The 55193-nt window shown below is 58.2% G+C and carries 64 protein-coding genes and 1 pseudogene (1 of these 65 running past the window's edge); 21 read left to right on the forward strand and 44 right to left on the reverse strand.

Annotation, left to right across the window (positions count from 1 at the left end; translation table 11 throughout):
• The first annotated feature begins 893 nt into the window (after positions 1–893).
• Both JNB91_RS26920 and JNB91_RS26925 read left to right on the forward strand, forming a co-directional pair.
• Entirely contained in the window at positions 894–1211 is a 318-nt protein-coding gene (locus JNB91_RS26920) for a hypothetical protein (protein ID WP_220328559.1), read from the forward strand.
• Between the two features lie 424 nt (positions 1212–1635).
• A complete protein-coding gene (locus JNB91_RS26925) occupies positions 1636–2025 on the forward strand; it encodes a MarR family winged helix-turn-helix transcriptional regulator (protein ID WP_220328560.1) in 390 nt (129 codons plus the stop codon).
• Here JNB91_RS26925 and JNB91_RS26930 read toward each other — a convergent pair.
• Positions 2001–2543 (reverse strand): hypothetical protein, encoded by a 543-nt coding sequence (locus tag JNB91_RS26930; RefSeq protein WP_220328561.1) that lies wholly within the window; start codon positions 2541–2543, stop codon positions 2001–2003. The two genes, JNB91_RS26925 and JNB91_RS26930, sit on opposite strands and share 25 nt — an antisense overlap.
• A gap of 189 nt (positions 2544–2732) precedes the next feature.
• Between JNB91_RS26930 and JNB91_RS26935 the strand changes: the two genes are divergently transcribed.
• Both JNB91_RS26935 and JNB91_RS26940 read left to right on the forward strand, forming a co-directional pair.
• A complete protein-coding gene (locus JNB91_RS26935) occupies positions 2733–3293 on the forward strand; it encodes a recombinase family protein (RefSeq protein WP_220328562.1) in 561 nt (186 codons plus the stop codon).
• 462 nt (positions 3294–3755) lie between these two features.
• Complete coding sequence (locus tag JNB91_RS26940) at positions 3756–4436, forward strand: hypothetical protein (protein ID WP_220328563.1); 681 nt, start codon at positions 3756–3758, stop codon at positions 4434–4436.
• A gap of 331 nt (positions 4437–4767) precedes the next feature.
• On the opposite strand, the gene wrbA is transcribed toward JNB91_RS26940, so the two are convergent.
• Complete coding sequence (wrbA, locus tag JNB91_RS26945) at positions 4768–5367, reverse strand: NAD(P)H:quinone oxidoreductase type IV (protein ID WP_220328564.1); 600 nt, start codon at positions 5365–5367, stop codon at positions 4768–4770.
• A 294-nt stretch (positions 5368–5661) separates the two neighbouring features.
• On the opposite strand from wrbA, the gene JNB91_RS26950 reads away from it, so the two are divergent.
• Entirely contained in the window at positions 5662–6447 is a 786-nt protein-coding gene (locus tag JNB91_RS26950) for a competence/damage-inducible protein A (RefSeq protein WP_220328565.1), read from the forward strand.
• 90 nt (positions 6448–6537) lie between these two features.
• Positions 6538–7377 (forward strand): universal stress protein, encoded by an 840-nt coding sequence (locus tag JNB91_RS26955; protein WP_220328566.1) that lies wholly within the window; start codon positions 6538–6540, stop codon positions 7375–7377.
• Positions 7378–7426: 49 nt separating this feature from the next.
• On the opposite strand, the gene JNB91_RS26960 is transcribed toward JNB91_RS26955, so the two are convergent.
• Entirely contained in the window at positions 7427–8020 is a 594-nt protein-coding gene (locus tag JNB91_RS26960) for a sugar O-acetyltransferase (protein WP_220328567.1), read from the reverse strand.
• 159 nt (positions 8021–8179) lie between these two features.
• Between JNB91_RS26960 and gpt the strand changes: the two genes are divergently transcribed.
• From gpt to JNB91_RS26980, 4 genes are all read left to right on the forward strand, one after another.
• Complete coding sequence (gpt, locus tag JNB91_RS26965) at positions 8180–8677, forward strand: xanthine phosphoribosyltransferase (RefSeq protein WP_220328568.1); 498 nt, start codon at positions 8180–8182, stop codon at positions 8675–8677.
• Positions 8678–9427: 750 nt separating this feature from the next.
• Positions 9428–13234: a vitamin B12-dependent ribonucleotide reductase gene (locus tag JNB91_RS26970; protein WP_220328569.1), complete on the forward strand. Its 3807-nt coding sequence runs from the start codon at positions 9428–9430 to the stop codon at positions 13232–13234.
• A gap of 732 nt (positions 13235–13966) precedes the next feature.
• Positions 13967–14647, forward strand: a complete 681-nt coding sequence (locus tag JNB91_RS26975) for a hypothetical protein (RefSeq protein WP_220328570.1) — start codon at positions 13967–13969, stop codon at positions 14645–14647.
• A gap of 116 nt (positions 14648–14763) precedes the next feature.
• The gene (locus tag JNB91_RS26980; protein ID WP_220328616.1) at positions 14764–15042 is read left to right on the forward strand and encodes a helix-turn-helix domain-containing protein; all 279 of its coding nucleotides are present in this window, start codon (positions 14764–14766) and stop codon (positions 15040–15042) included.
• 79 nt (positions 15043–15121) lie between these two features.
• Here the strand turns inward: JNB91_RS26980 and JNB91_RS26985 are convergent, their stop codons facing one another.
• Both JNB91_RS26985 and JNB91_RS26990 read right to left on the reverse strand, forming a co-directional pair.
• Entirely contained in the window at positions 15122–16213 is a 1092-nt protein-coding gene (locus tag JNB91_RS26985) for a glycerol dehydrogenase (protein ID WP_220328571.1), read from the reverse strand.
• A gap of 292 nt (positions 16214–16505) precedes the next feature.
• Positions 16506–18101: an alpha/beta hydrolase gene (locus JNB91_RS26990; RefSeq protein WP_346269403.1), complete on the reverse strand. Its 1596-nt coding sequence runs from the start codon at positions 18099–18101 to the stop codon at positions 16506–16508.
• Between the two features lie 395 nt (positions 18102–18496).
• Between JNB91_RS26990 and JNB91_RS26995 the strand changes: the two genes are divergently transcribed.
• A complete protein-coding gene (locus JNB91_RS26995; RefSeq protein ID WP_430736371.1) occupies positions 18497–19882 on the forward strand; it encodes a peptidoglycan L,D-endopeptidase MepK in 1386 nt (461 codons plus the stop codon).
• A gap of 490 nt (positions 19883–20372) precedes the next feature.
• On the opposite strand, the gene JNB91_RS27000 is transcribed toward JNB91_RS26995, so the two are convergent.
• Complete coding sequence (locus tag JNB91_RS27000; RefSeq protein ID WP_220328573.1) at positions 20373–22346, reverse strand: methyl-accepting chemotaxis protein; 1974 nt, start codon at positions 22344–22346, stop codon at positions 20373–20375.
• 460 nt (positions 22347–22806) lie between these two features.
• Positions 22807–23445: an outer membrane protein gene (locus JNB91_RS27005; protein WP_220328574.1), complete on the reverse strand. Its 639-nt coding sequence runs from the start codon at positions 23443–23445 to the stop codon at positions 22807–22809.
• Between the two features lie 370 nt (positions 23446–23815).
• On the opposite strand from JNB91_RS27005, the gene JNB91_RS27010 reads away from it, so the two are divergent.
• The 5 genes from JNB91_RS27010 to JNB91_RS27030 all read left to right on the forward strand — a co-directional run bounded on the left by JNB91_RS27010 (position 23816) and on the right by JNB91_RS27030 (position 27844).
• Positions 23816–24910, forward strand: a complete 1095-nt coding sequence (locus JNB91_RS27010) for an acyltransferase family protein (protein WP_220328575.1) — start codon at positions 23816–23818, stop codon at positions 24908–24910.
• Between the two features lie 79 nt (positions 24911–24989).
• Entirely contained in the window at positions 24990–25205 is a 216-nt protein-coding gene (locus JNB91_RS27015; RefSeq protein WP_220328576.1) for a hypothetical protein, read from the forward strand.
• 108 nt (positions 25206–25313) lie between these two features.
• Positions 25314–26315, forward strand: coding sequence for a ketopantoate reductase family protein (locus tag JNB91_RS27020; RefSeq protein WP_220328577.1), 1002 nt, complete (start codon positions 25314–25316; stop codon positions 26313–26315).
• Between the two features lie 246 nt (positions 26316–26561).
• Positions 26562–26876 (forward strand): DUF1883 domain-containing protein, encoded by a 315-nt coding sequence (locus tag JNB91_RS27025; protein WP_220328578.1) that lies wholly within the window; start codon positions 26562–26564, stop codon positions 26874–26876.
• A 149-nt stretch (positions 26877–27025) separates the two neighbouring features.
• Positions 27026–27844, forward strand: coding sequence for an alpha/beta hydrolase (locus JNB91_RS27030; protein ID WP_220328579.1), 819 nt, complete (start codon positions 27026–27028; stop codon positions 27842–27844).
• A gap of 6 nt (positions 27845–27850) precedes the next feature.
• On the opposite strand, the gene JNB91_RS27035 is transcribed toward JNB91_RS27030, so the two are convergent.
• Together JNB91_RS27035 and JNB91_RS27040 are read right to left on the reverse strand one after the other, a co-directional pair.
• A complete protein-coding gene (locus tag JNB91_RS27035; RefSeq protein ID WP_220328580.1) occupies positions 27851–29167 on the reverse strand; it encodes a replication-associated recombination protein A in 1317 nt (438 codons plus the stop codon).
• Positions 29164–30567 carry a DegQ family serine endoprotease gene (locus tag JNB91_RS27040; RefSeq protein ID WP_220328581.1) on the reverse strand — a complete coding sequence of 468 codons (1404 nt, stop codon included), beginning with the start codon at positions 30565–30567 and terminating at the stop codon, positions 29164–29166. The genes JNB91_RS27035 and JNB91_RS27040 overlap by 4 nt, the downstream gene beginning before the upstream one ends.
• 126 nt (positions 30568–30693) lie before the next feature.
• Here JNB91_RS27040 and JNB91_RS27045 point away from each other — a divergent pair, with 126 nt between their 5' ends.
• A complete protein-coding gene (locus JNB91_RS27045) occupies positions 30694–31068 on the forward strand; it encodes a YkvA family protein (protein WP_220328582.1) in 375 nt (124 codons plus the stop codon).
• Between the two features lie 30 nt (positions 31069–31098).
• Positions 31099–31452, forward strand: a complete 354-nt coding sequence (locus JNB91_RS27050; RefSeq protein ID WP_220328583.1) for a lysozyme inhibitor LprI family protein — start codon at positions 31099–31101, stop codon at positions 31450–31452.
• Between the two features lie 159 nt (positions 31453–31611).
• Here the strand turns inward: JNB91_RS27050 and ilvD are convergent, their stop codons facing one another.
• Together ilvD and JNB91_RS27060 are read right to left on the reverse strand one after the other, a co-directional pair.
• Positions 31612–33447 carry a dihydroxy-acid dehydratase gene (gene ilvD, locus JNB91_RS27055; RefSeq protein ID WP_220328584.1) on the reverse strand — a complete coding sequence of 612 codons (1836 nt, stop codon included), beginning with the start codon at positions 33445–33447 and terminating at the stop codon, positions 31612–31614.
• A 162-nt stretch (positions 33448–33609) separates the two neighbouring features.
• Complete coding sequence (locus JNB91_RS27060; protein WP_220328585.1) at positions 33610–34023, reverse strand: DUF4112 domain-containing protein; 414 nt, start codon at positions 34021–34023, stop codon at positions 33610–33612.
• 192 nt (positions 34024–34215) lie between these two features.
• Between JNB91_RS27060 and msrP the strand changes: the two genes are divergently transcribed.
• Complete coding sequence (gene msrP, locus JNB91_RS27065; protein WP_220328586.1) at positions 34216–35160, forward strand: protein-methionine-sulfoxide reductase catalytic subunit MsrP; 945 nt, start codon at positions 34216–34218, stop codon at positions 35158–35160.
• A gap of 2 nt (positions 35161–35162) precedes the next feature.
• Positions 35163–35816, forward strand: a complete 654-nt coding sequence (gene msrQ / locus JNB91_RS27070; RefSeq protein WP_220328587.1) for a protein-methionine-sulfoxide reductase heme-binding subunit MsrQ — start codon at positions 35163–35165, stop codon at positions 35814–35816.
• Positions 35817–35837: 21 nt separating this feature from the next.
• Here msrQ and JNB91_RS27075 read toward each other — a convergent pair whose 3' ends face one another.
• The 3 genes from JNB91_RS27075 to JNB91_RS27085 all read right to left on the reverse strand — a co-directional run bounded on the left by JNB91_RS27075 (position 35838) and on the right by JNB91_RS27085 (position 37473).
• Positions 35838–36542 (reverse strand): SDR family oxidoreductase, encoded by a 705-nt coding sequence (locus tag JNB91_RS27075; RefSeq protein ID WP_220328588.1) that lies wholly within the window; start codon positions 36540–36542, stop codon positions 35838–35840.
• Positions 36543–36621: 79 nt separating this feature from the next.
• Entirely contained in the window at positions 36622–37032 is a 411-nt protein-coding gene (locus JNB91_RS27080) for a DUF1801 domain-containing protein (protein ID WP_220328589.1), read from the reverse strand.
• A gap of 9 nt (positions 37033–37041) precedes the next feature.
• Positions 37042–37473: a DUF1801 domain-containing protein gene (locus JNB91_RS27085; RefSeq protein WP_220328590.1), complete on the reverse strand. Its 432-nt coding sequence runs from the start codon at positions 37471–37473 to the stop codon at positions 37042–37044.
• 61 nt (positions 37474–37534) lie between these two features.
• On the opposite strand from JNB91_RS27085, the pseudogene JNB91_RS30955 reads away from it, so the two are divergent.
• Positions 37535–37669: pseudogene (locus tag JNB91_RS30955) on the forward strand (DUF817 domain-containing protein); the annotation flags it as partial.
• On the opposite strand, the gene JNB91_RS27090 reads toward JNB91_RS30955, so the two are convergent.
• From JNB91_RS27090 to fusA, 30 genes are all read right to left on the reverse strand, one after another.
• On the reverse strand, positions 37641–38051 hold the full coding sequence (locus tag JNB91_RS27090; protein ID WP_220328591.1) for a ribosomal maturation YjgA family protein: 411 nt from the start codon (positions 38049–38051) through the stop codon (positions 37641–37643). The pseudogene JNB91_RS30955 and the gene JNB91_RS27090 overlap by 29 nt on opposite strands.
• Before the next feature lie 76 nt (positions 38052–38127).
• The gene (gene rplQ, locus JNB91_RS27095) at positions 38128–38553 is read right to left on the reverse strand and encodes a 50S ribosomal protein L17 (RefSeq protein WP_220328592.1); all 426 of its coding nucleotides are present in this window, start codon (positions 38551–38553) and stop codon (positions 38128–38130) included.
• Positions 38554–38598: 45 nt separating this feature from the next.
• Positions 38599–39609: a DNA-directed RNA polymerase subunit alpha gene (locus tag JNB91_RS27100; protein WP_112510977.1), complete on the reverse strand. Its 1011-nt coding sequence runs from the start codon at positions 39607–39609 to the stop codon at positions 38599–38601.
• A 173-nt stretch (positions 39610–39782) separates the two neighbouring features.
• Entirely contained in the window at positions 39783–40172 is a 390-nt protein-coding gene (gene rpsK / locus JNB91_RS27105; protein ID WP_007766864.1) for a 30S ribosomal protein S11, read from the reverse strand.
• Between the two features lie 122 nt (positions 40173–40294).
• Positions 40295–40663, reverse strand: a complete 369-nt coding sequence (gene rpsM, locus JNB91_RS27110) for a 30S ribosomal protein S13 (RefSeq protein WP_093000503.1) — start codon at positions 40661–40663, stop codon at positions 40295–40297.
• Between the two features lie 239 nt (positions 40664–40902).
• Positions 40903–41487: an adenylate kinase gene (locus JNB91_RS27115; protein WP_220328593.1), complete on the reverse strand. Its 585-nt coding sequence runs from the start codon at positions 41485–41487 to the stop codon at positions 40903–40905.
• Positions 41484–42824 carry a preprotein translocase subunit SecY gene (gene secY / locus JNB91_RS27120; protein WP_220328594.1) on the reverse strand — a complete coding sequence of 447 codons (1341 nt, stop codon included), beginning with the start codon at positions 42822–42824 and terminating at the stop codon, positions 41484–41486. The genes JNB91_RS27115 and secY overlap by 4 nt, the downstream gene beginning before the upstream one ends.
• Positions 42825–43045: 221 nt before the next feature.
• Positions 43046–43525 carry a 50S ribosomal protein L15 gene (gene rplO, locus JNB91_RS27125; protein ID WP_220328595.1) on the reverse strand — a complete coding sequence of 160 codons (480 nt, stop codon included), beginning with the start codon at positions 43523–43525 and terminating at the stop codon, positions 43046–43048.
• A 10-nt stretch (positions 43526–43535) separates the two neighbouring features.
• Entirely contained in the window at positions 43536–43745 is a 210-nt protein-coding gene (gene rpmD, locus JNB91_RS27130; RefSeq protein WP_220328596.1) for a 50S ribosomal protein L30, read from the reverse strand.
• A gap of 14 nt (positions 43746–43759) precedes the next feature.
• Positions 43760–44326, reverse strand: a complete 567-nt coding sequence (rpsE, locus tag JNB91_RS27135; RefSeq protein ID WP_220328597.1) for a 30S ribosomal protein S5 — start codon at positions 44324–44326, stop codon at positions 43760–43762.
• Between the two features lie 126 nt (positions 44327–44452).
• The gene (gene rplR / locus JNB91_RS27140; protein WP_112510987.1) at positions 44453–44815 is read right to left on the reverse strand and encodes a 50S ribosomal protein L18; all 363 of its coding nucleotides are present in this window, start codon (positions 44813–44815) and stop codon (positions 44453–44455) included.
• A gap of 12 nt (positions 44816–44827) precedes the next feature.
• Complete coding sequence (gene rplF / locus JNB91_RS27145) at positions 44828–45361, reverse strand: 50S ribosomal protein L6 (RefSeq protein WP_220328598.1); 534 nt, start codon at positions 45359–45361, stop codon at positions 44828–44830.
• A 42-nt stretch (positions 45362–45403) separates the two neighbouring features.
• Positions 45404–45802 carry a 30S ribosomal protein S8 gene (gene rpsH / locus JNB91_RS27150; protein WP_220328599.1) on the reverse strand — a complete coding sequence of 133 codons (399 nt, stop codon included), beginning with the start codon at positions 45800–45802 and terminating at the stop codon, positions 45404–45406.
• A gap of 12 nt (positions 45803–45814) precedes the next feature.
• The gene (gene rpsN, locus JNB91_RS27155; protein ID WP_112454897.1) at positions 45815–46120 is read right to left on the reverse strand and encodes a 30S ribosomal protein S14; all 306 of its coding nucleotides are present in this window, start codon (positions 46118–46120) and stop codon (positions 45815–45817) included.
• A 33-nt stretch (positions 46121–46153) separates the two neighbouring features.
• Positions 46154–46711 carry a 50S ribosomal protein L5 gene (gene rplE, locus JNB91_RS27160; protein WP_220328600.1) on the reverse strand — a complete coding sequence of 186 codons (558 nt, stop codon included), beginning with the start codon at positions 46709–46711 and terminating at the stop codon, positions 46154–46156.
• The gene (gene rplX / locus JNB91_RS27165) at positions 46704–47012 is read right to left on the reverse strand and encodes a 50S ribosomal protein L24 (protein ID WP_220328601.1); all 309 of its coding nucleotides are present in this window, start codon (positions 47010–47012) and stop codon (positions 46704–46706) included. The genes rplE and rplX overlap by 8 nt, the downstream gene beginning before the upstream one ends.
• Positions 47013–47024: 12 nt before the next feature.
• On the reverse strand, positions 47025–47393 hold the full coding sequence (gene rplN, locus JNB91_RS27170; protein WP_003495199.1) for a 50S ribosomal protein L14: 369 nt from the start codon (positions 47391–47393) through the stop codon (positions 47025–47027).
• Positions 47394–47626: 233 nt separating this feature from the next.
• Positions 47627–47863 (reverse strand): 30S ribosomal protein S17, encoded by a 237-nt coding sequence (rpsQ, locus tag JNB91_RS27175; protein WP_046792687.1) that lies wholly within the window; start codon positions 47861–47863, stop codon positions 47627–47629.
• An 11-nt stretch (positions 47864–47874) separates the two neighbouring features.
• A complete protein-coding gene (gene rpmC / locus JNB91_RS27180) occupies positions 47875–48075 on the reverse strand; it encodes a 50S ribosomal protein L29 (RefSeq protein WP_165220142.1) in 201 nt (66 codons plus the stop codon).
• Positions 48076–48087: 12 nt separating this feature from the next.
• The gene (rplP, locus tag JNB91_RS27185) at positions 48088–48501 is read right to left on the reverse strand and encodes a 50S ribosomal protein L16 (protein WP_093000489.1); all 414 of its coding nucleotides are present in this window, start codon (positions 48499–48501) and stop codon (positions 48088–48090) included.
• 38 nt (positions 48502–48539) lie between these two features.
• On the reverse strand, positions 48540–49274 hold the full coding sequence (rpsC, locus tag JNB91_RS27190) for a 30S ribosomal protein S3 (protein ID WP_220328602.1): 735 nt from the start codon (positions 49272–49274) through the stop codon (positions 48540–48542).
• On the reverse strand, positions 49274–49663 hold the full coding sequence (rplV, locus tag JNB91_RS27195) for a 50S ribosomal protein L22 (protein ID WP_112511001.1): 390 nt from the start codon (positions 49661–49663) through the stop codon (positions 49274–49276). The genes rpsC and rplV overlap by 1 nt, the downstream gene beginning before the upstream one ends.
• Before the next feature lie 2 nt (positions 49664–49665).
• Positions 49666–49944: a 30S ribosomal protein S19 gene (rpsS, locus tag JNB91_RS27200; protein WP_112454903.1), complete on the reverse strand. Its 279-nt coding sequence runs from the start codon at positions 49942–49944 to the stop codon at positions 49666–49668.
• 16 nt (positions 49945–49960) lie between these two features.
• Positions 49961–50794: a 50S ribosomal protein L2 gene (rplB, locus tag JNB91_RS27205; RefSeq protein ID WP_220328603.1), complete on the reverse strand. Its 834-nt coding sequence runs from the start codon at positions 50792–50794 to the stop codon at positions 49961–49963.
• Between the two features lie 11 nt (positions 50795–50805).
• On the reverse strand, positions 50806–51099 hold the full coding sequence (locus JNB91_RS27210) for a 50S ribosomal protein L23 (RefSeq protein ID WP_119939778.1): 294 nt from the start codon (positions 51097–51099) through the stop codon (positions 50806–50808).
• Complete coding sequence (gene rplD, locus JNB91_RS27215) at positions 51096–51716, reverse strand: 50S ribosomal protein L4 (protein WP_220328604.1); 621 nt, start codon at positions 51714–51716, stop codon at positions 51096–51098. The genes JNB91_RS27210 and rplD overlap by 4 nt, the downstream gene beginning before the upstream one ends.
• 13 nt (positions 51717–51729) lie before the next feature.
• Positions 51730–52371: a 50S ribosomal protein L3 gene (rplC, locus tag JNB91_RS27220; RefSeq protein WP_220328605.1), complete on the reverse strand. Its 642-nt coding sequence runs from the start codon at positions 52369–52371 to the stop codon at positions 51730–51732.
• Positions 52372–52403: 32 nt separating this feature from the next.
• On the reverse strand, positions 52404–52712 hold the full coding sequence (gene rpsJ, locus JNB91_RS27225) for a 30S ribosomal protein S10 (RefSeq protein ID WP_003507767.1): 309 nt from the start codon (positions 52710–52712) through the stop codon (positions 52404–52406).
• A gap of 315 nt (positions 52713–53027) precedes the next feature.
• Positions 53028–54203, reverse strand: a complete 1176-nt coding sequence (gene tuf, locus JNB91_RS27230; RefSeq protein WP_220328606.1) for an elongation factor Tu — start codon at positions 54201–54203, stop codon at positions 53028–53030.
• Between the two features lie 98 nt (positions 54204–54301).
• Positions 54302–55193: the final stretch of an elongation factor G gene (gene fusA / locus JNB91_RS27235; protein ID WP_220328607.1), read on the reverse strand. The gene runs 1208 nt beyond the window's last position; the window shows 892 of its 2100 coding nt (coding positions 1209–2100); its start codon lies beyond the right edge, outside the window — the gene reads right to left on this strand; the stop codon is at positions 54302–54304.

Here is a 55193-nt window from a genome sequence, read left to right on the forward strand (position 1 = left end):
TCACGAAAATCGATCTAAATCCGTCGCGATAACTGTCCGCGACTTTCTGAAATCACTGTCCCGTACTTACTGAAATCGATGTCCGCGACTTACTGAAATGCCTGTCCGCGACATACTGAAACCCGCAAGAAGCGCACCTAATCGAGGAGGAGCAATCAGCCCGCTGAATAAAGTCAGGTCGCCAATTATCGCCTTCCAGCATGCTCCCGGTCCTCAGATACCCGAGCAGAAGGCACCACGCTGGACGGCGATTTTTAGACGACAGGAGTGAGGTGTATGGTTTCGGGCGTGGATCATCTCCACCTAGCGTCTTGCGGCTGAAAACTCAGCGCCAAGGTCACCATCACGGGCAGCGACCTCGGCACCTTATTGCAAGAAGTCATGCAGTAAGGGTGACGGTGCGATTACCACGCACTCAAGGGAAGAACCGAACCGCCTTCGATTACCCCACCCTTTGGGAGAAGGAAGAAAGGGAGAGGTTGTGGCGACAGAAGAAATGCCACCTAAAATTACCGCCCACTTAAGGGAAGACCAAGGGAGCCTCGATCCAATTACCCCTCACTTAAGGAGAAGCCCGAGGGGGAGACCATCATTTGGAATGAACTGGAACAGAGGATGACTGATGAAATCAGGATGATCTCTGTCTCGATATTCATTGGATGATGATCGTGATGAAACCCTAATCCACCTATTGTCTCCCTTAATGTCCACCTAGAGGTTTCCTTCACAGCGAACCCTCGACCACCTCCAACCCCGCACAGTCCCCATCATGGACGCTCGACTTCCGAGAGTGCCGTTTGCATTTCACCGCCCCGGAACCATCACCACCATAGAACCCTGAGACAATCATCATGCACAACGCAACTTCCCTTCGTCGGGAGGATGGCGAAGCCATGCCTTCAGCCGCCTCGAACCTGCAAATTATCATCCGGCCTGCCAGCCTCGATAAGCTGGGGCAGAACTACTCGGTCTCCTTCGAAGGTGAGATCATCATCGACAAGACCCGCAATCCCTCCGCCGATGCCTGCCGCCGTCTGGTCGCTGTCGGCCATTCCGGTGGGCTTGAGGTCTGGAGCATAAGTGAGCCGTTCCCCCGCCTCATCATCCGCAACATCGAGACGGCAGCAGGCCTGACGATCGCCGAGAACACGGCACACGGCCCGAGGGTCGCAGCCTACCAGCCCTTCAACGCCTCGGCTCTTGCCGTCTGACGCGACCATCACCGCTAAACCGAGAGAAGACACATGACCCTTCCGCCTATTCGGACCATGACCATCGACAGCCATGACAACGATGTCGCCATCAGTCGTTTCCTCGCTATCCGTTCCAGTCATATTGCCAAAGCCGGAGAGCTTCGGAAGAGGACTTTCATGGAGCAGGTAGTCTGGACGTCAGTTGCGTAGGTGTCGTCTAGGCCTATACGGAAGACTACAACAACTTGAAGAATGACTGACCGAGGTGACGGCATAGCCTCGGAGAACACTCGGAATATTTTGCCGGAAAAATCCGAGACCCCAATTAGATATAAGGCTTTCCCGGCTTCCCCCGGGTAGGCCCTCCCATCGCATTTATTCACGATTTCAATGTCTTGACTGCGAAATATCCCTCTGCAATCCCACAGGAAAGCCGAAGGAGATGAGCCGCGATGGCCAGATGATCGATACGACACCCTCATACAAGAAGGCCCTGCATGACGCATTCCGGCTCCTCGAAGCGTTCCGCGAGCTGCGCCCCGACATGCCCATGCAGACTGCCTCGGTCTTCTTCCTCGTGGCTATGAAGCCAGGGATTGGGCAGCGTGAGTTGCTCGACCTGATGGACCTCAGCCAAGCAGCCATCTCCCGCAACACCTACGCCCTGATGGCGATTGACCGACACGGCAAGCCGGGGCTGAACCTCATCGTCCAGCATCGCAATCCCGCCGATGGTCGCAACACCATGCTCTACCTTACGCCCGAGGGGAACGCGTTTCTCGCTCGCCTGATGGCGATTGGCCGTCCTCAGAGATCGACCGACCAGACCTGAATGCCATCTCGCTCGAACCGCTCCAGCCGCTGGGTACCAGGGAAGGCGGGCGACATGAAGAAAACATAGCGGTGCTGCTCTCGGCTGCCCGCAAGCTTGTCGAGGTCTTTGGCCAGCTTCCTGTTGTTCTGTGGTCGTACCGCCGCGAAGGTCTCGGCACCGACCAAGCCCGGGACCTCGCTCATAACGTCAAGTGGTTGCGATGCGTGGGCACCGGGAGCGAGATGAAACGCACCGGCATCAGGATGGAGGTCAAACAGTGTCTTTGCCGCCAGAAGGGCAGCCGCATACGTCCACGTCTGGTTGACCTGCTCTATGACATTTAAGGGGCTGTGGGTGACCGGATGGAAGCCGACCAGATCGAATTTCATGTGCCGGATGAGATCGAGAGGCCGACCATCAAAGGCTGAGACCCATGCGGCAACACGGGAGGCCGACTGCTCCAGCTTCACGAGCCGTTCGTCAGCCTCTTGCGCCGATCGCACGATGATATGTTCACTGACTTCCTCGGTAATCATCCCGCAATCCATCGTCCTCAGTCCGCAAGCATTACCATCAGGCCGAGATATATGTCAGTGCCAATAGGCCTCGCCAATGTGGCTTCTCAGAAAAAGGTCTAAAAGCGTCCCACACAAGTGGTGCTTGACTTTTGGAACGAGCAGTGTCAGAAGCCCTTAAACTTATCTGACACTATCGGAGCCGTTCAAATGCCCACCACCATTATTGGTTATGCCCGTACTTCGACCCTCGACCAGACCTATGGCCTCGAAGCTCAGCTCAAGGAGTTGGAAGCGGCAGGTTGCAAGAAGGTGTTCAAGGAGCAGCTCTCCTCGGTCGATAAGGAACGCCCCGAGCTGACCCGTGCGCTGGACTATGCCCGAGAAGGGGATGTGTTCATCGTGACCAAGCTGGATCGTCTGGCCCGCTCTATGGCCGACCTTGTGAGGATCAAGGACACGCTGGAGACCAAGAGGGTCACGCTCAAAATCCTCAACCTCAACATCGATACCTCGACCCCCACCGGCAAGCTGATGCTGAGCCTGCTGGGTTCCATCGCCGAGTTCGAGCGTGACATCATGCTGGAGCGGCAGCGGGAGGGCATTGCTAGGGCGAAAGCTGACGGCAAGTACAAGGGCCGCGCTCCGACCGCTCAGCGGAAAGCCGACGATGTGAGGCGGCTGAAGGCCGAGGGGAAGACCGCTGAGCAAATAGTTGTGGAATTAGGCATCAGCCGTTCGAGCGTATTCAGGGCGCTTCGTGCGGAATAATCACCGGCCCGTTTGTCATGGGGTGATTATGTGTTTTCGTGGCATCTCGGCCGCGTGGCTGCAAATCGATCACTCTGGTCGGCACCTTCATTGGTTTGTATGATGCTTCTCATGTGTTGATGCGAGGGGGATGGAGTGGGGCCAGATTTCACGAAGGCGACAGTGGACGTGCTTGCGCGGCGAGCGCGTTTTCAATGTTCAAACCCTGACTGTGGGGTTCATACGGTCGGACCGAATTCGGCAGAGGACAAGGCGACTACACTAGGCGAGGCTGCCCACATTTGTGGAGCCAAGCCCACGTCCGCACGGTTCGACGAAACCATGTCTGATGCTACAAGGGCTTCTATAACAAATGGCATCTGGTTATGCCCCACCTGCCATGGCCTCGTGGACCGAGATGGCTTGCGGTTTCCTTCGGAGCTTCTCTTTGCTTGGCGTAAGGCGCACGAGGAGCGCGTTTCAATGGAGTTGGGTACGAGGGGGGAGCGTATTCGTTACGAGGTGGAAAAGGCATCAATCCATTTCCTCGACGGATACCCCCAAATCGTCCAAAGAATTGCTACCGACAAGCCGATCGGATGGGAGTGGCGGCTGGCTGCTGAATTGCTCAGATACCTCAGCGCACCTCACGTCAAGCGCTTCCACAACCTTCTGGCTGGTCATTATTATCGGCCATATCCCCGCATAACGAGCGAGGATTTTGCTGGTTGGCTGGCCGGTAGGGCACATATCATGGCCAACCTTATCAGTCCGCTTGCTCCCCTTTATGATCGACTGATTGCGGCCTTCGGTCCACCGGGGCAAAGCGGAGACATGGAGGAGATACACGATGTCTGTGTGTTGCTCAGCGAGGTGATGAGCGAGATCGTAAATCACGAGGAAACTCTACGCTTCACACAGGTTCCTGAGGAAGGGGAAGAACTGCGGCAAATTTTGATCGATGCGCTTGGTAACAACCTTCTGGGGCTGACAGGGGCTGCCGCTGCCCTTGATGAGGTGGTGTCCTTGATAGGAACCGACCATGGAGGGACCATGGAGGAACCTAGAATAGTTACGTGGATTGCGAAGTTCGAACTGCCCGAAGATTTCACGGCGAGCTACGAAGCAGCATTTCGCCGCTATGAACGCGCTATCGGACTTTGAAGGCCTGTCGTCGCGCTTTCAACTGTTTGCGGCGGCATCTAGTGGGGGCTTTTCCACGGTTCCAACGTCACCTGCATCTTCGGCTGAACTCGCTGCCTTGCCAGCCGCTACAAAGATCGCTACAAAGCAGCCGACACGCGATGAAAATAACGCTGTAAAATCAATGATTATGGTGCGGGTAATCGGTTCCCCGCCGTCCGCACCAGACACTCTACTCATTGAGATGAAATAACGCGGATTTGCGGTTTCGTGCCCGTGACTGCACCCTAGACAGGAAAAAGGGAGCAGCAAACGCTGCTCCCTATATTTCGGCCTTGAAGGCTAATCGAGATCAGGCAGAAAGCTTGGCCGCGATCTTTGCAACATGCGCGCCCTGGAATTTTGCGGCTTCCAGTTCGACTTCGGAAGGCTGGCGCGAGCCGTCGCCGTCGGTGATGGTGGAGGCGCCATAGGGCGAGCCGCCCTTGACGGCTTCAACACCCATCTGGCCCTGGAACGCATAGGGAAGACCGACAACCGCCATGCCGTGGTGAAGCAGGGTTGGAATGAAGCCGAGGATCGTTGATTCCTGGCCGCCATGCTGGGTGGCCGACGACGTGAAGACCGAGCCGACCTTGCCGACCAGCTTGCCGCTTGCCCACAGGCCGCCCGTCTGATCCCAGAAATTGCGCATTTGCGAGGTGACGGTGCCGAAACGCGTGCCTGAACCTACGATGATCGCATCATACTGGTCGAGTTCGGCGGGGGTCGCGATCGGTGCGTCCTGATCGAGCTTGAAGTGTGAGGATTTGGCAACCTCTTCCGGAACCAGTTCCGGGACGCGCTTGACGGTGACATCGGCACCGGCAGACTTTGCGCCTTCGGCGACAGCGTAGGCCATCTTTTCGATATGGCCATAGGAAGAATAATAGAGAACCAGAACCTTCGTCATTTTCTTCGTTTCCTCTAAGGGTGTGGACGCTGTTGCAGAGCTTACAGAAGGTGCGCCACTCAACAACTTTTTCAAGAACTCGATGATCATCGATCTGACCTGTAACAAGCGTGTGGCTGAAAACTAACGGACAGTCGCACGCGCTGCCAGACAGCAGCACCACGACGCAGTGTTCACTGTTTTTGAACGATCGCGAAACACCGTATTCAATTTGCGCGTTGTCAAGAAATATCATGGGATTGCATTCCGCGGTGGGCGGATTAACGTCCAACCATTACAGAAAGCGAGCCCACCATGTCCGACATTCCCGCCTCCTCCACCATTGTTACCGCCGCCATGCTCGCTATCGGCGATGAACTGCTTTCGGGGCGCACCAAGGACAAGAATATCGGGCATCTGGCCGATATGCTGACGCTTTCGGCGATCGACCTCAAGGAAGTTCGTATCGTTGCGGATGAGGAAGATGCGATTGTCGAGGCGCTCAATGCCTTGAGGGCGCGTCATGACTACATCTTCACCTCAGGCGGGATCGGCCCGACCCATGACGATATTACTGCCGATGCCGTGTCCAAGGCTTTCGGTGTCGACTGCATTTATGACCCGGATGCGATGACGCTGCTTGGCGAGATGTACAAGCGGCGCGAGATGGAATTCACCCCTGCCCGGCAGCGCATGGCGCGGATGCCGGAAGGGGCGAAACATATCGCCAACCCGGTTTCCACAGCTCCCGGCTTCATCATCGGCAATGTCTATGTGATGGCCGGCGTGCCGCAGGTTTTCCAGGCAATGGTGGACAATGTTCTGCCGACCTTGCGCAGCGGAGCCAGGATGCTGTCGCGTGCCGTCTCCTGCCCCTATGGCGAAGGAGATATCGGGACGCTGCTTGCCGATATCCAGAAGGCGCATCCCGAAACCAGCATCGGCTCCTATCCACGGTTCGACGGAAAGAAATTCTCGACGGAAATCGTCGTGCGCGCACGGGATGAACAGGCGATGGACGCGGCGGCCGAGGCCGTTTCGGAGATGATAGAGACCCTCGATCGCAAGGGGATTTCGGCCAATCCGACTGCCGATGCATGACACTTTGGCAGCGGCCGTTGACCCGTTCCGCGGCAGCACCACCTTATTAAATGCAAGGCTCGACACGAAGCCGATGATGAGGAGATGTCCATGTCCTACAAGACTGTTCTTGCCGTTCTCGACACGCAGCGGAATGCAGCCCAGATCACCGATTTTGCGGTCGCAATCGCCGAGCAGTTTTCCGCGCATCTCGTTGGCGTGCATGCAGAGACGCTCACTGCCGTGCCCTTGATCGCTCCGATGGAAATCCCCGATCCGACCGCAATCGAAATCCTGCAGGAAAGTGCACAGCGGGAAACCCAGGCGATAGAGCAGATCTTTCGCCAGAAGACGACGCGCGAGGGACTTTCATCTGAATGGCGCAGTTACATGCTGGCAGCCGGTTATGCGTCCAGTTCCGTCCAGGAAGTCGCTCGGACCGCAGACCTTATCGTTGCCAACCAGAGCAGCCCCTCCCAGGCAGATCATCGCGCCGATCTGGAAACATTTCTGTTCGAAAGCGGGCGGCCGATGCTGCTCGTCCCCTATACGCTGAAACAGCCAAAACCGATCGAGCGCGTGCTGATCGCCTGGAACGGTTCACGCGAGGCAGCGCGCGCCGTCTTCGATTCGCTGCCGCTTCTGAAGCAGGCCTTATCGGTCGAGGTTCTGGTCATCGATCCGCCTGAACGGGGCGACCGAGATCGGGAGCTTGCCGGGGCTGAGCTCGCCGCTACCCTTGCACGCCATGGCATAGACGTGACCTTGACGACGCAGGACAGCGGCGGCAATTCGCCGGCTGCGGCGATCGAAAACCGGCTTGCCGACAAAAGCATCGATCTTCTCGTGATGGGCGGCTACGGACATTCCCGCTGGTGGGAAATGTTCTTCGGAGGGGTTACGCGCAGCCTGCTCGATTCGATGACAGCGCTGACGCTTCTTTCACGCTGAACAGTGAGCAGCGGCATCCGAATGCCGCTGCCGCCAAAAAGCAAAACGACTATTTCCGACCGAAACTCTCGCGCTTCCCGTCTTCCTCGGTGATCTCGCGGATGACGCGTGCCGGGTTCCCTGCGGCAACGACATTCGGCGCAATATCGCGCGTCACGACGGCACCGCTGCCGATTACCGCGCCGTCTCCAATCGTCACGCCCGGCATGATCGAGACCCCACCGCCGATCCAGACATTGTTTCCAATGGTGATAGGAAGTGCATATTCGAGGCCCGCGTTGCGGCGCTCAGGATCCAGTGGATGACCGGCAGTGTAAATGCCGACATTCGGCGCAATGAAGACATTGTTGCCGATCGTGACCTTTGCGCCATCGAGAATGACAAGGTTGACGTTGGCATAGAAATCGTCGCCGATTTCGATGTTGAAGCCGTAGTCGCAGTGAAATGAACCATCAAAGACGAAGTTTTTGCCGATCCGACCGAGCAGGCCGCGAAGCAACTTCACGCGCTCGTCGTTGTCATCCGGCGAAAGCGTATTCAACCGATGCAGGATGCGCTTGGCCGCCTTACGCTTTTCCAGAACCGCCGGGTCGTAGTTCGCATCATAAAGCAAACCTAGGGCTGCTTTTTCCAGTTCGTCCATCGCATGCTCCATTATGGCTTACGTGCATGTCGTTATGCAGAGGATTAAGGCCATATCTGGCCGCGTGTGCAGCCGTTCCTGCAAGCCCGCTTGCCTTCCTGCCGCATCTGCCGCTATTAGCGAGAGCCAACGAAACTCTCTAGTACTTGGCAGAACCCTATGTCTCTTCCCGAAAAAGCCTTCCCCGTTTCCTGGGACCAGTTTCACCGCGATACCCGTGCGCTTTCCTGGCGTCTCTCCGGCCTTGGCCAGGAGTTCAAGGCGATCGTCTGTATTACCCGCGGCGGCCTTGTGCCGGCGGCGATTATTTCGCGCGAACTCAATATTCGTCTGATCGATACGGTCTGCATCGCCACGCGGCATGACTATATCAATCAGGGCGATACGATCCTGCTCAAGGGCATTGCACCCGAGCTTCTGGAAAACGGCGGCGAATGCATTCTTGTCGTCGATGACCTGACCGACACCGGCAAGACGGCAAAGGAAGTGCGCGAAATGCTGCCCAAGGCGCATTTCGCCTGCGTCTATGCAAAGCCATCGGGCGTGCCGACGATCGATACCTTCGTTACCGAGGTTTCCCAGGACACCTGGATCTATTTCCCCTGGGACATGGGCTTCACCTATCAGGAGCCGATCGCGAAGGGACACAGGGGTTAACCTTATTCGCACAGAGAGCCACAACAGATAGTGTCTCGCGCAGATAACAACCACCAGCAGCACGATATGCGTTAACACACACCCTGCCCTGCCGTTTTGGTGTCAATAGCTGGTCCGTCATCCACAGGATGGCGGACTTTTCTACATTTGGATGGCCGTGTTACCCATATGTCTCAATATGGTATGGCCAGATGCTAAAATGCCCGTTCAGAAAGGGCTTCCAGCGCCACCGCTCTGCCCCGATCGCGCCACAATCCAAATCGGCAAGCCTCGCGCAAGTTTCAGCCTTTTCCGCCAAGCATTTGAGAATCCTAGCTGTTTTTTATTCCCCGTTATCCACAGGTACCGGCCACAATATCTTGTGGTTTAGAAACTCCTACCGGCTACGTCTTGACCGAATCAGCCCCTTTCCGGCATGAATAAACACATGTTGCGGCGGCGACTGGACCGGGAGTAACGAGGCCGGTTCTTTTTCGAGTTTTATGGAAACAATCGAGCGCAGGGCGTGTTTTGACAGACAGCCGGGCGACGGGTTTTCGTGCGCTTAGAAAATCGCTGCCAAGACGATGATTGGGCTGGCATAAACATGTTGTTAATACTATATTTAGTGTTGGCAGCCATCATCCAGCACAATATACAGATAGACATCCAATGAGTCTGGATGGAATTTCAGCCGGCTGCCCATGATGGAGAGCGGCCGCATCGAACACGTGCGCCTATATGGCGACAAAGGATGAGGGACTAGAGGCAATGCGCATCGAACGTCGTTTCACGAAGCCTGAGACAGGCGCTTACGGAACCATCGAGTTCCGCAAGGCGACCAGCGAGATCCGCAATCCGGACGGCTCGATCGTCTTCCGCCTTGCCGATATCGACGTACCCGCGCAGTTCTCTCAGGTCGCGACCGACGTTCTGGCCCAGAAATATTTCCGCAAGGCCGGCGTTCCGAAATTCCTGAAGAAGGTCGAAGAGAACGATGTTCCTTCCTTTCTGTGGCGTTCGGTTGCCGATGAGAAGGCTCTGAAGGATCTGCCGAAGGACGAGCAGTACGGTCCCGAGACAGATGCCCGCCAGGTGTTCACGCGTCTTGCCGGTACCTGGACCTACTGGGGCTGGAAGGGTGGATATTTCTCCTCCGAAGACGACGCAGCCGCCTTCATGGACGAGCTTGCCTATATGCTCGCCACCCAACGCGTTGCTCCTAACTCCCCGCAGTGGTTCAACACCGGCCTGCATTGGGCCTATGGCATCGACGGCCCCGGCCAGGGGCATTTCTATGTCGACCCCTTCACCGGCAAGCTGACGAAGTCCAAGTCGTCCTACGAACATCCGCAGCCGCATGCCTGCTTCATCCAGTCCGTCGGCGACGATCTGGTCAACGAAGGCGGCATCATGGACCTTTGGGTTCGCGAAGCGCGTCTGTTCAAATACGGTTCCGGCACCGGCTCCAACTTCTCCCACCTGCGCGGCGAAGGCGAAAAGCTGTCCGGCGGTGGCCGTTCCTCCGGCCTCATGTCGTTCCTGAAGATCGGCGACCGTGCAGCGGGCGCGATCAAGTCCGGCGGCACGACCCGCCGTGCGGCCAAGATGGTCGTTGTCGATATCGACCATCCGGATATCGAGGAATATATCAACTGGAAGGTCAAGGAAGAGCAGAAGGTTGCTGCCCTCGTCACCGGTTCGAAGATCGTCGCCAAGCACCTGAAGGCGATCATGAAGGCCTGCGTCAACTGCGAAGGCTCGGAAGATGATTGCTTCGACCCGACCAAGAACCCGGCCCTGAAGCGCGAAATCCGCGCTGCCAAGAAGGACCTGGTTCCGGAAAACTACGTCAAGCGCGTCATCCAGTTCGCCCAGCAGGGCTACAAGGATCTTGAATTCAAGACCTATGACACCGACTGGGATTCGGAAGCCTACCTGACCGTATCCGGCCAGAACTCCAACAATTCCGTCTCGCTGAAGGACGATTTTCTTCGTGCGGTTGAAAACGACGGCGAATGGAACCTGACGGCCCGCAAGGACGGCAAGGTAATGAAGACGCTCAAGGCCAAGGATCTGTGGGAACAGATTTCTTACGCCGCATGGGCATCTGCCGATCCGGGCATCCACTTCAACACGACGATGAACGACTGGCACACCTCGCCGGCCGGTGGCCCGATCCGTGGCTCCAACCCGTGCTCGGAATACATGTTCCTCGACGACACGGCCTGCAACCTCGCCTCGCTCAACCTTCTCCAGTTCAAGGACAAGGCAACGAAGAACATCGCGATCGCAGATTACGAACATGCCGTTCGCCTGTGGACCGTCGTTCTCGAAGTGTCGGTGATGATGGCGCAGTTCCCGTCGAAGGAAATTGCCCAGCTCTCCTACGAATACCGCACGCTCGGCCTCGGTTATGCGAACATCGGCGGTTTCCTCATGTCGTCGGGTATTCCCTACGACTCGAAGGAAGGCCGTGCGATCGCCGGCTCGCTGACCGCGATCATGACCGGTATCGCCTATGCGACCTCGGCTGAAATCGCCGGCGAGCTTGGCCCGTTCCCGAATTTCGCCCCGAACCGCGAAAGCATGCTGCGCGTCATGCGCAACCATCGCCGCGCCGCTTACGGCGAGACGACCGGCTACGAGCAGCTCTCGGTCAACCCGGTTCCGCTCTTCCATTCGGAAAACCCGGACCAGACGCTTGCCACCCACGCCAAGGCTGCCTGGGACAAGGCGCTCGAGCTCGGTGAAAAGCACGGCTACCGCAACGCCCAGACGACCGTTATCGCGCCGACCGGCACGATCGGCCTCGTCATGGACTGCGATACGACCGGCATCGAGCCCGATTTCGCACTCGTCAAGTTCAAGAAGCTCGCCGGCGGCGGTTACTTCAAGATCATCAACCGCGCCGTTCCGGATGCGCTGCGTTCGCTCGGCTATTCGGAAAGCCAGATCGCCGAGATCGAAGCTTACGCTGTCGGTCACGGCAACCTGAACCAGGCTCCCGGCATCAACTCGTCGACGCTTGCCGCCAAGGGTTTCCCGGCTGACAAGATCGAAGCCGTCAACGGCGCCCTGAAGTCGGCCTTCGACATCAAGTTCGTCTTCAACCAGTGGACGCTCGGCGCCGACTTCCTCAAGGAAACCCTCAAGGTTACCGATGAGCAGCTGTCCGACATGAGCTTCAACCTGCTTGAGCATGTCGGCTTCTCGAAGAAGGACATCGAAGCTGCCAACGTTCACGTCTGCGGTGCGATGACGCTCGAAGGCGCGCCTTTCCTCAAGGAAGAGCACCTCGCCGTCTTCGATTGCGCCAACCCCTGCGGCAAGATCGGCAAGCGTTATCTCTCGGTCGAGAGCCATATCCGCATGATGGCGGCTGCCCAGCCGTTCATCTCGGGCGCGATCTCCAAGACGATCAACATGCCGAACGAGGCAACCGTCGAGGATTGCGGCGCAGCCTACATGCTGTCCTGGAAGCTGGCACTGAAGGCCAACGCCCTCTACCGTGACGGCTCCAAGCTGTCGCAGCCGCTCAACGCCTCGCTCATCGACGAGGACGATGCGGAAGAGGCGATCGAGGAACTGGTACAGGCTCCGACCGCCGCCCAGGCCGTGCAGATCACCGAAAAGATCGTGGAACGCGTCATCGAGCGCGTTACCCGCGAGCGCGAAAAGCTGCCGAACCGCCGTCAGGGTTACACCCAGAAGGCCAATGTCGGCGGTCACAAGGTCTATCTGCGTACCGGCGAATTCGGTGACGGCCGTATCGGCGAGATCTTCATCGACATGCACAAGGAAGGCGCTGCCTTCCGTGCGATGATGAACAACTTTGCCATCGCCATCTCGCTGGGTCTGCAATACGGCGTGCCGCTGGAAGAATATGTCGAAGCCTTCACCTTCACCAAGTTCGAGCCGGCCGGCATCGTGACGGGCAATGACGCGATCAAGAACGCCACGTCGATCCTCGACTACGTGTTCCGCGAACTCGCCGTCTCCTATCTCGGCCGTCACGATCTGGCTCACGTCGATACGTCGGACTTTTCCAACACGGCGCTCGGCAAGGGCATCAAGGAAGGCAAGACGCAGCTCGTTTCGACCGGCTGGACCCGCGGCTACAAGCCGACCCTGATCCAGGGCGGCGCAATGGGCGCATCGGAAGCCAAGGGTTCGGCCACCGCCGCCCCTGCCCGCGCCTCGGCCAGCGTTACCTCGATTGCCGGTAATACGGCCCGCAAGCTCGAACCGGCAATGGCCATCTCGACCTCGGAAGTCGTTTCCTTCAAGCGCGATTATGAAGAGCGCGCCAAGGAACTGGCCGAAGAGATTGCGGAAGACGCGGTTGTTGCCGATGAAGGCAAGCAGGTCGCAACCGCACTCTTCTCCGACAAGGCCGAGGCTGACGCGGCCGCCGCCAAGACCGAAGCCAAAAAGGTCGAAGCCGACCGCCGCATGAAGTCGATCATGCAGGGTTATACGGGCAACATGTGCTCCGAGTGCCAGAATTTTACGATGGTGCGCAACGGGACGTGTGAGAAGTGCGACACTTGCGGCGCGACGAGCGGTTGCAGCTGATTTCTGTGAATAGCTGAGGATAATCTAGCCCGGAGGAAACTTCGGGCTAGACAACTAAGAGGCGTCCAACTCAGATTAAAGTAAGAATACGAATCACTAAACAAGTAAAAACAAACACTCTAACAGCGACAAGATCCAAAAGTACGTAGAAAATAGAAAAAACCTCCCTAGCGAGGATTTTTCTATTTTTTATGTAATTTAATGCTTTACGAAATAAAGCCATCCGCCGACTTGAGACAATAAAATAATTATTGACTTAATTCGCACACGGATATACAAACCCTATTCTGCAGATCCATAAAAATAATTCTTTACAAAGAATTAAAACTTCGCTACTGATTCTATGTCTCGAAATCGCTTTCGGGGCTAAATCAGAAACGGAGGCAATATCGCATGGCTACGAACCCACCTAACGGCGATGGACGCCGTATTGGAGCGGTCCGCGATCGCTCACAGGTTCACAATCCCAAAACCGACACCTGGACCAAACGCGGCCCTGACGGGAAGTTTATGGACGGGAAGAAAGACGGAACGCCGTTCAAAGGCGTCAGAAAGGAGCGTTAACGCTCCGCTCGTGCCGTGACCAAGCGCCAACTCGGCCACGACACGCCGCGAAAGCCAAGGCAACGCGGGGCAAAGAGACCTTCGTCCCTATACCGTAGCAAAGTGAATTATAGGATCAGAAGGCTTAGAGTCGAGTAGCCTGGCACCTTTTTTACAAGGACGCCCATAATGGCACCTATACCCACATTCGGTTTCTCTGCGTTTATCGGAATGCTCTTCCTAAATGAACGCCCTCAACGAACCAAAATAAAGAACCGCATTGCACCCTCAAAAAAGGGCGGCGTGGACTACCACACACCATTCCGACAAGCTGCCCATAAATTGATATCGCAGGGAAAACCTCTCGAAGAGATCGTCGCCTCTATGCAGAATATAAAGCAGAACGCCCGAAGGGAGTCTGCAATAAACGGAATAAAACGCCTACATGCATGGCAGTTACTCCGCATATACATGCCTATGAATTTTGGCTCAGCAATCTACCAAAGCCCAAATTCCGTCTTCAAAATTCGCTTCGAACCTGACCTTGGCCTAGACATTGATGGCCGCCACACCGCGATACATATCTGGAACAATAAGGCTGACATAGATCCCACACTGACATTGGCCGCGCTAACTTTTCTGAAAGATAGTTACGCTGGCATGCGAGGCGGACCTGATGATTGGGCCGTGCTGTCGACCAAGGATCTAATTCTATATCGACATTCAGAGGCCAGTGAGAATCATCGTTCCTTGGCAAAACTGCTTTCCGCTAAGCTTGAAAAGACGTTCGCCAACGTACGGTCTGAAATTGAGGCCACAGAAGAGAAGCCATTTAAACGCCCCGAAGACCATCCAGACGAGCCGTTTTAATTTCGATGCGAGGCACCCCATAGGTGCCTCGCATCGCACCAATCGCGCCGAAACTGAATCTGATGACGACAACGGATACAGAGCCCAAAGCAACCGACTGGTCCCACCTCGACGCCATGACCGACGAGGAAGCGGAGGCCAATGCACTGGCTGATCCCGACAATCCGCCGATGACGGAGGAGCAGTTTCGCACAGCACCCCGCATGCCGCGGGTGAAGGTCATTCGTCGGGCGCTTGGTCTGACGCAGGAGGAGTTTTCGGCGCGCTATAAGATTCCGCTCGGCACGTTGCGGGATTGGGAACAGGGGCGCTCTGAGCCGGATCAGCCGGCGCGGGCCTATCTCAAGGTGATTGCCGTCGATCCTGAAGGGACGGCCAAGGCGCTGGTGGCTTAGTCGCTGCTCACCTTCTTGCGACAGCGAAAATTCGGACAGGAAAAGCCGGGCACCCGAAAATGCCCGGCGCAGTATTCAATCAAACAACCTTCGCCAGTGCGTCCACCGCAAAGATCGCGTCGGCCACTTCCTCAGCCGTGAAATCGCTGCGCAGGTTCTGCAGCGTGTCGTCCTTGCTGTTGGCAAGCTTTCCGACCTTGATCAGGTCTTCGCGGGAAACGCCTTCCAGGTGCAGTTCGGCCAATGTCACCGGCATTTTGATCGAGCGGTAGAAGTCGATATAGCCGGCGATCTCGTCGTCGGGGCGCTGTTCGAGGATCATGTGGGCGAGCGTGCCGTAGGCGACCTTTTCACCGTGGGTGAGGTGGTGGATATCACCGTTCAGCGCCGTGAAGCCGTTGTGGATGGCGTGGGCTGCGGCCAGACCGCCGTTTTCGAAACCGAGGCCGGAGAGAAGCGTTGCGGCTTCGACGACCGCTTCGACGGCGGGTGTTACCAGCTTCTGTTCGACCGCCTGATAGGCGCTGACGCCGTAGGTAAGCAGCGTCTTTTCGCAGGCTTCCGCAATCGCCATGCCGGCGATGGTGGCGGAGCCGCCGACCATGGTTTTCGAATTGGAGCGCTGGACGGCGAGTGCCTCGACGTAAGTGGCGAGACCATCGGCAATGCCCGACGCAAAGAGGCGAACCGGCGCCTGGGCGCAGATCCAGGTATCGACCAGAACCAGATCCGGGTTCTTGGCATAGAAGCGGTATTTCTCGAACACGCCGTCATCGGAATAGATGACCGACAGCGCGCTGCAGGGCGCGTCCGTCGAGGCGATCGTCGGCACGATGATGACGGGGCTTTTCAGCTCGTCGGCAACGGCCTTGACCGTATCCAGCGTCTTGCCGCCGCCGATGCCGACGACGAGGTTGGTGCCGTTCTTCTTCGCCACCTCGACGAGACGATTGATCTCGTTGGTGGAGGCTTCACCTGAGAACTTTTCGCGGGCGAACTCGACCTTGCCGGAGACCGCCGCCTCGACCTTCGTGCCGATCAGGCCCCAGACGATATCGTCGGATACGAGGAGGGCCTTGGTGCCCATTTGGGCAAGGTAATCGCCCAGTTCGGCAATGACGCCGCTTCCCTGAATATAACGGCCGGGGGAGGCAAAAATTCGCTTGGTCATGTCTGTCACTTCCAGTTGATCAATAGAAAAACTACCAGGTGGATATCGACCGGCTGGCGGCCCAAGGCAAGACTTTTGGTCGCAACCAACGAAACAGTTACCGATCAACATGGAGCGGCAAACGGATAATTCATTGAGGCCGACCATCGCAGGCGAAGGGATTTTTCTCTGCAAAAACAGAGGTCCATACCTACGAATTACATTTAAGCGCAGATGCATCCCCCACCGCTCGTACAGAGCATGGACACTGTGTTTCCAAACTGGAGCACCTGCAGCCGGGATTTCGGAAATCTCAGTTTTCCATGGACTGAAACTGCTGCTTGAGGCGGGCAATGTCAGCGGGCGAGACGGCGGGATCGGTCAACGGAATCCAGGCGTCGATATAGTGTTCCGGCGCGTAGACGTGGCCGTGGCCGATCGGGGAACTGGTGGCGATCGCCATATCGACGGCCAGTTGCAGGCCGGTGACGACCGGGATCCAGGTGAAGCTTTGCGAGACATCCGGTCCGCGGGGGTCTTTCAACCAGGCAGGCTCGCGAAAGAAGGAGGACGGATCGAAGAAGGTGACCGGATCGCTTGCATATTGCAGGTAGATCATGCGGATCGGCCCCCAGGGCGCAAAGCCGTTTGAAGCGGTTTCCAGCTGATTTGCAAAACGCACGATCGATCCATCGCGGAATTTCGGCAGCCAGGCGGGAGATCCCTTTTCGCGCATCGCGGTGATCGCATTCCATCTTGCGCTGCGGAATGGCGGGCCGCTCCACAGAGCCCCCTGGAACGGATCGGCGACGACGTCATAAATGTCGGTGGAGAGCTGCGAGTTCAGTGCGCCTAGGCTGAGGCCATGCAGATAGAGCCTCGGGCGCGTTTCCCTCGGCAGGGTTTTCCAATAGTCGTAGATGGCCTGAAACAGTGCGCGCGCCGCATCCTGGCCGTTTTCCGGTTCGACCAGCAGGGAGAGCCAGCTCGACAGATAGGAATATTGCAGGGCGACGCTCGCGACATCCCCGTCATGCAGATATTCGAGCGTGTCCATCGCGGCCGGATCGACCCAGCCCGTGCCGGTAGGGACAACGACGACCAGGAGCGAGCGCTCGAAGCCGCCTTGCCTCTCGAGCTCCTTCAGGGCCAGAGCCGCACGTTCCTCGACCGTTTCGGCACTGTTTAGCCCGGCATAGACACGTATCGGGTCGAGAGCCGGCTTTTGCCAGAACTCACCGATGGCTTCGGCTTTCGGGCCGGTCGAGACGAATACCCTGCCCTGCCGGCCGAGCGTATCCCAGCCGACCAGCGATCCCGGTCCTCCAGTCACGGTGGGGCTTGTCGGCGGCGTCTCGTCCGGCTCGATCAACGCATCGGCCTTCTGGAACGAGGCATCAGTCGCATCGAGCGCCCATCTGACGAGCAGCCCCTGCCCGATCAACCAGAAGACGGCGATCGCAAGCGTCAGGCCGATAACGTTGGACACCCGGCGCGGCATGATCGCATCGAGCCAATGGGAAAAACGACTCGCGGCCAGTTGGAACAGCCAGCCAAGCGCCAGCAATATCGCAAAGGTGATTGCGGCAATCCCTGCAAGGCGAAACGGATCGGCGCTTTCCTGCGGCTGCATCTGCCAGAGCGTGCGGATGGAATTCTGCCATTCGACGGCGTGCCAGAGGAAAGCAATCGATACGATGATGGCAAAGAGAAGCGTGGTTGCCCGCAGCGGAGCCGCGTGTTTCGAAAACCAGGGAAGCTCCAGATATCGCCAGAGCCAGCCGATGAAAACGCCAAGCGCATAACCCGTCGCGGCGCAAGCACCGGACAAGACGCCCTGGATGAGCCATGAGCGAGGCATGAGGCTTGGTGTGAGGGACGCCGCGAAGAACAGAAGCGCGAGAAGCACGCCCGTTGCACTCAGGGACCCTAAAAACCGCAAAACAAACCGCAATATTCGCCCGCCCAACTGCTCGAAACACCCCAACTCTCGTCATCAAGGCAAATAGCGCGCGGGGTCGCAAGATCCAGCGCGCCACGGCCATTCATCTGCGCAACCTGCACGACTTGGGCGGGAAAATCCACAAACCTCTGTCGGCATTTTTCTGGCGGCGCCGATAGGCAGACCTGATTAAAAACTGGCCCAAGGAGCAGCCCCCATCTTCACGAAAGCGTGTCGGGGCGGCACAGCTAATATTTCGTCAACCTCCTATTAGCATTTCATTGACCATAATCGCGGCTTCGTTGCCGGGGTTTCGTTGTTCGTCCCGGTTGTGGTGATCTTGGCGTAAAGCGAGTTGTGTCGTGTTCCAGCCCCTGTCGAATGCTCCCCTTAAGAGTGCGATCAGCACACTTCTGGGCCACGCCGCCGATACGGCATTCACCCTCGCCAAGGTCTCCTGCGCTGCCGTGTTCGCGCTGTCCGCTTTTGCCGGGACCGCCGCGATGGCATTGGCCGAAGACCGGACGCTGAAACTGCATTTTACCCATACCGGCGAGCGGGCGGCCATTACCTACAAGCGTAACGGCCGCTTCGACCAGAAGGGGCTTGCGCAGGCCAACCGGCTGCTGCGTGACTGGCGCAAGAACCAGTCGACACGCATGGACCCGCGTCTGCTCGATCTCGTCTGGGAAGTTTACCAGCGCAGTGGCGCCACGGACTATATCCGCGTCGTCTCCGCCTATCGTTCGCCTGCCACCAACAGCATGCTGCGCGGCCGTTCGCGCTCCTCGGGCGTCGCCAAGAAAAGCCAGCATACGCTCGGCAAGGCGATGGATTTCTATATTCCGGGCGTGAAGATCTCGACACTGCGCCGGCTTGCCATGCAGGCGCAGGTCGGCGGCGTCGGCTTCTATCCGACCTCCGGCTCCCCCTTCGTGCATCTCGACGTCGGCAGCGTGCGCGCCTGGCCGCGGATGTCGCGCAAGGAACTGGCGGGGATCTTTCCAAACGGCAGGACAATGCATCTTCCGGCAGACGGCCGGCCGCTCCCCGGATACGATCAGGCCGTAGCCGACTACAAGCGTCGCGTGGGGTCGCAGTCGATCCAGATCGCCAGTACGGCACCGGATGACGACGAAGATACCGGAAGCGCAAAACGCGGCGGTAGCGGCCTGTTGACCGCCATGTTGCCAACCCCGAAGAGCCGCGCGGCGGAAGCGCTTGCTGAACAGACCAATCCAAGAGCCATAGCCAATGCTTCCGGCCGGAAGACGGATCCGGAATTTGCCGATCTTGCTCAACTTTCCGCACCGCTGCCGATCCTGCGGCCGGGACGATCCGGCACCGTCGATCCGATCCAGACCGCATCGCTTGCGCCGACCCCGAGCCTTGCGCCCGTCATCGCGGCAAGACCAGTGCCTGCCACCCTGCCCGCAGGCACGCCCGCCTTCAGCGCGCTTGCCGCTCTTACCCCTCCCGACGGTATGAAACTGCTGCCTACGCCGGAAGGCTCGATTGCATCCCTGCCGATCACCGGGCCGGATCTCGATATCGAAGACGAGTTCGATGGCGAGGATACGCTTTTGTCATGGGCACTTGCGGCTCCTGGCAGCGATATCGGCATGGCCGCACCCGTCGTCATCGGCCGCACGCTGACAGATCTCACGGCAGAAGCTTCGCGCAGCACGCCCTTGCCGCTTTCGATCGCCGAAGAATTCGATCACGACAGGTTCTGGTCCGGTGGCTGAAGGCCGTTTCAGCACAACCAAGCCTGCACGATACAGCGCTCATAGATTGCATCCGATTCGTAGAGCGATACTGCCGAATCGCCTAGCGTCCTCACCGTACCAATCGGGAGGACGATATGCCGAGTTGCAAGGACAGTAACGGGGATACCTGGGATATCTATCAGAGCGGCAGTCAGTGGCGTTGGCGCCGCACCGCCTCGAATGGCGCTATCGTGGGCGCCTCAACCGAAGCCTATGTGAACCAGAGCGACTGCATCGATAATGCCAGGCGCAATGGAATGAAGTGTAATCCGATCTGATGTGTGTCGGGACCCTTCGGGTTCGCTCTCAGGCCTTAGATCCCTGTCTTGTCGCATGGTCTTTGCCCAAGACCGCGGCGCAAGCTTGAGCGGCGCGCTGTAACGCAAAAACAAATACGGGCCTTCGCCGCGAGGGATCGAAGGCCCGTGAACATTGCGTGTAAACTTACCGGCTCAAGCCGGCGAACAGGCTAGAATTCAGCCCACTCCGTTTCCTTGACCGCAGCTGATGAGGCCGCACCGCCTCCGAACGCGGAAGCAAGCTTGCGACCCAGCGAACGCGCCGGAGACAGGCGCGGCCGCTCGTCTTGCTCGGCAACACGTACGGGTGCAGCCGGGCGGGACATCTGCCGATCGGCCGGACGCGACGATTGCTGGCGTTCATTTCCGACCTGGAACTGGCCGAGCAGCACCATCAGAGCCTCGGCATCCTTTGCAAGGCTGTGGCTGGCGGCCGTCGATTGTTCGACCATTGCAGCATTCTGCTGCGTACCCTGATCGATCGCGTTGACTGCCGTGTTGATTTCCTGAAGCCCGAGCGACTGCTCGCGCGAAGCTTCAGCAATCGCCTGAACGTGCCGGTTTATCTCATGCACTTCGGAGACGATCGCATCGAGCGCCTTGCCGGTTTCACCGACCAGATTGACACCCTGTTCGACATGGCTGCCTGACGTATTGATCAGGACCTTAATTTCCTTGGCGGCAGCGGCTGAGCGCTGGGCCAGTTCACGGACTTCCTGCGCCACGACGGCAAAGCCTTTGCCCGCATCACCGGCACGCGCCGCCTCGACACCGGCATTCAGCGCGAGAAGATTGGTCTGGAAAGCGATATCGTCGATGACACCGATGATGTTGCTGATTTCAGACGAAGAGCGCTCAATCTGATGCATCGCATCGACGGTGTTGCGGACGATTTCGCCGGATTTCTCGGCACCTGCACGGGTGCGGGCAACGAGCTGGCTCGCCTCCTCTGCACGGCTTGCGGCATCCTTGACGGTGGTCGTGATTTCCTCCAGCGCCGCGGCCGTTTCCTCGACGGAAGCAGCCTGTTGTTCGGTGCGGCTGGACATGTCGTCGGCGGATGCGAGAAGCTCGTTGGCGCTGGCAGTGATCGCGTTTGCGTTGATGCCAACAGACTGCATGGCTTCACGAACCTTGCTCAGCGATTCGTTGAAATCCCCGCGAACCCCATCAAGATCAGCGACGAAGGGTGTGTCGATGGTCGTGACCAGATCGCCGGCAGCCAGACGTTTCAGGCCGTTACCCAGCGACTGCAGCGCGAACTGCACATTGCGAGCCTCGGCGGCCTTTTCGAATTCCTGGCGCTCTCTCTCGCTTTCGGCAAGACTTCTCGTGGTTTCGGTCTGCTCCTCCAGACGGACACGCTCAATCGCATTTTCCCGGAAGACGGCAACGGTAGCGGCCATCTCGCCAATCTCATCGCGCCGATCATGACCGACGATCTCACCGGAGGTTTCACCCTGCGCCAATTGCTGCATCCGCTCGCGCAGAAGATGCATTGGCTTGGTGACGCCCTGCTGGACGAAATAGGCGGCAAGCAACAGAACGACAATAATACCGGCAACCATGGCAACCATATTGGTGACGATCGTGTCGTGGACCAGCTTGGCCAGACGATCCGTGCCAGCGGTCTGCACTGCCTGCAGAGCGCTGTTGCTGTCGTTGAATTGCTTGGAGATGCGTGTGGTCAGCGCTTCGAGCGCTCCCATGCGCAGGACGGCCGCCTGGTATTGTCCTTCATTGCGAAGCTTAACGATGTCGTCGAGCAGTGCCCTGACGCCGTTGATATCGACGAACAGGCTATCCATCGCCGGCTTGGTGGTGGGGACAAGCTTCGACAGTTCCTGCATGCGGCCGACTGCGATCCCGAGCAGGGAATCGAATTCTTTCTGTGCCGTTTCGAACTGCGGCGCGTCAGGAGAGAAGATCAGAAGACGCCCGAGACGAACGGCGGCACCGTTAACCCCGGAGCTTGCTCTTGCCGATAGGAGGGCAGCCTTCGCCTCGGTATTGAGGAAGTCATTATAGGCCAAGCTGGCTTCATCAAACTTGTATGCAAAATAGGACACTCCGCAGAGAGAAATGAGTGCCAACACGCCAATGGACAAGAGGATCTTGGTTCTGATGCGTAAATGCTTCAACATCGAATATTACCTATGAAATCGACCGGTTCGGAAATGCGCCATAACCGCAGCTCGATTTGCATCGGCTTCAAAGAGATGGCGAAAAATAGGGGATGGTTCGCATCATGCGACGGATCATTGCAGGGTCACCTGCACTGCCACCAAAGAACCGCAGATGGATTAATGCATCCAAAATAAAACGATATGAATACCTTGATTTCGCATGACAAACGTCAACTACATGACGTTAATTTCAACATAGACCATGACGACACCGAAATATACTTAAGTATAATTTCTGAAATTAAAAAACCAAATCAGTGCGGCCTCGGTAATTATCGACGCCAGAAGCACGGTATGCGCGCTCATCCTATCCATGCGGACCGGCACCATGTCCGCCGCAAAACGAAAATGGCGCCGCACACGTGAAGGTGTGCAGCGCCATCGCTATTTCATTCGCGAGCCTTAGCGGCTCAAGATTTTAGAACTTGTAGTTCACGCCAGCCTTGATGGTGTGGTCGCCGATCGTGCGCTCAGACGTACCGGTGTCGGTGCGGAAGCTGCGAACATCGCTGGTCTGCGTGTAGTTGTACTCAACGCGGCCCGAGAGATTGCCGGTAATCTTCTGCTCGACGCCAGCGCCAACCAGCCAACCGGGCTTCCAGCCATCCGGACCTTCCGTGGCGCCGTTATCGCGCAGGCTGGTCATTGCCACACCGGCGGTACCGTAAACCAGCGTGCTGCCGAGCGGCGCACCGACCTTGGCCTTGGCCGCGATACGGTAACGTTCCTTCAGCTTGCCGCCGCGCACGCCCACTTCCGCATCACCAAGGTGAGAAAGCTCGGCTTCTCCGCCAACGACCACACCGTTGATTTCGGTGTTGTAACCGCCATGGATGCCGCCGGTGAATTCAGAAGAGCTGGAAAACGGGTTCAGCTTGTCCGAGGCCGTGCCTGCATGAATACCAGCGTAAGCGCCGCTCCAGTCGGAGGACGGGCCAGAAGGCTCGTTGTAAGCCGGCGGCTCATAGGAACTCGTCAGGTCAGCAGCGGATACAGAAAGTGCAGAACCGGAAACGAAAATGGCGGCGATCGCCAAGGCGAAGGGCTTCTTGGTCATGATACAGTTACTCCATACACAGCCTGCGTCTGGCGGATGGGCAGGCGATACATCCAGCTTTCAAGCCTCGGGTCGTCATGCGGATTGCCCTACCCCTGGCCGCATGTGCGATCCCGCACCGATAGGCTTCTATTTTCATGAATTTATAAACACTCCATTAACTGCGACTGACAGGCGCAAAAAAGACGTGCGCCAGTTCGTCACAAGATTGCGAGGAGCCTGTCGACCTCCACCCACAACCCAACATATCGCCCTCTGCCTTGACCAAAAAACGACCACCCAAAGCAGCAAGATATCTGGCCGACACACCATTCGCCCCCTATCTTCCGGCCAATACACCAGGCCCGTCAGCCACTAATCTTGAGGCATCATGGAAACCGGAAAACACCCGAGCCAAAATCGCTTCGTGCTGCTCGACGGCCTGAGGGGCATTGCCGCGATCTTCATCATCCAGCGCCATGCCGAAGACCTGTTGGGGGATGCCCTGCCCTCCAGCTATCTCGGCGTCGACCTGTTTTTCGCGCTGAGCGGTTTCGTGCTGGCCCATGCCTATGGCGCATCGCTTTCCGAGGGGCGTATTTTGCCGCTTCAGTTCATGAAAGCGCGGCTATTGAGGCTTTATCCGCTCTATGCGATCGCGCTCGCGCTAGTTACCGCCTATTATATTCGAATGTATTTTGCCGGCGTGCCGGTCATGGCGGATGAATATGTTGTCCCGAGCGAGCTGCTGCTTGCTTTCCTGACCGGGCTTTTGTTTTTGCCCTCGCCGATTACCATCTCGTTCAATGCCGCTCTGTTTCTGGTTCACCCGGCGTGGTCATTGTTCAATGAATTGGTGGTGAACCTTGCTTATGGCCTACGCGGAGCAAGGGCGACACTAACCCAGATCGGCGTCGTCATCGGCGCCAGCGCAGTGCTTTTGGTGATTGCCGCATTGCAGTTCGACCGCCTTCATGCTGGCTTTCGCTGGCATGAAATGTATGCCGGCATGGCGCGTGTCTTCTTTTCGTTTTTCATAGGAGTCGTGCTCTATCGATATCGTCGCAAGACACCGGTGATGCGTCCGGGGCAGGCACTCATCTGCCTCGGGTTGCTGATTGTCGTACTCGCCTTCCCGACGCCGCGTGACTGGCGCTGGATTTTTGACCTTTTTGTCGTCTTCCTTGTCTGGCCTGCCCTGATTTACTGGGCAAGCGCCATTACTCCCGGCCCGAGAACCGCATCGATCGCGAATTTTCTCGGAACAGCATCCTACGCAGTCTATGTGCTCCATACACCGCTGCTCGACTGGGCACATGTGATTGCGCCCGACATCACCTCATCGAACCTGAAACCGTTTGCGGGCATGATGCTTGTCGCATTGGTCGTTTTGATTTCCTGGGTGCTGACCGTCTGGCTGGACCAGCCACTGCAGAGGCGCATCAAAAGTCGAATTTCCCAGACCTATCAGCTCGCAAGAAAATAAAATCAGTTTCCGCGGAACTTTTTCCGCTCTGACGAAATTGACAAGGACCCGCGCAAAAACAGAGAGGAGAACTGCATCCATGCCTAACGACGCACGCCAATCTGTCGCCTCGCCCAAAGATCACGTCCTTACGGTTCAGGAGGCACTGGAACCGCTGTTTCTTGCCCTCGAACAGGAAGCCGAACTCAAGATGCTTTCGGCGGCGCTCAATGCGGGCTGGCCACTGGATGAGGCCGTAACGGCAATTGATGAATTGCGGCGCAACGAGCTTTTGCCGCTCAGCCGCCCACATTAACTTGGCCGGCGCCTGCCCCGGCGAGATTGATACATCACAAAAACTCGTTCGCATCACCGTCACCGCTGCTCTACGTTTAAACCGCAAAACAGCAGGCAGCGAGGGACGATGAGCATAAAGACGATTTGCATTTATGGCGCGGGTGCGCTCGGCGGAGCATTCGCCACGAATATTGCCCATGCGATGGGCGACAAGGTCACGGTCTCCGTCATTGCGCGTGGAGCACAGCTTGAGGCAATCAGGGATCGGGGTCTGAGCGTAGTTTATGACCGCGGGGATTTTACTCCGATCTCGGCCCGCGTCACGGCAACGGATGATCCGGCAAGTCTTCCACCGCAGGATCTGGTGATCACCGGCCTCAAGGGGCATCAACTTTCCGCAGCAGCCGATGGAATTGCGTCTCTTCTCCACCCGCAAACGCGCGTCATGATGATCCTCAATGGCATACCGTGGTGGTATTTCCATCAGGACCAGGACAGTGGATTTGCCGAGCGGCAACTGCCGCAACTCGATCCGGACGCGAGATTGTGGACGTTGCTAAAGCCGGAACGGGTTATCGGTTGCGTGGCCTATCAGGGCGCCGAAGTGATCGAGCCCGGCTGCACCAAACTCAACGGCAAGGGCCATTTCTTTCTCGGGGAGCCCAATGGCGAACGCTCAACCGATCTTCAGTCGGTAGCAGACCTGCTCAGCGAGGTAGGCCTCGATATCCGGCCAACAGAACGGATCCGCGACGAGATCTGGGCAAAGCTCAGAGGCAACGCCGCCTTCAATCCGATCAGTGCGCTGACACGGGCCTTGATGGTCGACATGATGGCCAATCCCGACCTGGCGCAGATGGTCCGCAAGATCATGAACGAGGTCCAGGCTGTCGGTACGGCTCTCGGCTGCCGTTTCCAGCGATCCGCAGACGAGCAGTTCGCCAGCGCCCACGGTTTTGGCCCCGTCAAGACCTCGATGCTCCAGGATCTGATTGCCGGAAAGGCTCTCGAAATCATCCCACTCAACGGAATGGTCGTCGAACTCGGAAGGCTCGCAAACGTACCGACACCGATCTGCGAGACGGTTCTGGCGCTTGCACAACAGCTGGATGTCGAGAACCGCCGTTAATACGGTGAAAAGAAAACCTCGCCGAGGGGACGCGGCGAGGTTAGAATTGGAGGTCGGCTTTTATTTTTCTCAGGCGGCGCAGGGGACGGGCACCGCACACTTTATTCCTGTGACATCGGGAGCGATTGCTCCATGATCTGCCATTCCTCTATATAATCCGCCAAACCGGGTTAGGTTCCACCAATCCTTAACCCGGTAGCGACTAAGGTCGCGAAACTCTGGACAGAGGGTAGCAAAGAGACTGACATGGCGGGGCCGAATTTCCGTTTCACCCATTACGACCTCAAAGCACAGCGCGCAGGGACTGCGATCGAGGTGACGTTGAGTGCCGTCAACAACATTCGCCTGATGAATGCGGTGAACTATCAGCGTTTTACGGAACGGCTGGACTTCAAATATGTCGGCGGGGTCTCGCGCAAATCGCCTGTTCGTATGGTTATCCCCGAAAACGGGCACTGGCACCTTATCGTCGACGCGGAAGGCCACCATGGGCTGGCAGAATCTTCCGTCAAACTCATTCCCACTCCTGCCATGCAGAGCCCGCAAAAGCAGGATTCCTGATTACCATAGCGCAAGCCCAAAGGCGCAAGAGATACATGATGCGTCAAGATGCGTGGTCTCATCATCTTGATTGCGCAGCGCTATTTGAACACCATGCGTAGCTCGTCACCGGGACGTGACGAGAATACTGCATGGAGGAGACAGCTTTGGTGAAATTGCAATATCTTGAGACCGGAGTGAATGGGGAGATTATTCCTCTTTCGGATGGAGCCGCAAATCAGCTCGCCGGTTCATGGCCGGACCGAAACTACGAAAATGTCCACCGGCTCGAACTGTATGCCTACCGTGTTGCCAAGCCGAAAGCACAGGCACTCGTCTATCCCGGAGGCGGATATCTGAAGCTGATGCACGACAAGGAAGGTGTCGAGGTCGCGCTATGGCTGAACTCGCTTTCGATAGACGCCTATGTCGTCACCCATCGCCTGCCGGGTGCGGCAGCGGCTGACGGCGTATATCCCAAAGACATTGCGTTGACCGATTCTCTCGCATGCCTCGATTATCTGCATCGCAGCGGTTCGAAACTGCCGCTCTTCCATATCGGCTTGTCGTCGGGAGGGCATCTTGCCGGTGTCATGGCCTGTCAGGATCATCCGCTCGATGCTAAGGGTGCAATCATTGCCTATGCACCGGTGAATGCCAATCACAGGGATTACAAGGCGCCTGCAGGAAAGCCAGATTACCCGCCTGCCGAGAAGCAGGCTTTCTACGATGACTGGCCGATCGGGGTTGCGGCCGTGCCGCATGGCATGCCGAAGATCCCATTATTCCTGGCCTATGCGCTGCATGACCAATCGGTGCCTGTAGATCACGTTCTCAACCTGATCAGATCGGCGCAAGAGGCCAAGCGCGAGGTGGATGCCCATATTTTCGGGACCGCGCCGCATGGGTTTGCGCTTAGAGACAAGTCCGGAACACATGCCGCATGGACCGACCTTGCGGAACAGTGGATGGAACAGCATCTCGGATGAGATCTTCTACGGCTCACCGCGCTCCCGGCGCAGCTTCGCCCACCAGTCCAGCCGCCTTCTGATCTCCCGCTCGAAGCCACGCTCCGGCGGATCGTAAAAGGTCTGGCGGCCCATTTTTTCGGGGAAATAGTTCTGGCCGGAAAAGGCATCCGGCTCGTCGTGGTCGTAGCGATAACCGTCGCCATAACCTTCCTGCTTCATCAACTTGGTCGGTGCATTGAGGATGTGCCTGGGCGGCAAAAGCGAGCCGTTTTCCTTGGCAGCGCGCATGGCGGACTTGAAGGCAATATAGACCGCATTGGATTTTGGCGCGGTGGCGAGATAGACGCAGGCATTGGCGAGCGCCAACTCACCTTCCGGTGACCCAAGATAATCATAGGCATCCTTGGCGGCATTGCAGACGACAAGCGCCTGGGGATCGGCGAGACCGATATCCTCGATCGCCATCCTGACGAGCCGGCGACCGAGATAAAGCGGATCCTCGCCGGCATCGAACATGCGGGCGAGATAATAAAGCGCTGCGTCCGGATCCGAGCCACGAACGGCTTTGTGCAGGGCAGAAATCAGATTGTAATGGCCGTCCTGACCTTTGTCGTAGACCGGTGCACGGCGCTGAACGATCTCGGTCAGGCCGGGAGTATCGAAAACTTCCCCTGCCCTTGCGGCTCGCCAGACTTCTTCTGCCAAAGTCAGCACTGCGCGGCCATCACCATCCGCCATGCCGATAAGGGCGATCCTTGCCTCCTCATCGAGTGGCAGCGGCTTCTTTTCCACGTCTTCCGCACGCTTGAGAAGCTCCGCGAGGCTTTCCTCATCATGTGCCTTGAAGGTCAGGACACGGGCGCGCGACAGAAGAGCGGCATTGAGCTCGAAGCTCGGATTTTCGGTGGTTGCACCGACGAGGATGACCGTTCCGTCTTCCATGACCGGCAGGAAACTGTCCTGCTGGGCACGGTTGAAACGGTGGATCTCGTCGACGAAAAGAAGCGTCTGCCGGCCATCCATGCGGCGCAGGCGGGCCGTCTCGAAAACTTTCTTCAGGTCGGCGACGCCTGAGAAGATCGCCGAGATCTGCTCGAAGGCAAGGCCGGTCTCGCCGGAGAGAAGCCGGGCAACGGTGGTCTTTCCCGTTCCCGGTGGTCCCCAGAAGATCATCGAGCCGAGCGTGCCGGATGCGATCATGCGGCGCAAGGCCCCGTCCTCTCCCGTCAGATGAGACTGGCCGGTGACCTCGCTGAGCGAGGTCGGGCGCAGCCTGTCTGCCAGCGGTCTCCGGCTGGCGACATCATCTGGAATACGCGGAGAGAACAGGTCGTTGCTCATCGGAAGAATTGCCGGATACGCTGGCCGCCACGCTCGATTTCGACGCGCCAGAAGCTTGGGTCGGCATCCAGCATGTCTTCGAGCGTCTTGGTGGTGTTGACCGTGCTGCCGTTGATGGAGACGATGATATCGTTCGGCTGGAAACCAAGACGGGCGGAGGGCGATCCGCGGCTGACGTCGGTCACGACGACGCCGGTCTTTTCGGTCGACAGGCGCAGTTCGGTTGCAAGCTTGGGCGAGAGGTTCGCGACATGCAGACCGGAGAACGGGTTGCGGCCCTCCATCAGGCGCTCATCACGCGGCGTGGTTTCCGGTGCGGTATTCAGCACAAGCGTCATCTGCCGCTGGCCGTCACTGGTCTGGACGGTGAGTTCCGCCTGTTTTCCAAGGCCGGCCGTCGTCAGGCGGTAACCGAGCGCATCGGGATGCTCGACCGCAACGCCATTGACGGCGGTGATCACCTCGCCGGGCTTGAGACCAGCCTTGTCCGCCGGGCCGCCTTCGACGGTGCGCACGACCAATGCGCCACGGGCGGCCTTCAGGCCGAGCGCCTCAGCCACATCAGAGGTCACGGCATCGAAAGTCGCGCCGACATAGGGGCGCTCGAAAGTCGTCTTTCCATCTTCCGCAGCGACCAGAAAAGCCTTCACGAGATTGGCGGGGATTGCGAAACCGACGCCGTTGGAACCGCCACCACGGGAGAAGATAGCCGTGTTGATACCGATCAGCTCTCCGTTCATGTTCGTCAGAGCGCCACCGGAATTTCCCGGATTGATCGAGGCATCGGTCTGGATGAAGAAGCCGAAGTCACCGCTCGACACCTGATTGCGTGCGAGTGCCGAGACGATGCCGCTGGTAACCGTTTGGCCGACGCCGAAGGGATTGCCGATCGCCAGGACCAGATCACCGACCTCGGTGCGGTCGGAATCTCCGATGGCAAGAACCGGGAAATTCTCCTTGCTCTTGATGCGAAGGACCGCGAGATCGACGCTCTCATCCTTCAGCACCAGTTCGCACGGGAACTCTCGGCCATCGGCAAGCGCAATCTTGATGTCGTCCGCCCCCTGGATAACGTGATTGTTGGTGACCACGAGGCCGTTATGCGAAAGGATCACGCCGGAGCCCAGCGAGGACTGCTTCTCAGATCTGTTCGGCATGCGCTGGCCGAAGAACTGATCGAAGAAGGGGTCGCCGGTCATCATGCTGGGGCGCCGGACGAGACGTTCGGCATAGACATTGACCACGGCACCGGCCGTCTGCTTGACGAGCGGCGCGAAAGACAGCTGCATCTCCTGACGGTTCTGCGGAACCGTTTTGCTCTCCTGCGCATAGGTGGTTACGGGACAAACCACGGCTAGCACGAGAACACCGACCGAGAGACGCTTGAGCAGGTTGGGCATTTGATTCCTCTTTGCGAATTTCCGGATCGATTTTTAGCGCCGGAGGCTGGAAAAGAAAGGTGGCGATACCAGACAAAAGGGCGATCTGTTCGTCTATATGGCAGTGACCATCACCGGGATAAGAAGATGCTGAAAAAGGCAAAAGCATGGGCAAAGGCCCTCAAGCGCGACATCATCGCCCTGTGGCTTGCCGCGCGTGATCCGCGCGTGCCGCTGAGAGCCAAGCTGGTGGCGGGTGCAGTTGCCGCCTATGCGCTTTCTCCGGTGGACCTGATCCCCGATTTCATTCCTGTTCTGGGCTATCTCGACGACCTTGTTCTGGTGCCGCTCGGCATACTGATCGCCATCAGGCTGGTGCCGCAGGACTTGATGGGCGAGTTCCGCCTGGCTGCCGAACAACGCTCGAAGCGCCCAACCAGCAGATCGGGCCTCACCTTCATCCTTGCCATCTGGCTTGCCTGCATCATCTTTCTCATCTGGAGCCTGAAGGATCTGTTCTGAAAGGTCTCCGACGCAAGATCAGGAGCCTCCATGAAATCGAAACTGTCTCTCTTGGGCGTTATCGGCATTCTCGCCACCGCCACCCTTCCCATCCCTGCTTCTGCAGCGAGTTTCGACTGCGAGAAAAGCGATCTTGCCGCTGACGAAAAGGCAATCTGCGATACGCGCGCGCTCAACGACGCCGATGTGAAGATGGCTACGACTTTCGATATCCTCACCAGCCTGCTGGCCATGGGAACCCGCGACGCGCTTCGCGACGAGCAGAGTACATGGCTGAAGAAACGTCAGGCCTGCGGTGGCGATGTGGCCTGCCTGACGACAGCTTATGAGGAACGCATGAAGCAGCTCGTCCAAGCCTTCGAGGGGCTGAGCAGGCCGTTGTGAGCGGGTGCGAGATGATCCGCAGCCGCGGCAATCGTGATAAAACCGGCCGAAAGCAGGCCTGAAGAAACCGATCCGCCGCCAAGCCACGTCTTGCACTGAACACCTCAAAGAAAAAGCCGGCGCATGCGCCGGCTTTTTCGAGTTGAGAGGCTGTAATCGTTACTCCGGCAGGATCCGGACGGCACCCTTGTCGGCGGAGGCGGCGAAGGCGGCATAGGCCTTGAGAGCTGTCGTGACATTGCGCTTGCGGGGGGCGGCCGGCTTCCAGCCGAGTGCGTCCTGTTCGTGACGGCGAGCGGAAAGCTCGGCGTCGGAGACCTTGAGGTTGATCGTCCGGTTCGGAATATCGATCTCGATCAGATCGCCTTCCTGCACGAGGCCGATGGCGCCGCCCTGGGCGGCTTCCGGCGAGGCGTGGCCGATGGAGAGGCCCGAGGTGCCGCCTGAGAAGCGGCCATCGGTGATCAGCGCGCAGGCCTTGCCGAGGCCCTTCGACTTCAGATAGCTGGTCGGATAGAGCATTTCCTGCATGCCGGGGCCGCCCTTGGGGCCTTCGTAGCGAATGACGACGACGTCGCCGGCCTTGACCTCGTTGGAGAGGATGGCCTTGACGGAGGCGTCCTGGCTTTCGAACACGCGGGCCGGACCGGAGAACTTCAGGATCGATTCATCGACGCCGGCGGTCTTCACGATGCAACCATCGAGAGCGATGTTGCCGTAGAGCACGGCCAGACCGCCGTCCTTGGAGAACGGCTTTTCGACCGAGCGGATAACGCCTTTTTCAGAGTCGGTGTCGAGCTCATCCCAGCGAGAGGACTGCGAGAAGGCAACCTGAGTCGGCACGCCGCCCGGAGCCGCCTTGAAGAAGGTGCGGACGGTTTCGGAATTGGTGCGGGTGATATCCCAACGATCGATGGCGTCACCGAGCGTCGCCTCATGGACAGTGACGCAATCGCGGTTGATCAGGCCGCCGCGATCGAGTTCGCCCAGGATGCGCATGATGCCGCCGGCGCGGTGGACGTCTTCCATGTGGACATCCTGCTTGGCCGGCGCGACCTTGGAGAGGCACGGAACGCGGCGCGACAGCGCATCGATATCTTCCATGCCGAAATCGACGCCGCCTTCATAGGCAGCGGCCAGGATATGTAGAACCGTGTTAGTCGAACCGCCCATGGCGATATCGAGCGACATGGCGTTCTCGAAGGCCTGCTTAGTGGCAATATTGCGCGGCAGAACGCTCGCGTCGTCCTGCTCGTAATAACGGCGGGCGAGATCGACGATCAGGTGACCGGCTTCGACGAACAGGCGCTTGCGATCCGAATGGGTGGCGAGCGTCGAACCATTGCCGGGCAGAGACAGGCCGAGAGCTTCGGTCAGGCAGTTCATCGAATTGGCGGTAAACATGCCGGAGCAGGAGCCGCAGGTGGGACAGGCGGAGCGTTCGATGGTCTCGACTTCCTCGTCCGTATAGCTCTCGTCGGCTGCAGCAACCATGGCGTCGACGAGATCGAGCGCGACCTTCTTGCCATGCACGGTCGCCTTGCCGGCTTCCATCGGACCACCGGAAACGAAGACGGCCGGGATGTTGAGGCGCATCGCGGCATTCAGCATGCCGGGGGTGATCTTGTCGCAATTGGAGATGCAGACCATGGCATCGGCGCAGTGGGCGTTGACCATGTATTCGACCGAGTCGGCGATGATTTCGCGTGACGGCAGCGAATAGAGCATGCCGTCATGCCCCATGGCGATACCGTCGTCGACCGCGATCGTGTTGAATTCCTTGGCGACACCACCGGCAGCCTCGATCTCGCGGGCGACCAGCTGGCCGAGATCCTTCAGGTGCACGTGGCCCGGCACGAACTGGGTGAAGGAGTTGACGACAGCGATGATCGGCTTACCGAAGTCACCGTCCTTCATGCCGGTGGCGCGCCAAAGGCCGCGTGCGCCGGCCATGTTGCGGCCATGGGTGGTGGTTCTGGAACGATAAACAGGCATGGTCTTTCCTCACTCGATCAGGCCCCTGGTCTATCCGCTCCTCGGCAGAGACACAAAAGGCCCCATTTTTGAAAAATGTCCTAACCCAACTGCTGATCGCTGTCACTGCCGGTTATCGGCAAATCAGTACGGTACGGTACGGTACGGTTCGTACTTCACGATCTATCTGAGGTCTTCGCGCTTCATGCCAAAGTGATCGAGGATGACGTCGAAGTTGCGGCGATGAGACTTGAAGAAAAGGTCGAAAAGGTCACCGGCTACGGGAACACTGCCAACAACGGCATCCACGCCGAGATTGCCGAGCATCTGGACGAGCTTCGTCGGCGGCACGCCCATGCGGCGCGCTTCGTTGATGATGTAAAGACCGACCAGCGCACCACCCGCATCGCCAATCACAGGGATCAGACCGAAGACGGAATCTGCGCCAAAACGAATGCCGGTGCCCGGGATGCGGATCGCCGTATCCATCAGGCGTGCTATACCGTGCAGCCGACGCAGGCGCCGCAGTTTTTCGACTTGATCCAGATCGTCCTTGATGAACCGCTCGCTGGCGGCATCCCAGGTCTTCGTCGCCATCCGGCAGTTCTCCATCTTCATTCTCAGCTACAAATGAGAATCGCGGGTGTCGGTTCCAAGGTGGCTGGGCGGAGAATATGCGGTTTTTCTCACGCAAATGTGGTTTCGGCAAAAATCCGGCATCTGTGAAACCGCCTTGATTGGGATTACGTATAGACCTGAAGAACGGCATCGCGCCCGAGGAGACATCCCATGCCCGCCTATCGTCCGCCGCATATCGCATCTTCCGAGATCACGCCGAAAGATATCTATCTTTCCCGCCGCAACTTCATCGGCGCGGCTGCAGCCGCCGGGTTTGGTCTGGCGGCGAGTGGCGAGGCCTGGGCTGCCCCCTTGAGCACCGTGCCCGGCCCCTACAAGCTGAATGAGAAACTGACGCCGAAGGAAGCGGTGACGACCTACAACAATTTCTACGAGTTCGGGGTCAACAAGGAAGATCCGTCGCAGAATTCCGGCGCCTTCAAGCCGACCCCATGGTCGGTCAAGGTCGAAGGAATGGTCGGCAAGCCGAAGGAATTCGGGCTTGATGAGATCATGAAGATGAAGCTCGAGGACCGAACCTACCGGATGCGCTGTGTCGAGGGCTGGTCGATGGTGATCCCGTGGATAGGGTTTCCGCTTTCGGCCATTCTCGATCAGGTCGAGCCGCTCGGCAGCGCAAAATATGTCGCTTTCGAAACCGTGGTGCGGCCGGAGGAGATGCCCGGTCAGGGCGGCCTCTTCCAGCCCCTGCCCTGGCCCTATATCGAGGGCTTGCGGATGGACGAGGCGCGGCATCCGCTGACCATTCTTGCCGTCGGGCTTTATGGCGAAACGCTGCCGAACCAGAACGGCGCACCGATCCGGCTTGTCGTTCCGTGGAAATACGGGTTCAAGAGCATCAAGTCGATCGTCAAGATCAAGCTTGTGGAAGAGCAGCCGCAGACCACCTGGAAGAATTCCAACGCCCGGGAATACGGCTTCTATTCCAACGTCAACCCGGCGGTGGACCATCCGCGCTGGAGCCAGGCGACCGAACAGCGGATCGGTGAAGGCGGGTTCTTCGGGACAAAGCGGGTCGATACGCTGCCGTTCAACGGCTATGCGAGCGAGGTGGCGAGCCTTTACTCCGGCATGGACCTCAAGGCGAATTACTGAAAATGGCCTCGATCTCTGCCGCCATCCCTGCCCTGCCGCGCAAATATCATGCGGCCAGCATATGGATGCTTTATGTGATCGGCCTCTGTCCGGCTGCCTGGTATTTCTATCAGGCGGCAACCGGCGGGCTCGGATTCAATCCGGTCAAGACCTTCGAACATCTTCTCGGCATATGGGCCTTGCGGCTGATCATCGCGACGCTTGCGATCACGCCGTTGCGTGATCTCTTCGGCATCAACTGGGTGCGATATCGGCGGGCACTGGGATTGCTCGCCTTCTACTACGTGCTGATGCATTTTTCCGTCTATCTGCTCCTCGACCTGCAGCTCAATTTCGCGGCGGTCGGCGGCGATATCGCAAAGCGGCCCTATATCACCATCGGGTTTGCCGCGCTGCTGTGCCTTATTCCCCTGGCGGTGACATCCAATAACTGGTCGATCCGGAAGATGGGACAGGGATGGATACGGCTGCACAAGCTGGTCTATCTGATCGCGATCGGCGGGGCGATCCATTATGTGCTGGCGGTCAAATCGGTGACATCGGGGCCATTCGCCCATGTCGCGCTGATCGGCATCCTCGTCGCCTACCGCCTTATCCGGCGGCCGCTGATGAACTGGAAGCGCGGGCGACGTCAGCCGGCACAGGTCGCCCGCTGACGTCGCCACAGAGAGACAGGCTCACACAGAGCGGGTCAAACCACCGTCAACCTTGAGGTTCTGGCCGGTAATGTAGCCTGCACCTTCGGAAGCCAAAAAAGCGACGGTGGCTGCGATTTCCTCGCTCGTACCGTAGCGCTTCATCGGCACGCCATCACGACGCTCTTCGGTGGCCGGCAGGCTGTCGATCCAACCCGGCAGGACATTGTTCATCCGCACATTATCGGCGGCATAGGTATCGGCGAAGATCTTCGTGTAGGCGGCGAGACCGGCGCGAAAGACGGCAGAGGTCGGGAACATGGACGAAGGCTCGAAGGCCCAGGCAGTGGAGATATTGACGATGCTGCCGGATTTCTGCGCCTGCATGATCGGTGCTACAAGGCGCACCGGGCGGATGACGTTCATCAGGTAGACATCGAGGCCGGTGTGCCATTGCTCGTCGGTGATTTCGATAATCTGGGCGCGGGGGCCGTGGCCGGCGCTGTTGACCAGAACATCGATGCGGCCCCAGCGATCCATCACCGTATCGACCAGACGCTTGAGGGCGTCATTGGACTGGTTTGAGCCCGTGATGCCGATGCCGCCGAGTTCCTGCGCCAGCGCTTCACCCTTGCCGGAGGACGACAGGATCGCGACCTTGAAACCATCTGCCGCGAGTTTCTTTGCCGAGGCTGCGCCCATGCCGCTGCCGCCCGCCGTTACGATCGCTACCTTTGCTTCCGACATGTCTTCAAGCCTTTCGATGCTATTGGATGACAATGGGTAACGCTGCTGCGCGCAGAACGCCAGCGCGGGTTTTGCCTAATCAGGAGCGGCTTTTCGACTTTGCCTTGGCAGCATTCAGCGCAGCCGCGTTGCGGATCAGCGTCATGAAGGCTTGCTCATCAATCGTTTCGCCTTGCCGCAGGTCGATCGCCCGGCGGGAATTGCCTTCGAGGCTGGCGTTGAAAAGCCCGGACGGATCCTCGACGGACGCTCCCTTGGCGAAGGTCAGCTTGACGACCGCCTTATAGGTCTCTCCGGTGCAGATGATGCCGCCCTTCTCCCATACAGGAACACCACGCCATTTCCACGTCTCGACGACATCCGGGACGGCTTTGCGGATGAGAGCCCGCAAATGAGCCAGCAGTTCTCCCCGCCAGTCGCCGAGTTCCGTTATGCGTTGATCGATCAGGCGAGATGCATCCAGTGGCTTTTCGTCGTCATGGCTGCTCATGGCGTCATCCTATAATTTTTCGCCGGGCAGCAGGCTCGCCTGCCTGATCCAGGTTTCGAGTTGAGCCTCGCTCCATTCGTCGACTTCATGGATATGGAAATAGCGTGTTTCCGGCGTCCGGGAATTTTCCGGCGGAACAGGATCAAGCGACGATCCGCGGAAGAAGGTAAGCTTCACATATCGGTTGAAGCAGTGGAAACCGAGAAACCAGCCCTGCCCTCCGATCCCGTACAAAGGCGTATTCCACTTTACCGCCTTGGCGACTCCTGGAACCGTGCGTTCGACAAGCGCGTCCAGCTTGCGTCCGACATCGCTTTTCCAGCCCGGCATCGCGGCGATGTAGGCTTGCACCGGTTCGTTGCCATAACCTTTCGGAATCTGGGGATTTCCACCCGTCAGAAGCTTCGGCTTGAGTGTACCGGACCTCTTGTTGTCATCCATGAGCCGGGCCTCCTCCCCACCAACAGATGTCAATCATCATAACGCCGCAGATCGCATCGTCTATCCCAACCAGATCGGTGCCTGATCGACGGTGCATATTGGCAAATGGAGTTCCTGGTCGCTGCTGGTGATCATGACCTTCACCATCGTCGCGCATTTGAAACACATCAAACGCCGGATCGACGTTCCCGAGTGAGGCGCAGTTCGATGAGCGCCGCTCCCGCGATGCCCGCGGCATAGGCCAGAATATTCCAGAGCGAGAAGACGCGCCCGAGCAAGAGCTTGCCGGCCGTGGTCAGCCGGAAGGTGTCGAGCGTGGGCGTGTGGTAGAGGCGGGAGAATTCGACGGTCATTGCGATGGCCAAGGCAATCAGCGCAACAAGCCCAGCCCTCGCCGAGCCCGACAGAACCCCAACGAGCAGGAAAACCATGGCTCCCCAGAGAATGGAGCCGCCGTATTTGACGACCGAAAACGGCATGCCGAGATCATAGCCGAAACGGCGCAGTGCAAGGCCTGCAGCGATCACCACGAGAACAGCGACAGCGCGCCCGATACGCTTCGATAGCCTGCCCGTCATCAACGCTCCTCACCCCCTGGCAAAAGAAAAGGCCGGGCGTTTCCACCCGGCCTTAGAATTCTCGATCGAAGATCGATTAAGCGGCTTCAGCAGCTTCTGCTTCAGCGGCAACGCGAGCCTTGTCGGCTGCGCCCTTGGCAGTGACGTCGCGTTCAACGAACTCGATGACTGCGAGCGGAGCGTTGTCGCCCTGACGATAGCCAGCCTTCATGATACGCAGGTAGCCGCCGTTGCGGGTTGCGTAACGGGAAGCGATGACGTCGAACAGCTTGCGAACGGCGTCCTGGTCCTGAACCTGCGAGATCGCCTGACGACGAGCGTGCAGATCGCCGCGCTTGCCGAGAGTTACGAGCTTCTCGACGATCGGGCGAATTTCCTTCGCCTTCGGCAGGGTGGTTACGATCTGCTCATGGGTGATGAGCGATGCGGCCATGTTGGTGAACATAGCCTTACGGTGGCTTGCGGTGCGGTTAAGCTTGCGGCCTGCTTTTGCGTGGCGCATGTCTGGTCTCCTTCACTTGCAGGCATTCGCCTGCAGTCTGATTAATTAGTATTGGTCTTCGTAACGCTTAGCGAGATCTTCGATGTTTTCCGGCGGCCATGCAGGAACTTCCATACCAAGATGGAGGCCCATGGATGCCAGAACTTCCTTGATCTCGTTCAGCGACTTGCGACCAAAGTTAGGAGTACGGAGCATTTCCGCCTCGGTCTTCTGGATGAGGTCGCCGATATAAACGATGTTGTCGTTCTTCAGGCAGTTGGCCGAACGGACGGAAAGTTCCAGTTCGTCGACCTTCTTGAGGAGTGCCGGGTTGAACGCGAGTTCAGTGACGGACTCTTCTTCCTGTTCCTTCTGCGGCTCGTCGAAGTTGACGAAGACCGACAGCTGGTCCTGAAGAATGCGTGCGGCGAAGGCTACGGCGTCTTCACCAGTGACCGAACCATCGGTTTCGATGGTCATGGTCAGCTTGTCGTAGTCGAGAACCTGGCCTTCGCGGGTGTTTTCCACCTTGTAGGACACTTTCTTGACCGGCGAGTAGAGGCTATCGACCGGGATGAGACCGATCGGGGCATCCTCAGCACGGTTACGCTCGGCCGGGACGTAACCCTTGCCGTTGTTGACCGTGAATTCCATGCGGATCTCAGCGCCGTCGTCCAACGTGCAGATCACGTGGTCGGGGTTCAGGATCTCGATGTCGCCAACCGTCTGGATGTCACCAGCGGTAACAGCGCCCGGGCCCTGCTTGCGCACGACCATGCGCTTCGGGTCATCGCCGTCCATCTTGATGGCGATTTCCTTGATGTTGAGCACGATGTCCGTCACATCTTCCCGAACGCCCGGGATAGAGGAGAACTCATGCAGGACGCCGTCGATCTGGACAGCCGTGACGGCTGCACCGCGGAGCGACGACAGAAGCACGCGACGAAGCGCGTTGCCGAGCGTCAGGCCGAAGCCGCGCTCAAGAGGTTCAGCAACAAGCGTTGCCTTGGTACGACCGGACGAGGTGAATTCCACCTTGTTCGGCTTAATCAGTTCCTGCCAGTTCTTCTGGATCATGACCTATACCTTCCGTTCGTTGCCACCATCCAATCGTGGCAACCGAGCACGAGGAACACCGAAAGTAACCCTCCGGCGATACGGTGAAAGCCGCCTCGGCCCCTGCAGGAGACAAAGCGGCTATTACCGAGTTCAGATGGTGCTCGCTTGAAAAGCGAGCACCAATACGTCCATTAGACGCGGCGCTTCTTGCGCGGGCGGCAGCCGTTGTGCGGGATCGGCGTGACGTCGCGGATGGAAGTGATCATGAAACCGGCAGCCTGGAGAGCACGAAGAGCCGATTCACGGCCGGAACCCGGGCCGCAAACTTCAACTTCGAGCGACTTCATGCCGTGTTCCTGAGCCTTCTTGGCGCAGTCTTCAGCGGCGATCTGAGCAGCAAACGGGGTCGACTTACGCGAACCCTTGAAGCCCTTTGCACCGGCAGACGACCAGGCAATAGCATTGCCCTGCGCGTCGGTGATGGTGATCATGGTGTTGTTGAAGGTAGAATTGACGTGGGCAACGCCCGACGTGATATTCTTGCGTTCGCGACGACGAACGCGGGTGGCTTCCTTGGCCATTTTATCCCTTTCGTTGATCTCTGCACCGCCGTAGTTCCAGCGGCTCCACCTTGAGAGGCAGTAGGTTTTAGGCAGCAAACAATTGGGCTTTCACCCAATGCCTATTGGCTAATGCCTCAGAATTACTTCTTCTTACCGGCGATTGCCTTGGCCGGACCCTTGCGGGTACGAGCGTTGGTGTGGGTGCGCTGACCGCGGACCGGAAGGCCACGACGGTGACGCAGACCACGGTAGCAACCGAGATCCATGAGGCGCTTGATGTTCATCGCAGTTTCGCGACGAAGATCACCCTCGACGGCGTAGTCGCGGTCAATGGTTTCGCGGATCTGAAGAATTTCAGAGTCCGTCAGCTGATGGACGCGCTTTTCAGCCGGAAGACCGACCTTGTCCATGATTTCCTGCGCAAATTTCGGGCCGATCCCGTGAATGTAGGTCAGCGCGATAACAACGCGCTTCGCAGTCGGGATGTTGACGCCAGCGATACGTGCCACGTCTATTCTCCTTCGTTCCGGTTGCCATCCGGCAAGCGGTACTTTCCATGATAGCAGCCTGATCAAGGCCACCAGTTCAACAACACCAAACGAGACAGGTCAAAACGACCAGCCCCGGATATCCTTGCGGAAATCCGCGCCAATCGCTCAAATCTGTCGCGAGTTGGCGCGGTGTTTAACGGAATCAGCGCTGAATTGCAACCGCCGAGCCCGAGATTCTTTAACAGACCTATGACAGCTCAAAGAGCCGACAAGGTCTTTTCGATTTCGGCGGTCACAGCCTTCACATCAGCCATGCCATCGATCGTCTTCAACTGGCCGGTCGATTCGTAATGAGCCGAGAGCGGAGCAGTCTTTTCACGATATTCAACCAGACGCTTCTTGAAGGCTTCCGGCATATCGTCGGCGCGAACCTTGCCGCCAGCGGCAATGGTTTCGGCCACGCGGTTTTCGATTCGGCCCATCAGAGCCCCCTCGTCCACCTTCAGTTCAATGACTGCATCCAGAGGGCAGCCCTTTTCCTGCAGCATCTTTTCCAGCGCGATGGCCTGGGGCACGGTGCGCGGATAGCCATCGAGGATGAAACCATTCGAACAGTCGTCGAGATCGATGCGCTCGGCGACGATGGCATTGACGATATCGTCGGACACCAGTTGGCCGGCATCCATGACCGCCTTCGCCTTCAGACCGATCTCGGTACCTGCTTCCTTGGCAGCACGAAGCATGTCACCCGTGGAAAGCTGCGGAATGCCGTATTTCTCAGTCAGCAGCTTTGCCTGCGTACCCTTACCGGCGCCGGGTGGCCCCAAGAATATAAGTCTCATCGTCCCCTCTTTCCTCCGCGCAGTTTCGACTTCTTGATCAGACCCTCATACTGCTGCGCAATGAGATGTCCTTGAATCTGTGCAACCGTATCGAGGGTTACACTGACAACGATCAAAAGCGAAGTACCACCAAGGGCTAATGGCACGCCCGTGCGGGCGATCAGAAACTCTGGCAGAATGCAGACGAAGACGAGGTAGATCGCACCGATAACTGTGATGCGGGTCAGTACATAGTCAATATATTCGGCGGTCCGTTCGCCCGGACGAATGCCCGGAATGAAACCACCGTGTTTCTTCAGGTTGTCGGCTGTGTCCTTCGGATTGAAGACAATGGCCGTGTAGAAGAAGGCAAAGAAGGCGATCAGCAGGCCGTAAAGCAGCATGAACAGCGGCTGGCCATGGCCGAGGGCAGCAATGGCAGCGGTTGCCCATGCAGGCAGGTCGGAATTGCCTGCGAAGCCAGCAGCCGTTGCGGGAAGCAAGAGCAGCGACGAGGCAAAGATCGCCGGAATAACACCGGACGTGTTGAGCTTGAGCGGCAGGTGCGAAGTATCGCCCTGGAACATGCGGTTGCCGACCTGACGCTTCGGATACTGGATCAGAAGACGACGCTGGGCACGCTCGACGAAAACGATCAGGCCGATGACGAAAATCGCGACGAGAATCACGGCCAGGATAAGGCCGGTCGACAGAGCGCCGGTACGGCCGAGTTCCAGCGTGCCGGCGAGAGCCGACGGAAGACCTGCAGCAATACCTGCGAAGATGATCAGCGAAATGCCGTTGCCGATGCCGCGCGAGGTGATCTGCTCACCCAGCCACATCAGGAACATGGTACCGCCGAGAAGCGTGACCACGGTCGACAGACGGAAGAACATGCCGGGATCGTTGACGATGCCCTGCCCGCTCTCGAGACCGGCGGCAATGCCGTAGGCCTGAAGCGTGCCGAGGATAACCGTGCCGTAACGAGTGTACTGGTTAATGATCTTGCGGCCGGCTTCGCCTTCCTTTTTCAAGGCTTCGAGCGAAGGAACGACAGAGGTCATCAGCTGCACGATGATCGACGCGGAAATATACGGCATGATGCCGAGCGCAAAGATCGCCATACGCTCGACAGCGCCGCCGGCAAACATGTTGAAAAGACCAAGAATACCGCCAGCCTGGCCGCGGAAGGCCTGCGCATAGGCTTCAGGGTTCAGGCCCGGAAGCGGAATATGCGTGCCGAGGCGATAAACGAGGAGAGCAGCGAGGGTAAACCACAGCCGCTTCTTGAGATCCTCTGCCTTGGCGAAGGTCGAAAAATTGAGATTAGAGGCAAGTTGTTCCGCTGCAGACGCCATGCGTTTCTCCGCCCGATCACCTCCCCCGGCGCAAAATGCCTGGTCGGAAAAGTGGTCGCAAATTCTGGTTCAAAAAACCGGGCGCGGAGATTGCGGGAGCAATCGGGTGCCTCACCCTGTTTTCATGTGATCGGCGCCCATTGGGGCCGCCAAATCGTGAGGCTCACATATGGACATAAAATCGCCCGGTGTGAAGCACACACCGGGCGATTTTAAACGTTTTACTCAGCTGCAGCTTCAGCAACAGCGAGAAGCTTGACGGAACCGCCAGCCTTTTCGATCTTTTCGACGGCAGCCTTCGAGGCACCGGCAACTTCGATCGCAAGCTTTGCCTTCAGTTCGCCGTCGGACAGAACGCGAACGCCGTCCTTTTCGCGACGGATAACGCCGGCAGCCTTGAGAGCTGCCGCATCAACCGTTGCCTTGGCGTCGAGCTTGCCAGCATCGATCGCGGTCTGGATACGGCCGAGCGAAACGGTGACGTATTCAGAAGCGAAGATGTTGTTGAAGCCGCGCTTCGGCAGGCGACGGTAGATTGGCATCTGACCGCCTTCGAAGCCGTTGATGGCAACGCCGGAACGGGCCTTCTGACCCTTGACGCCGCGACCACCGGTCTTGCCCTTGCCGGAACCGATACCACGACCTACGCGGATACGGTCCTTGGACGAACCTTCGTTGTCCTTGATCTCATTCAGTTTCATGATCAAACCCTCACTTCTCGTCGACGACGCGGACGAGATGCTGAACGGCCCGGATCATGCCACGAACGGAAGGCGTATCTTCCAGCGTGCGAACCCGGTGCATCTTGTTGAGGCCCAGACCGACCAGCGTTGCGCGCTGGATAGCCGGACGGCGAATAGGCGAACCGATCTGCTCGACCGTGATCGTCTTTGCTTCAGTCTTCTTCGTAGCCTTAGCCATGGGTCAGACTCCTCTTATTCTTCCGACGCATTGCCGGAAGCGGCACGGCGAGCCTGCAGCGTAGCATACTTCATGCCGCGCTGTGCTGCGATGTCCTTCGGATGCACCTGGTGCTTGAGAGCGTCGAACGTTGCACGGATCATGTTGTACGGGTTCGACGAACCGGTCGACTTTGCAACGACGTCGTGCATGCCGAGGGTTTCGAAAACTGCACGCATCGGGCCACCGGCGATGATACCGGTACCGGCCTTTGCGGAGCGCAGCAGAACCTTGCCGGCGCCGTGACGGCCATGAACGTCGTGATGCAGCGTACGGCCGTCACGCAGCGGTACGAAGATCAGATCGCGCTTTGCAGATTCGGTTGCCTTGCGGATGGCTTCCGGCACTTCGCGTGCCTTGCCATGACCGAAGCCAACGCGACCCTTCTGGTCGCCAACGACGACGAGAGCAGCAAAACCGAAACGACGGCCGCCCTTGACGACCTTGGCGACGCGGTTGATCGCGACCAGCTTGTCGACGAATTCGCTATCGCGCTCTTCACGGGCCTGACGATCGTCGCGGCCCTTTCTTTCCTGTGCCATTGTCCTTGTCCTTTTTCTTTTGCGGGTAGAACGGCAGGTTAAAGATAACCCGGAGAAATCCGGGCGGTGCGGAGAAACCGCAATTTCGCCCGGCCTCCCCTATCGAGGGAAACCGGGCGAAAATTCTTAGAAGCTCAGACCGCCTTCGCGGGCAGCTTCAGCAAGTGCCTTGATGCGGCCGTGGTAGATGAAGGCGCCGCGATCGAACACGACTTCCTTCACGCCAGCCTTGGAGGCGCGCTCTGCAACCAGCTTGCCGACGGCAGCAGCTGCTGCAACGTCCGCGCCGGTCTTCAGCGACTTGCGCAAGTCGGCGTCGAGCGTGGAGGCTGCAGCAAGCGTGCGGCCGGCCACATCGTCGATGACCTGTACGTAGATGTTCTTGGACGAGCGGTGAACCGACAGACGCGGACGGCCATTTGCGACCTTCTTGATCTGACGGCGAACACGGCTCGCACGCTTGGTGAGTGCTTCTTTCCGAGTAGCCATTGTTCCGCGTCCTTACTTCTTCTTGCCTTCCTTGCGGACGATCCGTTCCTCGGCGTACTTGACGCCTTTGCCCTTGTAGGGCTCGGGACCGCGGTATTCGCGGATTTCCGCTGCAACCTGACCGACCTGCTGCTTGTTGATGCCGGAGACGATGATTTCCGTCGGCTTCGGCACGGCAATGGTGATGCCCTCAGGGGCTTCGTAGACTACGTCGTGGGAAAAACCGAGAGCCAGCTGCAGGTTCTTGCCCTGCATGGCCGCGCGGTAACCGACGCCGTTGATTTCGAGCTTGCGCTCGTAACCGTCCTTAACGCCCTTGAAGATGTTCTCAACCATCGTGCGGGACATGCCCCACTTGGAACGAGCATCCTTGGAATCGTTGACCGGGGTCACCGAAACAGCGTTGTCATTCAGCTCAACCTTGACTTCGTCGTTAGCAACGAAGACGAGTTCGCCCTTCGGGCCCTTCGCGGTGATCTTCTGGCCGTCGACCGAAGCCGTTACGCCTGCAGGAACCGGAACGGGCTTTTTACCGATACGAGACATTTTGTTATCCTGTCTGTCCGTTATGGAGATCCTTGCCCAGTCTTAGAAGACCGAGCAAAGAACCTCGCCGCCTACGTTCTGTTCGCGAGCCTGGTGATCGGCCATCACGCCCTTCGGGGTCGAAAGGATGGTGATGCCGAGGCCGTTCGCGACCTGCGGAATGGACTTGACCGAGACATAAACTCGGCGGCCCGGCTTGGAAACGCGGCCGATCTCACGGATCACGGATGCGCCTTCGTAGTACTTCAGTTCGATTTCGATTTCGGACTTGCCGTTACCGTGATCGGTCTGAGTGTAGCCGCGGATGTAGCCTTCAGCCTGCAGAACATCCAGGACACGAGCGCGCAGGCGCGAAGCCGGCGTCGTGACGGAGTTCTTGCGGCGGGAAGCGCCGTTGCGGATACGGGTGAGCATATCGCCCAGGGGATCAGTCATGGTCATCGAACGATCTCCTTACCAGCTCGACTTAACAATACCCGGCACCTTGCCGAGGTTGCCCAGCTCACGAAGCGCGATACGCGACATCTTGAGCTTGCGATAGAAAGCGCGCGGACGACCGGTGACTTCGCAACGGTTGCGGATACGCGTCTTCGAGCCATCGCGCGGCAGGGAAGCGAGCTTGATAGTTGCCTTGAACCGTTCTTCGATCGGAAGTTCCTGGTTCATGATGGTTGCCTTCAATGCAGCGCGCTTGGCGGCATGGTCGGCGACCGTCTTGCGGCGGCGCTTGTTCTTTTCAACTGCGCTGGTCTTCGCCATATCGTAGTTCCTTTTTAACGCTCGTCGTTACGGTTACGCACGGAACGGGAAGTTGAACTCTTTCAGAAGAGCCCGAGCTTCGTCGTCGTTCGTAGCCGTCGTGCAAACGATGATGTCCATGCCCCACATCTGATCAACCTTGTCGTAGTTGATTTCCGGGAACACAATGTGCTCCTTGAGGCCCATGGCGAAGTTGCCACGACCATCAAAGGACTTCGGATTCAGGCCGCGGAAGTCGCGAACGCGCGGAAGCGCGATGTTGACCAGGCGATCCATGAATTCATACATGCGGGCGCCGCGGAGAGTAACCTTCGCGCCGATCGGCATCTGTTCACGAACCTTGAAGCCTGCAATCGAGTTGCGAGCGCGCGTGATAACCGGCTTCTGGCCAGCGATCGCAGCGAGGTCGGCAGCAGCAATCGTGGGCTTCTTGGAGTCGGCAGTTGCCTCGCCCACGCCCATGTTGATGACGATCTTGTCAACCTTCGGGATCATCATCTCGTTAGCGAACGAGAACTGCTCCTGAAGTGCTGCACGGATGCGGGTGACGTATTCGGTCTTGAGCCGCGGCTCGTAATTTGCCTCAGCCATCGATGACATCTCCCGTACGCTTGGCTACACGCACCTTCTTACCGTCGACAACGGAGAAACCAACGCGGGTCGGCTTACCGTCTTTCGCAGCAACTGCGATGTTCGACAGGTGGATGGATGCTTCCTTGTTGATGATGCCAGCTTCCTGCGTCTGAGTCTGACGCTGATGGCGCTTCACCATGTTGATGCCACGGACGACCGCACGGTCTTCCTTCGGCAGAACCTGGAGAACTTCACCGGTACGGCCCTTGTCCTTGCCGGTAAGTACGACGACGTTGTCGCCCTTCTTGATCTTCTGCATGGGTCCCGCTCCTTACAGTACTTCTGGAGCCAGCGAGATGATCTTCATGTGGTTCTTGGCGCGAAGTTCGCGCGGAACCGGTCCGAAGATACGGGTGCCGATCGGCTCTTTCTTGTTGTCGATGAGAACCGCTGCGTTGTTATCGAAGCGGATGACGCTGCCGTCGGCGCGACGGATGTCTTTAGCGGTACGCACAACAACCGCCTTCATCACGTCACCCTTCTTCACGCGGCCACGCGGAATAGCTTCCTTGATCGAAACGACGATAATGTCGCCGACCGAAGCGTATTTACGCTTGGAGCCGCCCAGCACCTTGATGCACATGACACGACGTGCGCCGGAATTATCCGCCACGTCGAGGTTTGTTTGCATCTGAATCATGTCAGGTCGCCTTTTTCTAATGACCGGAACACCACACACAAAAGCGCGTGGAGCCGGCTATGAACAGATTTTCAGTGTGCGCGGGATGGGTCTTGCCAAGGTGGTTTCCCTGAAAGGGACCTTCCGTGCGCTCAAAGCAAAAGAACGCCCGTTTCCGAGCGTTCGACGCCAGTGGCGTGCTTCATACAGGATTCTCCGCCAGACGCAAGGGCCTGGCGGAAATTACTGTCTTGTTAAGCCTGGGCGGCAATTACCGTCCAGCGCTTGTCCTTGGAGATCGGTGCGCATTCCTCGATGGAAACGACATCACCAACCTTGTACTGGTTGTTTTCGTCATGGGCCTTGTACTTCTTGGACCGACGAACGGTCTTCTGAAGCAGAGGGTGAGCGAAGCGGCGCTCGACGCGGACAACAACGGTCTTCTCGTTCTTGTCGGAAACGACAACGCCCTGCAGAATGCGTTTTGGCATATTATTCTTCCTTAGGCCTTGGCTTCTGCCGCCTTCTGGCGGGCAATGGTTTTCACGCGAGCGATGTCCTTGCGAACTTCAGTGATACGCGAGGACTTCTCGAGCTGGCCGGTGGCCTTCTGGAAGCGCAGGTTGAACTGCTCCTTCTTGAGCTCGGCGAGCTTGTCCTTGAGCTGGTCGGCGCTGAGGCCGCGTACTTCTTCGGCTTTCATCGTGCCTTCTCCTTACTCTGCGATGCGCTGAACGAAGCGCGTCGTGACCGAGAGCTTGGCAGAACCGAGGCGCAGTGCCTCGCGCGCGATTTCTTCCGAAACGCCGTCGATCTCGAACATGATACGACCAGGCTTGACCTTGCAAGCCCAGTATTCAACCGAACCCTTACCCTTACCCATACGGACTTCCGTAGGCTTTGCAGTAACCGGGACGTCAGGGAAGACGCGGATCCATACTCGACCCGCGCGCTTCATATAACGGGTGATCGCGCGGCGGGCCGCTTCGATCTCGCGAGCGTTCACGCGGTTCGGTTCCTGAGCCTTCAGGCCGAATTCGCCGAATGCCAGGTCAAAGCCGCCCTTTGCGACGCCCTTGATGCGGCCCTTGAACTGCTTGCGATACTTGGTACGCTTTGGCTGCAACATTTTCTTACTTCTCCGAGCTTATCTTTCGCCAGCGATAATCAAGCGTTTTCGCGTTCGCGGCGACGATCGCCACGATCACGGTCGCGGCTTGCCGGACCCTGCGCATCGCCTTCCAGCGCGCGACGTTCGGAAGCCATCGGATCGTGCTCAAGGATTTCGCCCTTGAAGATCCAGACCTTGATGCCGCAAATACCGAATGCGGTTTCGGCTTCAGCCGTACCGTAGTCGATGTCTGCACGCAGCGTGTGAAGCGGAACGCGGCCTTCGCGGTACCATTCGGTACGAGCGATTTCCGCGCCACCAAGACGGCCGGCGCAGGTGATCTTGATGCCTTCGGCGCCAAGACGCATTGCGGACTGAACAGCGCGCTTCATCGCACGGCGGAAAGCCACGCGGCGTTCGAGCTGCTGAGCGATCGACTGGGCAACCAGCGTCGCGTCAACTTCCGGCTTGCGCACTTCAACGATGTTGAGGTGCGTTTCGGAGTTGGTCATCGTAGCAATCTTCTTGCGAAGCTTCTCGATGTCCGCACCCTTCTTGCCGATGATCAGACCCGGGCGAGCCGAGTGGATCGTAACGCGGCACTTCTTGTGCGGACGCTCGATGACGACCTTCGCGATACCGGCCTGCTTCAGTTCCTGCATGAGGTATGCACGGATCTTCAGGTCTTCGTGGAGCAGCTGGCCGTATTCCGAGTTATCGGCGAACCAACGGCTGTCCCAGGTGCGGTTAATGCCGAGGCGGAAACCGATCGGATTAATTTTCTGGCCCATTATGCGGCCTCCCCTTTTTCCTCGACTTCGCGAACGACGATCGTCAGATGCGCGAACGGCTTTTCAATGCGCGATGCGCGGCCGCGACCACGAGCGTGGAAACGCTTCATGGTGATCGACTTGCCGACGTAAGCTTCCGCTACGATCAGGCTGTCGACGTCGAGGTCATGGTTGTTTTCAGCGTTGGCGATAGCAGACTCGAGGGTCTTCTTCACCGTGCCGGAGATGCGCTTGCGCGAGAACTCGAGTTCTGCGAGAGCGCGCTCTACCTTCTTGCCGCGGATCATGGCGGCAACCAGGTTCAGCTTCTGCGGGCTGACGCGAAGCGTACGGGCTACTGCCTGTGCTTCATTGTCCTTCAGCCGGCGTTCGGTCTTTGCCTTGGCCATGATTACTTCCTCTTCGCTTTCTTGTCCGCGCCGTGACCGTAATAGGTCCGGGTGGGAGCGAATTCACCGAACTTGTGACCGACCATGTCTTCGTTGACATTAACCGGGATGTGCTTCGAGCCATTGTAGACGCCGAAGGTGAGACCGACGAACTGCGGCAGGATGGTGGAGCGACGGCTCCACATCTTGATCACTTCGTTGCGGCCGCCTTCACGTACCTTCTCAGCCTTGGCGAGAAGATAGCCGTCAACAAACGGACCTTTCCATACTGAACGAGCCATTGAACGACTTCCTCTCTTACTTCTTCACGTGGCGCGAGCGCATGATGAACTTGTCCGTGGACTTGTTCGAACGTGTGCGCTTGCCCTTGGTGGGCTTGCCCCAAGGCGAAACCGGATGACGGCCACCCGAGGTACGGCCTTCACCACCACCGTGCGGGTGGTCGACCGGGTTCATGACAACGCCGCGGTTATGCGGACGCTTGCCGCGCCATACGGTGCGGCCGGCCTTGCCGTCGTTGATGTTGCCGTGATCCGGGTTGGAAACGGCGCCAACGGAGGCGAGGCAAGAACCCGGAACGAGGCGCTGCTCGCCAGAGTTCAGACGAAGGATAGCCATGCCGGCGTCACGGCCGACCAGCTGTACGTAGGTGCCTGCAGAGCGAGCGATCTGACCGCCCTTGCCCGGCTTCATTTCGACGTTATGAACGATCGAACCAACCGGAATGTACTGCAGGGGCATGGTGTTGCCCGGCTTGACGTCGACAGCCTTGTTGGAAGCGATGACCTTGTCGCCGGCAGCAAGACGCTGCGGAGCGATAATGTAGGCCTGTTCGCCGTCCGTGTAGGTGACGAGCGCGATGAACGCGGTGCGGTTCGGGTCGTATTCCAGACGCTCGACCGTGCCTTCAACGTCGAACTTACGACGCTTGAAGTCGACCAGGCGGTAGGTACGCTTGTGACCGCCGCCGATGAAGCGGGCGGTGATGCGACCGTTGTTGTTACGGCCGCCGCTCTTGGACAGACCTTCCGTCAGCGCCTTGACCGGCTTGCCCTTCCACAGGCCCGAACGGTCGACGATGACCAGCTGACGCTGGCTCGGGGTCGTCGGATTATAGCTTTTCAATGCCATTTTTCTTTACCTCAGAGACCGGTGGAGATGTCGATCGTCTGACCTTCGGCCAGGGTGACAACAGCCTTCTTGACGTCCTTCTGCTTACCGATGAAGCCCTTGAAGCGCTTCGTCTTGCCCAAACGGACCAGCGTATTGACGGCAGTGACCTTCACACCGAAGAGAGCTTCTACGGCAGCCTTGATTTCCGGCTTCGAAGCAGTCTTGGCAACGTTGAAGACAACCTGATTCTGCTCAGACAGCAGGGTCGACTTTTCGGTGATCGAGGGAGATACGATCACATCATAGTGGCGAATATCGGTCACTTGAAACGCTCCTCGAGGGCTTCAACCGCTGCCTTGGAAAGCACGAGCTTGCCACGACGCAGGATGTCGTAAACGTTGATGCCCTGAACCGGCAGAACATCGATGTTCGGGATGTTCTGGGCTGCGAGCTTGAAGTTGTTGTCGAGTTCGGCACCACCGATAACCAGGGCATTGGTCAGGCCGAGCGACGCGAACGTGCCGACGAGAGCCTTGGTCTTTGCTTCCGTCGCGACCAGGTCGTCGATGACGATCAGGTCTTCAGACTTCAGCTTGGCAGAGAGCGCGTGACGCAGAGCCAGAGCGCGAACCTTCTTCGGCAGGTCGAAGGCGTGGCTGCGGGAAACCGGGCCGTGAGCCTTACCACCACCGCGGAACTGCGGAGCGCGAGCCGAATGGTGACGAGCGCGGCCCGTACCCTTCTGCTTGAACATCTTGGCGCCGGTGCGGGAAATTTCACCGCGGGTCAGCGACTGATGCGTGCCCTGCTGCTTCTTGGCAAGCTGGTAGCGAACCATACGAGCGAGGATGTCCTCGCGTGGGTCGAGGCCGAAAATCGCGTCGGACAGGGAGACCTTGCCGGCGTCTTTTCCCTCGAGGGTCTTGACGTTGAATTCCATGATAATGGCTCCCTTACTTCGCAGCCGACTTGACGGCGTCGCGAACAACGATCCAGGCGCCCTTGGAGCCGGGGACGGCACCCTTGACGAGGATCAGGCCGCGGCCTTCATCGGTGGACACGACTTCGAGGTTCTGGGTGGTGATACGGGTCGAACCCATGTGACCAGCCATACGCTTGCCCTTCCAGACCTTGCCCGGATCCTGGTTGTTACCAGTCGAACCGTGCGAACGGTGCGACACGGAAACACCGTGGGTAGCGCGCAGACCACCGAAGTTGTGGCGCTTCATGGCGCCGGCAAAGCCCTTACCGATCGAGGTACCAGTCACGTCGACCAGCTGACCGGCCGCAAAGTGATCAGCCTTCAGCTCGGTGCCGACTTCGATCATGTTGTCTTCAGAAACGCGAAACTCGACGAGCTTCGACTTCGGCTCGACGTTTGCAGCAGCAAAGTTGCCACGCATAGCCTTGGAGGTGTTCTTCACCTTGGCAACGCCTGCACCGAGCTGAACAGCAGTATAGCCGTTCTTCTCTACGGTGCGGTGTGCAACGACCTGGCAGCTGTCGAGACGCAATACGGTAACCGGGATATGCTCGCCGGCGTCGTTATAGACGCGGGTCATTCCCACCTTTTGTGCAATTACACCTGAACGCATCGGTTCAATCCTTCCAAATCGGCTCTGATCGCTCAGAGCTTGATCTCAACATCGACGCCGGCGGCGAGGTCGAGCTTCATCAGCGCGTCCACCGTCTGCGGTGTCGGGTCAACGATATCGAGGAGGCGCTTATGCGTGCGCATCTCGAACTGCTCGCGGCTCTTCTTATCGACGTGGGGGGACCGGTTTACCGTAAACTTCTCGATGCGGGTCGGAAGCGGAACGGGGCCCCGGACACTTGCTCCGGTGCGCTTCGCCGTCGACACGATCTCGCGCGTAGAAGCGTCGAGAATCCGATGATCGAATGCCTTAAGGCGAATGCGGATATTTTGGCCGTTCATTCGACGTTATCCTTGTTTTCTGTTCTCCCGAAGCCAAACGTGATGGCACGGGTTGTTCGTTTACCTAAGGCGGATCACCGGTTTCAAAGATCGAAGAGGGCACCGCTTCCAGCAGGCACCCCATTCCAGTCTTCAGGCCCGAAGGCCCACCTTAAATTCTTGTGCAACTTCCTGAATCGCCAAAGCGAAGCAGGCGCAAATCGCGCTTGGGCGCCATTTGCAATGTTTTTGTGTCATAAGCAAGTCGCAATAAGCCACATGCTTAAAAAAAATGAAGCGGGCGGTATCTTAAAGATACCGCCCTGCCCCTATCGATTACTCGATGATCGAAGCGACGATGCCGGCGCCGACGGTACGGCCGCCTTCGCGGATAGCGAAGCGCAGCTTTTCTTCCATCGCGATCGGAACGATCAGTTCAACAGCAACCGTGACGTTGTCGCCCGGCATAACCATTTCCGTGCCTTCCGGCAGCGAAACGATACCGGTAACGTCCGTCGTGCGGAAGTAGAACTGCGGACGGTAGTTGGTGAAGAACGGAGTATGACGGCCGCCTTCTTCCTTCGTCAGGATGTAGGCTTCTGCCATGAACTTCTTGTGCGGCTTGACAGAACCCGGCTTGCACAGGATCTGGCCACGCTCAACGCCGTTACGGTCAACGCCGCGAACCAGTGCACCGATGTTGTCGCCGGCCTGGCCCTGGTCGAGCAGCTTGCGGAACATTTCAACGCCGGTAACCGTCGTCTTCGAGGTGGCCTTGATGCCGACGATTTCGACTTCTTCGCCAACCTTGACGATACCGCGCTCAACGCGACCCGTCACAACCGTACCACGACCCGAGATCGAGAACACGTCTTCGATCGGCATCAGGAACGGCTGGTCGATCGGACGCTCAGGCGTCGGGATGTAGGCGTCAACCTGAGCCATCAGCTCGCGAACGGCGTCTTCACCGATGGTCTTGTTCGAGTCTTCAAGAGCGGCCAGAGCCGAACCCTTGACGACCGGAACTTCGTCGCCCGGGAAGTCGTAGGACGACAGAAGTTCGCGAACTTCGAGTTCTACGAGCTCGAGCAGTTCTGCGTCGTCAACCTGATCGACCTTGTTGAGGAACACGACCAGAGCCGGAACGCCAACCTGACGAGCAAGCAGGATGTGCTCGCGGGTCTGCGGCATCGGGCCGTCGGCTGCCGAGCAAACCAGGATCGCGCCGTCCATCTGGGCTGCGCCGGTGATCATGTTCTTGACGTAGTCGGCGTGGCCGGGGCAGTCAACGTGAGCGTAGTGGCGGTTCGGCGTCTCATACTCAACGTGGGCCGTCGAGATGGTGATGCCGCGTGCCTTTTCTTCCGGAGCAGCGTCGATCTGGTCATACGCCTTGAATTCACCGAAAAACTTCGTGATCGCAGCCGTCAAAGACGTCTTGCCGTGGTCAACGTGACCGATCGTGCCGATGTTGACGTGAGGCTTATTGCGCTCAAACTTGCTCTTTGCCATTGCAGGCTCTCCATTTTATGTGGGCCATTTCAGGCCCTAATTCTTGTGTGATCGCCCCGGCTTTAAAGACCGGGGCGTAGTCTGGTTCGGTGAACCGATTACTTCTGGCCGGAATACTTGGCCTGAATTTCGGTCGCAACGTTCGACGGAACCGGTGCGTAGTGATCGAAGGTCATCGAGTACTGCGCGCGGCCCTGAGACATGGAGCGCAGGTTGTCGACGTACTTGAACATGTTGGCGAGCGGGACGTGAGCGTTGATCACGATCGCAATGCCGCGCTGTTCCTGACCCTGGATCTGGCCACGACGGGAGTTCAGGTCGCCGATAACGTCACCGACATAGTCTTCCGGCGTTACGACTTCGACCTTCATCATCGGCTCGAGAAGCTGTGCACCAGCCTTCTTTGCTGCTTCACGGAAGCAGGCACGCGATGCGATTTCGAAGGCGAGGACCGAGGAGTCAACGTCGTGGAAGGCACCATCGATGAGGGTAGCCTTGACGCCGAGCATCGGGAAGCCAGCGAGCGGACCAGAAGACAGAACGCTTTCGATACCCTTCTGAACGCCCGGGATGTATTCCTTCGGAACAGCACCACCGACGATCTTGGATTCGAACTTGAAGTCTTCGCCTTCCGGGTTCGGTTCGAAGATGATCTTGACGCGCGCGAACTGACCGGTACCACCGGACTGCTTCTTGTGCGTGTAGTCTTCTTCGTGCAGCTTCGTGATGGTTTCGCGGTAGGCAACCTGCGGAGCACCGACGTTGGCTTCAACCTTGAACTCGCGACGCATACGGTCAACGAGAATGTCGAGGTGAAGTTCGCCCATGCCGGCGATGATCGTCTGGCCGGATTCCTGGTCGGTCTTGACGCGGAAGGACGGGTCTTCAGCAGCGAGGCGATTGAGCGCGAGGCCCATCTTTTCCTGGTCGCCCTTGGACTTCGGCTCGATCGCGATCTGGATGACCGGTTCCGGGAATTCCATGCGCTCA

It is taken from the genome of Aliirhizobium wenxiniae (assembly GCF_019511445.1).
Classification (GTDB): domain Bacteria; phylum Pseudomonadota; class Alphaproteobacteria; order Rhizobiales; family Rhizobiaceae; genus Neorhizobium; species Neorhizobium wenxiniae_A.

Bases quoted from the DNA above. Each gene is read 5' to 3' on its own strand.
- rplC (WP_220328605.1), bottom strand. From the start codon at position 52,371: ATGCGTTCAGGTGTAATTGCACAAAAGGTGGGAATGACCCGCGTCTAT.
- rpsJ (WP_003507767.1), bottom strand. From the start codon at position 52,712: ATGAACGGCCAAAATATCCGCATTCGCCTTAAGGCATTCGATCATCGG.
- wrbA (WP_220328564.1), bottom strand. From the start codon at position 5,367: ATGACGAAGGTTCTGGTTCTCTATTATTCTTCCTATGGCCATATCGAA.
- tuf (WP_220328606.1), bottom strand. From the start codon at position 54,203: ATGGCAAAGAGCAAGTTTGAGCGCAATAAGCCTCACGTCAACATCGGC.
- rplD (WP_220328604.1), bottom strand. From the start codon at position 51,716: ATGGAATTCAACGTCAAGACCCTCGAGGGAAAAGACGCCGGCAAGGTC.
- JNB91_RS27045 (WP_220328582.1), top strand. From the start codon at position 30,694: ATGCTGAAAAAGGCAAAAGCATGGGCAAAGGCCCTCAAGCGCGACATC.
- rpsQ (WP_046792687.1), bottom strand. From the start codon at position 47,863: ATGCCAAAACGCATTCTGCAGGGCGTTGTCGTTTCCGACAAGAACGAG.
- JNB91_RS27005 (WP_220328574.1), bottom strand. From the start codon at position 23,445: ATGACCAAGAAGCCCTTCGCCTTGGCGATCGCCGCCATTTTCGTTTCC.
- JNB91_RS27020 (WP_220328577.1), top strand. From the start codon at position 25,314: ATGAGCATAAAGACGATTTGCATTTATGGCGCGGGTGCGCTCGGCGGA.
- JNB91_RS26985 (WP_220328571.1), bottom strand. From the start codon at position 16,213: ATGACCAAGCGAATTTTTGCCTCCCCCGGCCGTTATATTCAGGGAAGC.
- secY (WP_220328594.1), bottom strand. From the start codon at position 42,824: ATGGCGTCTGCAGCGGAACAACTTGCCTCTAATCTCAATTTTTCGACC.
- JNB91_RS26955 (WP_220328566.1), top strand. From the start codon at position 6,538: ATGTCCTACAAGACTGTTCTTGCCGTTCTCGACACGCAGCGGAATGCA.
- JNB91_RS26940 (WP_220328563.1), top strand. From the start codon at position 3,756: ATGGAGTTGGGTACGAGGGGGGAGCGTATTCGTTACGAGGTGGAAAAG.
- rpmD (WP_220328596.1), bottom strand. From the start codon at position 43,745: ATGGCTAAGGCTACGAAGAAGACTGAAGCAAAGACGATCACGGTCGAG.
- rplX (WP_220328601.1), bottom strand. From the start codon at position 47,012: ATGCAGAAGATCAAGAAGGGCGACAACGTCGTCGTACTTACCGGCAAG.
- rpsS (WP_112454903.1), bottom strand. From the start codon at position 49,944: ATGGCTCGTTCAGTATGGAAAGGTCCGTTTGTTGACGGCTATCTTCTC.
- JNB91_RS27015 (WP_220328576.1), top strand. From the start codon at position 24,990: ATGCCTAACGACGCACGCCAATCTGTCGCCTCGCCCAAAGATCACGTC.
- JNB91_RS27035 (WP_220328580.1), bottom strand. From the start codon at position 29,167: ATGAGCAACGACCTGTTCTCTCCGCGTATTCCAGATGATGTCGCCAGC.
- JNB91_RS27060 (WP_220328585.1), bottom strand. From the start codon at position 34,023: ATGGCGACGAAGACCTGGGATGCCGCCAGCGAGCGGTTCATCAAGGAC.
- JNB91_RS26970 (WP_220328569.1), top strand. From the start codon at position 9,428: ATGCGCATCGAACGTCGTTTCACGAAGCCTGAGACAGGCGCTTACGGA.
- JNB91_RS27050 (WP_220328583.1), top strand. From the start codon at position 31,099: ATGAAATCGAAACTGTCTCTCTTGGGCGTTATCGGCATTCTCGCCACC.
- rplE (WP_220328600.1), bottom strand. From the start codon at position 46,711: ATGGCTGAGGCAAATTACGAGCCGCGGCTCAAGACCGAATACGTCACC.
- rplR (WP_112510987.1), bottom strand. From the start codon at position 44,815: ATGGCTACTCGGAAAGAAGCACTCACCAAGCGTGCGAGCCGTGTTCGC.
- JNB91_RS27040 (WP_220328581.1), bottom strand. From the start codon at position 30,567: ATGCCCAACCTGCTCAAGCGTCTCTCGGTCGGTGTTCTCGTGCTAGCC.
- ilvD (WP_220328584.1), bottom strand. From the start codon at position 33,447: ATGCCTGTTTATCGTTCCAGAACCACCACCCATGGCCGCAACATGGCC.
- JNB91_RS26960 (WP_220328567.1), bottom strand. From the start codon at position 8,020: ATGGACGAACTGGAAAAAGCAGCCCTAGGTTTGCTTTATGATGCGAAC.
- JNB91_RS27115 (WP_220328593.1), bottom strand. From the start codon at position 41,487: ATGAGACTTATATTCTTGGGGCCACCCGGCGCCGGTAAGGGTACGCAG.
- JNB91_RS26980 (WP_220328616.1), top strand. From the start codon at position 14,764: ATGACCGACGAGGAAGCGGAGGCCAATGCACTGGCTGATCCCGACAAT.
- JNB91_RS27085 (WP_220328590.1), bottom strand. From the start codon at position 37,473: ATGGATGACAACAAGAGGTCCGGTACACTCAAGCCGAAGCTTCTGACG.
- msrQ (WP_220328587.1), top strand. From the start codon at position 35,163: ATGGCCTCGATCTCTGCCGCCATCCCTGCCCTGCCGCGCAAATATCAT.
- rplN (WP_003495199.1), bottom strand. From the start codon at position 47,393: ATGATTCAGATGCAAACAAACCTCGACGTGGCGGATAATTCCGGCGCA.
- rplV (WP_112511001.1), bottom strand. From the start codon at position 49,663: ATGGCCAAGGCAAAGACCGAACGCCGGCTGAAGGACAATGAAGCACAG.
- rplF (WP_220328598.1), bottom strand. From the start codon at position 45,361: ATGTCTCGTATCGGTAAAAAGCCCGTTCCGGTTCCTGCAGGCGTAACG.
- JNB91_RS26950 (WP_220328565.1), top strand. From the start codon at position 5,662: ATGTCCGACATTCCCGCCTCCTCCACCATTGTTACCGCCGCCATGCTC.
- JNB91_RS26930 (WP_220328561.1), bottom strand. From the start codon at position 2,543: ATGATTACCGAGGAAGTCAGTGAACATATCATCGTGCGATCGGCGCAA.
- JNB91_RS27000 (WP_220328573.1), bottom strand. From the start codon at position 22,346: ATGTTGAAGCATTTACGCATCAGAACCAAGATCCTCTTGTCCATTGGC.
- rpsH (WP_220328599.1), bottom strand. From the start codon at position 45,802: ATGACCATGACTGATCCCCTGGGCGATATGCTCACCCGTATCCGCAAC.
- JNB91_RS27075 (WP_220328588.1), bottom strand. From the start codon at position 36,542: ATGTCGGAAGCAAAGGTAGCGATCGTAACGGCGGGCGGCAGCGGCATG.
- JNB91_RS26920 (WP_220328559.1), top strand. From the start codon at position 894: ATGCCTTCAGCCGCCTCGAACCTGCAAATTATCATCCGGCCTGCCAGC.
- gpt (WP_220328568.1), top strand. From the start codon at position 8,180: ATGTCTCTTCCCGAAAAAGCCTTCCCCGTTTCCTGGGACCAGTTTCAC.
- rplQ (WP_220328592.1), bottom strand. From the start codon at position 38,553: ATGCGCCACGCAAAAGCAGGCCGCAAGCTTAACCGCACCGCAAGCCAC.
- rpmC (WP_165220142.1), bottom strand. From the start codon at position 48,075: ATGAAAGCCGAAGAAGTACGCGGCCTCAGCGCCGACCAGCTCAAGGAC.
- rpsN (WP_112454897.1), bottom strand. From the start codon at position 46,120: ATGGCGAAGACCAGCGCAGTTGAAAAGAACAAGCGCCGCCGCAAGACG.
- JNB91_RS26975 (WP_220328570.1), top strand. From the start codon at position 13,967: ATGGCACCTATACCCACATTCGGTTTCTCTGCGTTTATCGGAATGCTC.
- JNB91_RS26925 (WP_220328560.1), top strand. From the start codon at position 1,636: ATGAGCCGCGATGGCCAGATGATCGATACGACACCCTCATACAAGAAG.
- rplO (WP_220328595.1), bottom strand. From the start codon at position 43,525: ATGAAACTGAATGAGATCAAGGACAACGAAGGTTCGTCCAAGGACCGT.
- JNB91_RS27010 (WP_220328575.1), top strand. From the start codon at position 23,816: ATGGAAACCGGAAAACACCCGAGCCAAAATCGCTTCGTGCTGCTCGAC.
- JNB91_RS26935 (WP_220328562.1), top strand. From the start codon at position 2,733: ATGCCCACCACCATTATTGGTTATGCCCGTACTTCGACCCTCGACCAG.
- rpsE (WP_220328597.1), bottom strand. From the start codon at position 44,326: ATGGCACAGGAAAGAAAGGGCCGCGACGATCGTCAGGCCCGTGAAGAG.
- rplB (WP_220328603.1), bottom strand. From the start codon at position 50,794: ATGGCATTGAAAAGCTATAATCCGACGACCCCGAGCCAGCGTCAGCTG.
- JNB91_RS27090 (WP_220328591.1), bottom strand. From the start codon at position 38,051: ATGACGGGCAGGCTATCGAAGCGTATCGGGCGCGCTGTCGCTGTTCTC.
- JNB91_RS27080 (WP_220328589.1), bottom strand. From the start codon at position 37,032: ATGAGCAGCCATGACGACGAAAAGCCACTGGATGCATCTCGCCTGATC.
- rpsK (WP_007766864.1), bottom strand. From the start codon at position 40,172: ATGGCCAAGGAAGCCACCCGCGTTCGTCGTCGCGAACGCAAGAATATC.
- rpsC (WP_220328602.1), bottom strand. From the start codon at position 49,274: ATGGGCCAGAAAATTAATCCGATCGGTTTCCGCCTCGGCATTAACCGC.
- JNB91_RS27025 (WP_220328578.1), top strand. From the start codon at position 26,562: ATGGCGGGGCCGAATTTCCGTTTCACCCATTACGACCTCAAAGCACAG.
- JNB91_RS27100 (WP_112510977.1), bottom strand. From the start codon at position 39,609: ATGATCCAGAAGAACTGGCAGGAACTGATTAAGCCGAACAAGGTGGAA.
- rplP (WP_093000489.1), bottom strand. From the start codon at position 48,501: ATGTTGCAGCCAAAGCGTACCAAGTATCGCAAGCAGTTCAAGGGCCGC.
- msrP (WP_220328586.1), top strand. From the start codon at position 34,216: ATGCCCGCCTATCGTCCGCCGCATATCGCATCTTCCGAGATCACGCCG.